This is a genomic window from Mycolicibacterium doricum (assembly GCF_010728155.1).
Lineage (GTDB): Bacteria > Actinomycetota > Actinomycetes > Mycobacteriales > Mycobacteriaceae > Mycobacterium > Mycobacterium doricum.
Genome location: NZ_AP022605.1, coordinates 3,085,797 through 3,142,113, shown reverse-complemented (window position 1 = coordinate 3,142,113; position 56,317 = coordinate 3,085,797). Strand labels below are relative to the sequence as shown.

The window sequence follows — 56,317 nt, the reverse complement described above, 5'->3', positions numbered from 1 at the left end:
ACTGATGGCAAATACCGAAGACCGGACGAACTTGGAAGACTTCATGCGCACCACTGGGAGAGCCTTCGCGTTCGTCCACACGTCTGTCCCGCAAATTACCGAGAACGAAGACGGATCGTGGACCTCAGAATTTCACGGTAGGCCGGGTTGGACGGTGGCGGTTGCTGACCGGCCGTCTTGATCTTGATTTCATGGTTCCGGGTATGTCTCGGCGCCGCGTGTCGTGCGGTGGCGCCGGTTTCCACGGTCCCGGTGGGTGGTTCGCTCCTTACTTTGGGGTCGTCGTGACAACGGCGCGGTGCGTCAGGGGATGGCCAGGACGCGGTTGAACGCGTCGGCGAATTCCTGCGCCCAGGGCCAGGTTTCGGGGATCCGCAGGATCAGTTTGCGGGAGTGGGAGACGAGCCGGGCGGCGGCGTGCAGTAGCCGGTAACGCAGCGTGTGCGGCTCGGCCTTGGCCAGCGGCCCGTCGAGGGGCAGCAGCCGGGTCCAGCACAGCAGGTCGATCGCGATGGCGGCGGCGGTGACCCAGGCGGTGTTGATGGCGAATGACGCCGACGGCCACCTGGCGAGACCGGTCGCCTTGCCGTTGCGGATGAACCCCTCGACGCGGGCGTGCACCCGGTGGCGGGCCTCGAGCCGCTGCACCTGCCCGCCGCGGGTGGCCGTGGCGGTCACCTGGTAGCGGTATCCGTTGAGTTGTTCGAACAGCGACAGTTGGGTGCCGTGCTCGATGTTCTCCCGCCGCACCAGGATCCGCATGTCGGTGGGCCAGCCATCCAACCGGTCCCCGCCGGCGGAGTCCCGCAGCAGCCCGGTCAGCTCGGCCACCTGGGCGTCCTCGCGCGGATCGCCGGCCGGGTCGAGCGCCGGTGAGCACATCCTCGGGGGTGTGGCCGATCGCGGTGCGGGCCCGCTCGTCCAGATCGAACCCGACCGAATAGGCCACCGACCAGCCCGGCCGGTTGTTCAGCGCGGTGAGGTGCTCGATGACGGCGTGGCTGGACCCGGCGCCGTCGATGGTGACCAGCAGGTTGGGCCGCCACCGCGCCGGGGATTGCGGCGACCGCGGCGTCGATGATCGCGACGTGGTCTTCGGCGGTGTTCGACCCGGCGTTTCCTTCCGCGCGATGATCGCCAGCAGTTCCCCGGTGTTGTCACACCACGCCGTCAACGGGTGGAAACCGTAGCCACCCTTGAGTTCCCGGCCGCGCACTCCTTGTCCGAGTGCGCGGTGACCAGGGTGGCGTCGATGCGGATCACGATCACCGGCCCCAGATCCCCGTAGCAGGTGCGCGCGGGCGGGATCCGGCCGTGCCGTGCCGCGATCAGCTCCCACACCCGTTCCCGGGTCTTGTTGCGCGCCGTCGCGATCCGCGCCAGCGCCGCGTGGTCGAGTTCGTTCAGCGACCGCCACATCGTCGGGATCGACGCGACCGGCCCGAACAGTCGCCCCTGATCCCGCAGCACCGCGGACCCGGCCAGGTTCTCCGCGCCGCCGGCGATCGCGACCGCCACGTCGCGCCACACCGCGCCCCGGTCGTGGGTCACCTCCGGCCGCGACACCGCCGCCGACAACGCCTCGGTAAGTCCGGTCGCGTCGGCGAGCATCCGCGGGATCACATCCCGCATGCCCGCATCGCCGCCGCGCACCTCCACACCGCAGACTCTTCGACCAATCACTGTTATCGTGCATCTGTCAGGTGCGCTCCCTTCTCGGATAGCTACGGCATGGAAACCATGATTATCCTTGAGGCAGCGCACCTTTCACATTCACGACACCCATCGACTGCCAATTACGTGAAAGATCCAGGTTTGGCTGCTGACAGTCGCGTCCTGGAACGAGGCCGAGAGCGCGGGAGGTCCTGGGTCGGCCGATGCCCGCCTGAACTTGCACAGGGTGTATCAGGATTGGGCTGGCGATACCTCGCCGTGGAGTCAACTGAGGAATGATCTACGGCGGCCATTATGGGTGGTTTCGGACGAGAGTCACAATCAAAGCGCTACGCAACTCGACCAGCTAGCTGATCTTCGCCCTAAAGGCTTCTTTATGGCATCAGCGACACCCGTAATGAATGATCGGTTCTCGAAGTGGGCCGAAGCGCTTGAAGCGGGTGAAGGCGGGTGGAGGAATCTACTAACGGCTGGAGTTGCTCGGGTCCGAACCCGGGACGTGGTAGAGGCTGAGCTACTCAAGACTACGGTCGAACTCATCGACTTCCAAAGTGGCACTGATGAAAGCCTTATCGGTGTGCTCGAAACCATGACCCGCTTGAGGACCGCTGCTGATGATGCAGGCGCGACAGTGCATCCGCGAGCAATTTACGTTGTAGAACGTAGCAATTCGCCCCGGGGTTCGATAGAAGAGCCGCCACCTGTAAAGATTTGGCGGTTCATTCGGGCAAACGGTGTACCCGCCGACGAAATAGCGGTATACACCGACACGAAAGATTTGCCAGAAGAGGCAGAGAAGATCTCAAGCTTAAGTGGTCTCCACGATCGCTACAGGCATGTTATTTTTAACCAGACGCTTCAAGAGGGCTGGGATGACCCAGAAGCCTATGTTTGTTATTTCGACGGGGTTACTCGGTCCTACGTGCGGATCAAGCAGATAGTTGGTCGCGTTCTTCGCCAACCCGGTGCGCAGCACTTCGCCGATGAAATACTGAACACTGCGACGTTGATTCTTAATGTCCCCGCGGAGTCGTACGACGCTGTGGTGAGCGAACTTCGTGCGGAGATGCGCCTGTACGCGCCCGAAGATGAACCAGATGTTCCGCTTATTAAGGTAAAGACTCGAAAAGATCCTCTGCCTTCGATACCCTTGAAAAAGGAGTGGCAGGAAAGGCTGACGCTGCCGAAGCGGACTCTACGTGCCCCGTCTATGTCCGCAGCTGTAAGGGCAATTGGGGCACGTGCGTCCGAGTGGCCCGAGGAAAGCCTCGGAGCCCCAGGGCGCGGCCGGCGTACGGTTGTGTCGCTGGAACGGGAAGAGCAGGAGCGCGATGAGTACCTCGATGTTGTTCGAAGTGCTCGGACGCAGAATGGCGTTTACCTTCGTCGGCATATACAGAATCGGAACCGGGGCTGCCTTAATGCGATACATCCGGACACTTTTAGGGGTGACGGATATCAACAGTTCTCGTGTCTCGGGTCGGTGGCGCAGACTGAGCTCAAGGTCCTTGGTGACCGAGTAGTCGAAATGTACGAAACGGGCGTCGAATATCAAGACGACCCTGATCCGGATACGGCTACGTTTACGGTCGGCGAGTACCGCCCGCGCGGCAAGGACATGGCGGCGTTCAAGCGGGCTGCCCACGGTGAATACTCAACAAATGACTTGAACAACGACGAACGTGAATTCGCCGTCGCACTTGACGCATTGAATGTTGGCGTGTGGGTTCGCAACCCCGCCACAGCTGCCCAAGGCTTCGGTATTCCGCTTCCCGCGAAGGTCGATGAATCGACGAAGTTTTACCCGGACTTCTTGTGGTGGGTTGATGAAGGTCTCTGTTGGGCGATCGACACGACAGGCAAGCATCTGCTTAATGCGAAGGTGCGTGGAAAGCTCATCGCACTTGACCACCCTCGTGTTGCTCTGGTTGTGCGCGGACATGTCGACCTAACCACGAACACGCTGTCGTCTAAATCGGGATGGACATTGGTGCGTGCCCGGCCCAATGTGACGGCGTCTGGCGAAGTGTTCGACGAACTGCCTTCGCTTTTGGAGCGGTTAGCGACGGCGACGGGGTCGCCGCCCTGAAGACCCACCTCAGCGGGCAACTCTGTTCTGCGTCGATAGCCCGAATGGTCGAGCGCGCACCCGAGTCAACGGCATTCTCCGGAAAGGCCTCGGAGCTCAGATTCCCAGAGGTATTCACGCCCGCAGCGGACGCCCCTTCAGAACTAAGTAGATAGCGCAACTAGCTGGCTGGCCGGCGGCTGAGGTTGACCCACTCGCCTTCAGCGGTCCAGCCGCCAATCGGGCGTAGTGCATAGTTATCCGGAATATCTCCGGTCTTGAAGTAGGTGTAGAACAATTCGGCGGCTTCTTCAGCTTTGAAGACCTCTGAACTGCTTACCAACTGCGTGCTCGCTGGCAATTTGATTGGCACGTCTAGCTGCTGCTCGCCGTCCGCCTGATGGCCAAGTACACCCCAGATGCAGTCCAAGTTCCACTCATCGCCGCCTGCGCGACGAATCTCAACCGTCATCCTGTCGGCGTACCCTCCGGCCTGCAGAAATCGTGTCGGCTCGATCCTCTTCTCAAGCATCTCGTCGTAGTTCATGGTCTCGGGTATCGGCACAAGTGTGAGTGCCCATGGCTTTGTACCGTTGAAGCGACTCAGCGGCTCGCGAAACGTGTTGATGTCGGTTCGAGGACCTAACTCGATGGAGAACGTGCCGCCGTTGTACTTCAGTACGTGCGTCGTGCGGCCGGACCGCCGGTCACTCATCGCAGCTGCTCCTCGTCATCATGATTCGCTTTAACACGATGTCAGGCCCAATCCTTCGGGTCTTTGGAATCGTGCGGCCTCGACTGTTCTAGGAACTTCTCCATGACGTTCCACGGAAAGCCTGCATCCTCCATCTGCTCGGGGGTGATTTCAGTTCCCCAGTTATCGATGCCTTTCGGGGCGAATTCGATCACCTTCTCGTCGAGTCCGCCCTCGACGACAGGGGCATCGACGGGTGCCCTCTCGACGCGGATGACCTGGACATCACTCACGATAATCGGTTCGCCGTTCAATTTTCCCGTGGCTGGGACCCCAGACCGGACCAAGTCGTCAACAGTCTGCTGGTTGGACGTGATGGGCGACTTGTTCACCTTGTGTTCTATGCCGATGTACTCGCCCGGTCTTCCGGTCGGCCGCAGTCCGTCGTAGTAGCGAGTGTATGTGTGGCCGTTCTCGGGGTCGACGACGCGCACCGCCACCTTGTCGCGGATGACTGGGATGCCGTTCTCTTCCATTTCGTCGAATGTTCTGTGTGCCTCGGCGTCGCCGTCAATGCCACTGTTGCCGGGCGCCCATTCACCATTGGGTTTGCGGTCCTCGTACTCAGGATGCCGCTCGCCGGGAGTCGGCTCGGGTGTGGGCTCTTCAGGTGGTGCCTGCTTGAAGTCGACTGCCTGAATGGCACCTCCGGACGATTCTGGAAAGGCGAGGCCGCTAAGTCCAGCGGCGGCCGTAGTGATCCTGGCTGCGGCCTCTTGGTCCGCCGCGAGTAGCAAGCCGGCCTTCGAACGGATGTCAGCTGCTTGTACCGGGACGGTACGGCGACTGACGAACCGGTGCTCGTTGATGATGCGCAACTCCACAAGGTGACATTCCCCCGAGACCGTGGAGGCATCAGCTATAAGGGGTAGTGATGTCAGAGAAGCGGAAGAAGTACGACCGGGAGTTCCGTGAGGGGGCTGTTCGGATCGTGCGTGAGACGGGTAAGTCGATCGCGGCGGTGGCGCGGGACCTGGGGGTCCACGAGGGCACGTTGGGCAATTGGGTGGCCCAGGACCGCGAGGCCCGCGAGGGCCGGGCTGAGTTGTCCCGCGACGATGTCGAGGAGCTCAAACGCCTGCGCAGCGAGAACGCCGAGCTGCGGATGGAGCGCGATGTCCTCAAGCGATCAGTGGTCCTGTGGGTGAAGGAGGCGACGAAGTGAGCGTGGCACGTTTCATCGCCGACCAGAGGACCAAATATCGAGTGCCGCATACGATCACATGTGTGCTGTTGGGTGTCAGCGTGTCGTGGTTCTACAAGTGGATCACCCGTGCTGAATCCGCCGATGGGTTGCACACCGACACCGATCGGCGCGCGCGCGCTCGATACGGCAGTGGCGGCGGCGTTCACCGCGGCCAAGGGGCTGCATGGGTCGCCGCGGCTGATCGCTGATCTACGTGATCTGGGTTGGGAGGTGTCGGAAGACGGTGGCCCCTCGATGCGCCGCCAGGGTTTGGTGGCGCGCCAGATCAAGCGCCGTAACGGGCTCACCAAGCAGGACAAGACGGCACCGAAGTTCCCTGACCTGGTCCAACGAGATTTCTCCGCGGCGGCGCCGGACCGGAAGTGGGTCGGTGACATGACCGAGATCCCCACTGAGTGCGGGCAGAAACTGTATTTGGCGACCGTGCTGGACCTCTATAGCCGCCGGCTGCTGGGGGCGGCGATGGGCCTGCATCCGGATGCCGACTTGGCGTGTGCGGCGATCAAGATGGCCGTGGCCGCGCGCGGCGGCCGCCAGGTGATCTGGCGCGATGAGCAGTCCGAGCGGGTGATATTCCACACCGACCGCGGCAGCACCTATACCGCACACGCGTTCACCACGCTGTGCCGGCAGTTGGGGATTCGGCAGTCGATGGGCCGGGTCGGGTCGTGTTTCGACAATGCCGCAGCGGAGGCGTTCTTCTCCTCGCTGGAATGGGAAGTGCTGTCGCGCAATCGTTTCCGTGATACCATTCATGCGCAGGCTGCGGTTATCGACTGGTGCTACACCTTCTACAATCACCAACGCCGGCACAGTGCCGCCGATGGGCTCTCGCCCGTCAACTACGAGATCAGGGAATCCAAGACCAAGCCGGAAGCGGCATAGGAAACCCTCCACGATTTCGGGGGAACCACAGTTATTGAAAATCGATCAGGTGGCTATGCGCCTTCGGGTTTCGGTGGGCTGCATCAGAGCCTGGCGCTTGCGGGGGGACGGTCCGCCTGCGATCCGCATTGGCACGGCACTTCGTTGGGACGCAGCGGAGGTCGAAGCCTGGCTCGATTCGCGGCGAGAGTCTCGCCTGGACGGGTGACGGCGTGATTGAGCCGAGATCGGGACCCAACGGCACCCGCGTGTATCGCGCCAGGGTCTATTACCGCGGGCGGTACGTTGCCTCTCGCACATTCGCGCGCAAGCGTGACGCTCAGGAATGGGAACGCAAACAGGTCGACGCCCTGAAGACCGGGGCCTGGGCAGATCCAAAGGCGGGTGAGAGGACGGTCCGCGAATGGTGCGAGATCTGGATGGCGGCTCAGCCTGCTCGGGCGCAGGCGACGGAGCGGAAGATTCGCGGCGTCGTTGCAAAGCAGATCGCTGGCGCGTTCGGACGGCGGCCGCTGGTTTCGGTACGGCCATCCGAGGTGCAGGCCTGGGCCGCCGACATCTCCCGCAAGCAATCAGCCGCGACTGCACGCCACTCGCTAGGTGTTCTCCGGCGAGTCTTCGAGCATGCCGTGCGCGATGGGGCGATACACCGCAATCCTGCGGCAGGTATCCGATTGCCGAAAGTGCAGGGCAACGACCCACGGCCGCTGACGCATGATCAGCTCTGGCGGCTCGCCGGCCATTTGGCCGAACCGCGGGACCGAGTGCTGATTTTGGTCGCCGGCTACTGCGGTCTCCGTTGGGGTGAGTTGGCCGCCCTGCGATGGGAAGACATCGACCTAGACAAGCGAACGCTGCGCGTCGCTCGGGCGTACTCAGAAGAAGCTCCGCGCGGCGAGATGTCTCCCGTCAAGGACCATCAGGCACGGACCGTCCCGGTCCCGGGCATCATCGCTGAGCAACTCGCGGCATTCGGCGAGCTTAAACGGTCCGATGAACTCGTCTTCCCATCCGCGACGTCGACACCGCTCCGGAACCGGAACTTTCGGCGCGACGTGTTCGATGACGCGGTTGCGGCCCTCGGCCTCGACATCACGCCCCACAACCTGCGCGACACCGCGGCTTCGCTCGCCATTCGAGCTGGCGCGTCGGTCGTTGCCGTCGCACGTCTCCTCGGCCACGAATCCGCTGCAACGACCCTGAACCACTATGCTGGCCTGTTCCCGAGTGACCTCGACGACGTGGCGCACCGTCTGGACGTGGCCGCTCGTTGCGTCATCGGAGCGAGGGCCCGGGCGACGACGTTGGAGGATGAAGACAATGAAGTTCGTTGATCGCGGCGGGGAACGCCTGCGCCGGATCCTGGCCAACCCTCGGAGGGCAGAAAGGGTCGCGGAGATCCGCCGAAAGATGGCCGACGCAGATGCGGCCATGAAAAGCGACGAATCTTCGACTGAAACGGACTACCTGCTGCGCTCTCCCGAGAATGCGCGACGCCTTCTGGCTGCCATTGAGCGAGACAAAGCAAGCCAGCCGGCACCATCCGATGCCACTGAAGCACCGACCACACACCGACCAGAGAGGAGCGACGAGCAGTAGGGCAACAGCCCAGAAACCTGCGCTGATCTGCAAAAACACGAAGTGCCCCCGGCAGGATTCGAACCTGCGACACCGGCTTTAGGAGAGCCGTGCTCTATCCCCTGAGCTACGGGGGCGGCCGTGGCAGTTTACCGCCCACGGTTCACCGTCAGCGCAACACCGCGTGACCTTCGCGAACGCCTCCTCGTGCGGCGCCTGCGCGATGATGTAGGCAGGCGGTAACGGTGCCAGAGCTGGCGCAGCCGCTCGGCCATGTGCTGCGGTGACCCCGACAGCATGCCGGCGTCACCGGCCGGGCCCGGCTTCGGCCACGGCGCGCCGCCTCCTTCACATGGCCACGACCAGGCGCAGTGAAGTCCGACGCCGAAGCGGACGTCCCTGCCCATCACCGCGCCTAATGCGCGCCGGAGATATTGGATGTTTGATCGGTTAGCCAGAGGTTATTAATGACCCGACGATCCGCGCCGCCGCGAGGACAACCCATAGCCACACCCAGATCCGGCCCGTCGTGAGTACGCCCGACGGGCCGGATCAATGCCTTGAGGAGGGTCGACACCATGGCCGACCATCCCACCGTCGGGGTCGAAGAGGAGTTCCTGCTCGTCGACCAGGACGCCGGCGCCCCGGTAGCGCTCAACCGCGACGTCGCTCGACATGCGAGTGACCGCGGTGTCGACCTGCAACTCGAGCTGACGTCGTGCCAGGTCGAGACCGCGACCGGGGTGTCGAGCGACATGGCCGACGTCCGGCAGCAACTGACGCACCTACGGGCCACCGCCGCGCGGGCCGCGGAAGACAGCGGCGCCCGGTTGCTGGCCGTCGCCGTGCCGCCAACCGTGCCGCACGAATTCCCGATCACCGACAACCCGCGCTACCGCCGCATCGCCGACCGGTTCGGGATGCTGGCGCGTGAACAGGGGATCTGCGGCGCGCACGTCCACGTCGCCGTCCCCACCCGCGAAGTGGCCATCCGGGTGAGCAACCGGCTACGCCCGTGGTTGCCGGTCCTGCTCGCGCTGACCGCCAACTCCGCGATCTACCGCAGCGCCGACAGCAGCTACGCCAGCTGGCGGCGGATGCTGTGGGCACGCTGGCCCAGCGCGGGCGCACCGCCGCACTTCGACTCCGCCGACGAGTTCGACGCGATGGTGAAGATGCTGTTGCAGTCCGGCGCCATGCTCGACGAAGGACAGGTCTACTGGGATGTGCGCCCGTCGGTCAACTTCCCGACGATCGAGGTGCGCGTCGCCGACGTGCCCGCCACCGTGGCCGACACCGTGCTGTTCGCCGCGATCGTGCGCGCGACCGTGATGACGCTGCTCGCCGACGAGCGGCAGGGCGCCGGCGTGCCGCGCATCTCGGCGCACGCGCTCGATGCCGCCTACTGGCGGTCGGCCCGTGACGGGCTGGACGGGATGGCGATCGACCTCGCGGCGTCACACGCCCCCGTACCGGCACGTGATCTGCTCGACGGCCTCGTCGACCGCATCGCCCCGGCGTTGCGGGCCGTCGGTGACCACGACCTGGTCCGCGACGAACTGGCGCGGCTCGACGACGAGGGCAACGGCGCGATGCGTCAGCGCGCGGCATGGCGGCGTCGCGGCGAGATCGCCGACGTCGTCGATGCGGCCGCTGACGCGACGCTGGCGGGCCTGTCGATCTAGGTCAGCGGTAGCTCGGCGAACGCCGGGGAGGTCGGCCACTGGGAACCGCCGGGTGGTTCGACGGTGAACGCCAACGCCTGCGACGCCTCGATGTCGGACAGCACGGCGGTGGTCGACGGCGAGATCGCCTCGTCGTCCATCGTGCCCGCCGAATGCGGGCCATCGGATCCGACCAGCCACATCTGGTAGACGGTGCCCGGCTTCGGCGGTGGGACGTCGTTCATCACCAGCACGCCGGCGTCGCGTTCCTTGGAGAACACCACCGTGGCGGTACCTCCGCCCGGGATCGGCCCGGACACGGTTTGGACGTCCGGTGCGGCGAACACCTGGTCGGCCGTCGTCGGGGAGACCGAGGGACGCAGCGCCAACCCCACCCCGAGCGCACCGAGCCCGACGACGGCGACGGCCGCGGCCGCCAGCAGGGCCGTGCGCCAGCGCGCTTCACCGGCGGGGCGGCGACGGGTGCCGGCCAGGTCGCGCACCGGATCGTCGGCGACCATGGCGAGTACGCTGTCGCGCAGGTGAGCGGGGGGTTCGGTGGCCGTGCTCGCCGAGAGCGCCGCCATGGTCTCCTGCACCGAGCGGACCTCGTGGGTGAAGGCATCCGCCACCTCGGGCGGCACGGTGGTCAGCCACCGTTCGATGTCATTCCGCTCGTCGATAGACACCGCATGCAGCGCATACGGGGCGGCGAGGTTGAGGAGATCGGTGTTGTTCGGCTCGGTCATGAGATGCCCAGACAGTTCTTGAGGCCGCGGATGCCGTCACGCATCCGGGATTTGATCGTGGCTAGATTCGCCGACAGGCGCTCGGATACCTGGACGTACGTCAGTCCCTCGTAATACGCCAGCTGGATGGCTTCCCGCTGCAGATCGGACAGCGACGCCATGCAGTCGACGACACGGCGACGTTCGTCGAGCAGGATCACCGAGTCGGCGACGTGGTCGACGGGCGGGTCGACGCTCGCGGCGCCGTACCGGGATTCGCGCTGTGTGGCCGCCTCCTCGGAACGCACCCGGTCGACGGCGCGGCGGTGCGCCAACGTCAGCAGCCATGCCATCGGCGACCCCGCCTTGGGGTCGTAGCTACCGGCGGACCGCCACACCTGCAGGTAGATGTCCTGAGTGGTCTCTTCGCTGTAGCCGGGATCGCGCAGCACCCGGGTGACCATCCCGTACACCCGCGCTCTGGTCCGATCATAGAGGGCGGCGAACGCGTCGACGTCCCGCTGGGCCACCTGCCGTAACAGTACGTCGAGGTCAGTGGTCACGAGCGGTAGCCTAACCGGCCCTGTCAGGGCGGTCATCGATACGGCCGTCCTCGGCTACGGTGGGCCGAACAGATTGTCGCGTAGCCGGTTCCGTGCGCCGTCACGCCTTTGCTCCAGAATGTGCGACGTGAGTGGTGCGGATCGGCGGCACCTCGACGGCCGCCTGGCGTGTGACCGGCACCCGGCGCGCCCGCAGGATCAGCCCCTGCACGCGCAGGCTGAGCGCGATCATCTGCGGCGCCATTGGTTTGGTCATCTGCAACCGCAGCACCTGCGCGACGGTCGCCGGTCTGTGGCTGCCGCGCAGCGTGCTGACGATCGCCGGTTGGTTCTCGCGGTGCAGGGAGATGGTCAGGTCGAGGTCGCCGTCGGGCCGTGGCGCCCGCACCAGGTAGTACCCGTCCACCCCGTTGAACGGTGAGGCGTAGAACCGTTTGCGGACCATCGCCGGATTCGGCCCGTCCGGCGGCATCACGTACGCGTACCACTCGCCATGGGTGTTGCGCACCTCGGCGATGACGTGGCGCACGACGCCGTGGGAATCGTGACACCAAAACAGGCTCAGCGGAGTGAAGGCGAAGCCGAGCACTCGCGGCTGCAGCAGCGCGGTGACGCGCCCGCCGCCGAGGTCGATGCCCCGCGCGCGCAGGAAGGTGTCGATGCGCGCCCGGAGCGTATCGCCGGGGACGCTGTCGAAGTGGTCGCGGACGTCGAAGCGGGCGAAGGACCGCAATCCGACAGGCAGCCGCGGCAGCTCGTCGAGGTCGACGTACCAGCTGTAGCTGTTGAGCTCGAAGTAGTGATGCACGGGCGCGCGGCGCAGGTGCGTGACACGGGTCCGGTACAGCGCGGGCGTCGTTTTCGGTTCCACACTCGTCATTCGGAGCCGATGCCCGGATGGATGGTTATAGCCCCGGCCGTGGATTGCGCGGCTGCGGGTCGGTCGACGCGATCGTCAAGGCCCAGCGGGTGACCCGCCGCTTCCGCGATCCGACTCCGACCTGGACACGGGGAGGTGCCGGCTCAGCCGGCCCGGACGTAAATCACCAGGACCGCGCTGCCGCGACCAGCCCCTGCACGAGCGCCGACGTGGCGGGTGACAGACCGTCGTCGCCGGGCAGCGGGCTGCGCGGGCTCAGACCGCGCACCCGGGAGGTCAACTCGAGCTGGGCGCCGCCGCCGCGCACCCGGTTGACGGGGTTGTCGGCATGCAGCCCACGCAACTCCGGCGGGATGTCGTCGAGGTCGGTGATCATTCGATACCCGGGGATGGCGACGTGTTCGGCGAAGTGGGCGGCCAGCGCCCGGTTGCGGCCGCCGGCCAGCAGCTCGGTGCTGCGGCCGACGCGGCCGTAACCGTGCAGCGAGACCGCGACGCCGACGTGGTCGAGGAACTCCGCGAGCCGCGCCGATTCGGAGCCCACGTACCGAGCGGACGGCAGATGGTGCGGGTACTGCTCGGGGTGGCGCACCACGTACACCGATGCGCCGGCAGCTTCGGCGGCGCGCTCGGCGATGACGTCGGTCATCTGCTCCAGCCCGCCGCCGTGGATCGCCAGGAACCCGAAGCGCGATCGCAGCGCGCTGTGCTCGATCACCGCGGGGTCCGCGAGCAACTCCGAAAGTGATTGGGGGCCTGCCGTTCCGGTGTATCGCGGCCGGTGCGGCCAGTGCATCGGATCCCAGCGGCTGAGGAACTCGACCCAGCGGTGCGGAAGGCCCTGGTGCAGTGCGCCGTCGATGATGCGTTCCAGGTACCCCGGTCGCGGCGGGCCGGGTTCGACGCGGTGGTCGATGTACACCCACGCCGGCGCAGGGCCGTGGTCGGTTTGGACGGTGAGCCGATCGCGGCGGTAGCGCACCGGAACGCCTTCGGCGCTGTCGAGTGTCGCGAGGTCGTGGTCGGATACCTGCCAGAGCACTCCGTGCACCTGCGCGCCGACGACCGGCTCGACGGTGGCCACGCCGCGTTCGTTGATCAGCCAGTCGTGGTCGGCGAGTGTGGCCGGACGCGGATCGACGGCGTCGGGGCAGCGCTGCGCCATCTGCTGCACGCACAGGTTGGACCCGTACGCGAAGTAGGCGTGTCGACCAGCGCGCAGCATTCAGCCTGTCACGGTCAGATAGATCAGCACCACGTTCAGAAGACTAATCAAACCCGCCACGCCCCAGCCGAGCGTGGTGGTGACACGGTGGTTGACGTCGGCTCCCATCACCTGCCGGTCGCTGGTCAACCGGATCAGCGGGATCAGCGCGAACGGGATGCCGAAGGACAGGACGACCTGCGAGAGCACCAGGGCGCGGGTGGGGTCGACGCCGATCGCGAGGATCACCAGCGCGGGCAACAGCGTGACGAGGCGGCGGACCAGCAGGGGATAGGTCCGGCGCAGCAGCCCACCCATGATCATCGCCCCCGCGTAGGCGCCCACCGAAGTCGACGCCAGACCGGAGGCCAGCAGGCCGATCGCGAAGCACAGGGCGACGGCCGGGCCGAGTGTGTCCTGCACCGCGGCGTGGGCGCCCTCGAGGGTGTCGGTGTCGGCCACGCCCTGCAGGTTGGTGGCGGCGACCAGCAGCATCGACATGTTCACCGCACCGGCGATCAGCATTGCCAGCCCCACGTCGATGCGGGTGGCCATGAGCAGTCGACGCCGCCGCGAGCCCGGCTCCGGGTGGCCGTGCCGGTCCCGGGCCAGGCCGGAATGGAGGTAGACCGCGTGCGGCATCACCGTCGCACCCAGCATCGCCGTCGCCAGCAGGACGCTCTCGGCGCCGTCGAAACGCGGGATGAGGCCACCGGCGACGTCGGCCACGGGCGGCGGTTCGACCAACACGCTGGTCAGGAAGCCGATCGCGATGATCAGCAGCAGACCGCTGATCACCCGCTCGAAGTGCCGCTGCCCGCGGCGGTTCTGCACGGCCAGCAGGATCAGCGACACCGCGCCCGTGATCACACCACCGATGAGCAGCGGCAGGTCGAACAGCAGGTAGAGCGCGATCGCGCCGCCGACCACCTCGGCCAGATCGGTTGCTATGGCGACCAACTCAGCCTGCAGCCAATAGGCGATGCGGGTGGTTGTGCGGGTCCGACCGGCGACCGATTCCGGTAACGACCGGCCGGTGACCAGCCCCAACTTCGCCGACAGGTACTGCACCAGGCCTGCCATCACGTTCGCCAGCACGATGACCCAGACGAGCAGGAATCCGAATTGGGCGCCGGCGCTGACGTTGGCTGCGACGTTGCCCGGATCGACGTAGGCGATCGCGGCGACGAACGCCGGTCCCAGCAGTGACCAGGTCGGCCTCGTCGTGCGACGGTCGATGTCCGGCAGCACCCGTCTTCCTCCCCTATGGCACAGCGAATAGGAAAGTTAGGTTATCCGAAACCTCCCGACGGCGCGCGCTCCGTCCGCCCAAACGAACAAACGGGCGAACTTGTCCGAGTAGATCCCGCCACTTCGTCGATCTCGGCGGGTCACTCGCTCAGATGTCGAAGCCGACGATCAGGCCGCCGTAACCCCAGCCTCCGTACGGCCAACCGTTGTTGGTCACCGGTGGCGTGGTGACGATCTGTGTGCTGCCGCCGGTCTCGCACTGCGTCGTGCGCGGACCGGTGTTCACGCACACAGGCGCCGCCGCCGCGGTGGGTGCCGCCAGTATCGTCGCACCGACCAGCGCAACGGCGGACATCGTTGTCGCTGTAGGCAATCCGATCGGCATCGATGACCTCCTGAACGGCCGGGCTTCGGTCGCTGCGACCTACCAGCCGAAGACCAATGCCGGTCCGTAGTAGTAGTCGTTCCACGGATACAGGTAGTTCGTCTGTCCCGGCGAGGTGACGATCTGTGTGTTGCCCGGACTGCTGCACTGGGTGGTAGACCCGCCGAACGTGGTCTGACCCGTGGTGACGCAGTTCGGCTGGGCCGCCGCGGTGGGGGCCATGAGCGCCGCCCCGCCGATGCCTGCGGCAATGGCCAGCGGCACCAATCCGACGATCTTGTTCACGATCCTCTAACCCCAGTCCACCACGGTGGCGGCACCGTAGTACGAATCGCCAAATGGGTACAGGAAGGTGCTCTGGTTGTGAATGTCCTTAGGCTGCGTCGCGAATTGCGTCTCCCACGGCGGGCACGTGGACCCCTGTCCCAGGGCGTTGGGCGCCACGTTGAGGCAATTGCCGTCGTGCTCACCGCTCGGCTGGGCGACGGCGACCGGCGCCGCGAGGATCGCGCCGGCGATCCCGGCAGCGACGGCCAGTGGTGTGAGGTAGCGCAGAGAGGTCCGCATAGCCACGTCCTTCAATCGAGTGTCCGCTAGTCAGGAAGCGTACAGCCCTTTCCCAGTTGAGAGAGGCAAGTCGAGAGTTGTTCGTATTCCAGGGCTGCGCTGGCTGGGGCCAGTCCGCGACAGAGGCCTTCACGCAGCCCGGGTCACGTGTCCAAGCACCACGGCGACCTTGCCTCGCGCATCCCGCGCACCTCGAAACCCAGTGCGGTGGCGGTCGTATTGGGGAGCGGACCCGAGGTGATATCGGAGTCCTCCCGAATGGGCTCGCGCACGTAGGTCCCGGTTAGCTTGTCGACTTCGATGCCCAGCCCGGCGGCGCGCTGGCGAACACCGAACCTCAGGCCAGGCTGAGTGCGCCGGGCTGCAGCAGCATCGGCAGACCGTCAGCGGCTTGCCGAACCCCATAACGTCGAAGATAACCGCCGGGCTGTCGTAGGTGGCGTAGGAGATGATCTCCAGGCGCAGGATCTGTTCGATGCCCGCACAGGCGCCAGCTCGCGGCCAGCGCCGGTGACGGTCGCGACCCGGCCGTCGAGCCGAATCTGCCCAGGATCACACCCGCCTCACTTCCTCGACCGGCGCACCGTAGCGAGGCGCGATGCGAGGAGTCAGGACTCTGAACACCTCTTATCTGGCGTTCGCGTAACGCTGGGGCGGTCGGGGCGTGCATTCTGGCCCCAGCGTTACCGAAACGGATCACGCCTTCTTCCCCGCCGTCTTCTTCTTGGCGGCTTTCTTCGCCGGCGCCTTCTTGGCGGCCGCCTTCTTCACCGGCTTGTCTTCCCCGCCGGAATCGACGGAATCGTCCCCGACGGAGCGGGAACCGGACTCGCCGCCGCCAGAGCGCCGCGCCTTCACGCTGGCCTCCAACTTCGCCAGCAGATCGGACACCTCCTCGGTCTCGTCGAGTTCGGTGGGTTGCTCCTCGACGGCGAACGCCTCGCCGCCTTCGAGCTTGGCCTCCACCAGTTCCCGCAGCTGTTCCTGGTAGTCGTCGTGGTAGCGGTCGGGGTTGAAGTCGTCGGTCATCGACTCGACCACCTGACCGGCCATCTTCAACTCGGCCGGTTTGATCTCGACTTCCTTGTCCAGCACCGGGAAATCGGGGTCGCGGATCTCGTCGGGCCACAGCAGCGTGTGGATCATCATCACGTCACGCTTGGAGAAGTCCTTGACGCGCAGGGCGGCGAGCCGCGTCTTGTTGCGCAACGCGAAGTGGACGATCGCGACGCGGTCGGTCTCCGACAGCGTTTTGGCAAGCAGCACATAGGATTTCGACGACTTGCCGTCGGGTTCGAGGAAGTAGCTGCGGTCGTACATCAGCGGGTCGAGGTCGCTGGCGGGAACGAACTCGAGCACCTCGATCTCCCGGCTGCGTTCCTCCGGCAGTGTGGCGATGTCCTCGTCGGTGATGACCACCATCTGCCCGTCGTCGGATTCGAAGGCCTTGGCGATGTCGCGGTACTCGACCACCTCACCGCAAACTTCGCAGGTCCGCTTGTAGCGGATTCGTCCGTTGTCCTTCGCGTGGACCTGGTGGAACTTGATGTCATGGTCTTCGGTCGCGCTGTAGACCTTGACCGGCACGTTCACCAAGCCGAAGGCGATCGAACCCTTCCAGATGGATCGCATCAGCCCAGTATGGCCCACCGCAACCACGGATGCGGTTCACTTCCGTGGCTGCGGTACCCGCCGGAGTACGCCGCATAGTCGTGATGGGTTCACCGTCGCTACCTCGAGCGTGGAAGGCCGACGGATCCGTGCGCCGCGGCGTCACGGGTGGCCCGGTCCGGAAGGTCCGCACCTGCGCGCGACACCGTCAGCGCCGAGGACAGCGCGGCGGTCTGCAGCACGTCGTGCAGTGTGTCGAGGGAAATTCCGCGCAGCTGCGGGCGGTTTTGCGCGCCCAACAGACCGTGCGTCCACAGCGCATCGACGAGTCCCGTCGTGAAGGCATCGCCGGCTCCAACCGTGTCCACCACATCGACCGGCCGGGCGGCCACCCGCACAGAACCGGCCGCGCACACCGCGAACGCCCCCTGTTCACCCCCGGTGACCGCGACGATCGACGGCCCCAGTTGCAGCCATGAGCGGGCGGTCTGTTCGAGTGACCGATCCGGGTCGAGCCACCGCAGGTCCTCGTCGCTGGCCTTGATGACGTCGGCGCCTTCGACGAGACGGCCGATGCGGATGCGGACCGCGTCGGCGTCTTCGATCACCGCCGGGCGGATGTTGGGGTCGAAGGTGACGGTCGCCGACGGGTGGTAGGCCTCCACTAGCGCTGCCGTCGCGCGGCATCCGGGCTCCCCCACCGCGGCGATCGAGCCGGTGTGGGCGACCAGCGGGGGCGCGGCCTCCGGCGTTCCCGCGAGCTGCCACTCGATGTCGAATTCGTAGTGGGCCGAGCCCGTGTCGTCGAGCATGGCTCGTGCCGTCGGTGTGCGGGTGGCTCCGGTGCTGCCGGCGACGAGGTGCGCGCCCGAGTCGCGGAGGTATTCGACGATCCGCCTGCCGCGTTCGTCGTCGCCGATGTGGGTGAGGAAGTCGACGCCGCGCCCGAGCCGGGCCAACCCCACGGCGACGTTGAGTGGGCTGCCGCCGACGTGTTCGCCCGTGACCTTCCCGTCGCGCTCGACGATGTCGATCAGCGCCTCACCGATCACCAGCGCGCGCACCATCGTCTCGAAGTTACCTGCCGGGAAACTGGTGCGATACCGACGTCGGCTCCCGCTGTGAACGGAGGGTGCCTCAGCGCCCAGCCGGAAGGCCTGCGGTTGGCGGTGCCCGCGGCGCTCCGGGAAATACCCTGCACGTCGACACACCGTGAAGTCCCGATGACCATGCGTCGAGGACCGCGAACTCCAAGCACCGCTTCGGCTTCACCGGTGTGGTGATCGCGCGCCACGGGCCGGGTATAGCGGCCAAACGGGTAATACGGTGGAGTGGTGGATCAATTCGGTCGGGTGCGCCTGACCAATCCGGACAAGGTGCTGTATCCGGCGACGGGAACCACCAAGGCGGAGGTCTTCGAGTACTACGTCGACGTCGCCGACGCGATGCTGCCGCACATCGCCGGTCGGGCCGTCACCCGCAAGCGCTGGCCCAACGGCGTCGGCGAGCCCGAGTTCTTCGAGAAGCAACTGGCCAGCTCCGCACCCGACTGGCTCAAGCGCGGCACCATCGTGCACAAGTCCGGCACCACGACCTACCCGATCATCGACACCCGTGAAGGCCTGGCCTGGCTCGCCCAGCAGGCCTCGCTCGAGGTGCACGTGCCGCAGTGGCGGTTCGTCGGCGACACGGACAACCTCACCCCGGGACCCGCCACCCGCATCGTGTTCGACCTCGACCCCGGCGAGGGCGTCACATTCCGCCACTTGTGCGAGGTCGCCCACGAGGTCCGCGACCTGATCGCCGACATCGGACTGAACGCTTACCCGCTGACCAGCGGCAGTAAGGGTCTGCACCTTTACGTCCCGCTGGAGGCGCCGATCAGCAGCCAGGGCGCCTCGGTGCTCGCCAAGCGCGTCGCTCAGCAGCTCGAGAAGGCCATGCCCAAACAGGTCACGGCGACGATGACGAAGAGCCTGCGCACCGGCAAGGTGTTCCTCGACTGGAGCCAGAACAACGGCAATAAGACCACCATCGCGCCGTACTCGATGCGTGGCCGTGCCGAGCCGACCGTCGCGGCGCCGCGCACCTGGGATGAGATCGAGGACCCCGATCTACGGCACCTGCGCTTCGACGAGGTGCTCGAGCGCGTCGAACAGTTCGGCGACCTGCTGGCCGACCTCGACGAGAAGGTGCCCGTCGAGGACCGGCTGACGAAGTACCGCAGCATGCGGGACCCCGCCAAGACTCCCGAACCGGTTCCGCCACGCCCGCCGACCGTCGGCAACAACGACCGCTTCGTCATCCAGGAACACCACGCCCGACGGTTGCACTACGACCTGCGCCTGGAACGCGACGGCGTCCTGGTCAGCTGGGCGGTGCCGAAGAACCTGCCCGACAGCCCGTCGGAGAACCGCCTCGCCGTGCACACCGAGGACCATCCGATGGAGTACCTGACCTTCCACGGGACCATCCCGAAAGGTGAGTACGGCGGCGGCGACATGATCGTCTGGGACAGCGGCACGTACGACACCGAGAAGTTCAACGACCACGCCCCGGACGGTCCCGCCAAGGGCGGTGAGGTGATCGTCACGCTGCACGGCAGCAAGGTCGACGGCCGTTACGCGCTGATCCAGACCGAGGGCAAGAACTGGCTCGCGCACCGGATGAAGGATCAGGGCAACCCGACCTTCGAGGATTTCGCGCCGATGCTCGCCACCCACGGCTCGGTCGAGAAATACACCGCCAAACAGTGGGCGTTCGAAGGAAAGTGGGACGGCTACCGGCTGCTGGTCGACGCCGACCACGGCAAGCTCTGCCTGAAATCCCGCAGCGGCCGCGACGTCACCGGCGAGTATCCCCAACTACGTTCCCTCGCAGCCGATCTCGCCGACCATCACGTGGTGCTCGACGGGGAGGTCGTCGCGCTCGACGACAAGGGTGTGCCCAGTTTCGGGGAGTTGCAGAACCGCGCCAGGTCCACCCGCGTCGAGTTCTGGGCGTTCGACATCCTGCGTCTCGACGGCCGCTGGCTGCTGAAGGCAAAGTACCGGGACCGCCGAAAGTTGTTGGAAACCCTGGCTGGTGGTGGCGGGCTGACCGTTCCGCCACTGCTCGACGGTGACGGCCCCGAGGCGCTCGAACATGCCCGCGAACGCAAGTGGGAAGGCGTGGTCGCCAAGAAGTGGGACTCCACCTACCAGCCCGGGCGGCGCTCGTCGGCGTGGATCAAGGACAAGCTGTGGAACACCCAGGAAGTGGTGATCGGCGGCTGGCGGCAAGGTGAGGGTGGGCGCAGCAGTGGTATCGGCGCGTTGCTCCTCGGTATCCCCGGGCCGGATGGACTGCAGTTCGTCGGACGTGTCGGCACCGGGTTCACCGAGAAGGACCTGGCGAACCTGAAGAAGACGCTCGCTCCACTGCACACCAAGGAATCGCCCTTCGCCGCAAGGCTTCCCACCCAGGACGCCAAAGGTGTGACGTTCGTCCGGCCCGAATTGGTGGGCGAGGTGCGCTACAGCGAACGCACGGGTGACGGCAGGCTGCGCCAACCGTCGTGGCGCGGGCTGCGCCTGGACAAATCGCCCGACGAGGTGGTGTGGGAGTAGTTGTCTGCTCCCGGTGCCGAAGTCGGGTCAGGGGGAAACGGACGCGGTGGCGATCGCCTGCTGCAGCCCGCGGGTCGCCAACTGATCGGCCAGCTCGTTGTCGGGGACCCCGGAGTGGCCCTTCACCCAGAACCATTCGACATGGTGCCGCGCGCAGGCGGTCTGCAGCCGCCGCCACAGGTCGGCGTTCTTCACCGGCTGCCTTGCGGCGGTGAGCCAGCCGTTGCGCTCCCACCCGAGCACCCACTTGGTGATGCCGTTGCGGACATACGTGCTGTCGGTGTGCAGGTGCACCAGCACAGGTCTGGTGAGCGTTTCCAGCGCCATGATCGGAGCGGTCAGCTCCATCCGGTTGTTGCTCGTCACCCCGGGTTCCCCGCCGCACATCTCGCGGAGGTGTCCGCGACATCGCAGCACGGCTCCCCATCCACCGGGGCCCGGGTTGGGCCGGCATCCGCCGTCGGTGTGGATGATCACGACGGCGGTGGGGTCGGCCATGCACTGAGGATAGGCGCCGAGATCATCGCCGTTGGGACCGACATCCCCAGGTCACGATGTCGCACCGTCGTTATCCGTCGCCCGGGCTGCACCGCGGCCTGCACCGGCGCGGTGAGCCCACCGAAGAACGACGCCGTCGCATCGATGTCGGCGACGAGGTAGGTGATGCCCCACAGGGTGGACGGGCCCTCCCGGGCCGTGTCAGGTGCGCCGACCACCTCGAGAACCACCTCTCCCAGCCGGAAGAAAATCTGACGTATCGGGCGGCCGCCGAGCTCGGCGTCGCGCTCACGGCGGGCTGCCACGTCCACAGCGGCCAGCGATTCGACGGTCCGCTTCAGGTCAGGTGACAGAAGCACGACGTGGTCGACCGCGGTGACCCCGTTCGCGTGGGCGGCGGGCTCGGCGGCCGTGGCCAAGGACCTCGCCGTGGGGATTCCGTCGAGGAGCGAGTCCCCCTGCACGTTCCGCAATGACCACCCGACGATGCCGCTGCCGCGGGCGCGGCCGACGAGTCGGACCCGCACCCCGCCGATCCGGCACACGTCATCGGCATCGACGCTGAAGCCTGCCCGTGCCCATGCATCCGCGGGATCGGCGACCTGGAACTCGTCGACGGTGACAGGCATGGCTGGGCGCACGCGACCGAGGGTACGTCGGCCTCCGACGGCGAGGCCGACCACAACCGCGGGGCGAGGCGGGAGGTGTCGTCCAGGGTTGTCGGATCGCGGGTAAGGCTTCCTATCCGCCAGGTGAGGAGCTAGGTGTGGCGCCGGTCGTGCAGTCGGGTGGGGACGCGGCCCAACAGGACACCCAGCGCCAGCATTCCGACGGCCAGCCCGAGGTGCAGCCAGTTGTCGGCGGTGTTGAGCGGCACGAAGTTCGCCGCCGAATCGTGGTCGATCAGCAGGCCATAGAGCCACAGCGCCGCGTACACGACGCCACCGCCGATCAGGTACCACTTCGCCGCGTTGAACGTGCCGTGCAGCGCGACCCCGAGCACGCCGAACACCAGATGCACGACGTTGTGCAGCGCGGACACCGCGAAGATCCCGAGCAGCATGGCCCCGGAGCGGTGACCCGCGAAGGCCAGCTCGTCGTAGTGGCTGGTGATGCCGGGAATGAAACCCAGGACGCCGACGAGCAGGAAAACCGCACCCACTGCCAGCGCCGCCTTCTGGACGGGCGCCTTGTCCCAGCTCGGCGCGGCCGTCGGCGTGCCCTGCGTTCCCGGTGTTGCCATCGATGAGCCCCTTTCTGGTGTGCTGCGCGTCTGCGGTACCCGGTTCGCCGTGGCGGAAACCGGTTCACCGGACTGGGCCGAATGCCATCCTGCCATCGCCTTCCAGATGCTGATGGGGAGCGCATCGTGGCGCACCTCGCCAACACCGTGCACCCTGCTGCCTTACCGGGAGGCCAGCCGGCGCCGGATCCGCGACGTCTCGACAGTCGTCGAGCGCTAGGTGATCGTCACGCCACCGTCGACGACGATCGTCTGCCCGGTCACGTAGCCGCCGGCGTCCGACGCCAACCACACCAGCGTGGCGGCGAGTTCCTCGGGGTCTCCCGGCCGGCCGAGTGCCGCGCGTCCGATGACGCTCTCGAGGTAGCCGGGCTTGTACTGATCGGTCATCTCCGAGTGGAAGAATCCCGGCGCGATCGCGTTGACGCGGATGCCCTTGCGAGTCCCCCACTGCTGGGCCAGATCTCGTGTCAGCCCCGCGATCGCCGCCTTGCTCGCGCTGTAGGCCGCCTGCGGCAGGCCGGCCGTGGTGATGCCGAGGATGCTCGAGATGTTGACGACCGAACTGCCCGGGCCCATCACCCGCCCGCAGGCCTGCGCCGCCCAGTAGGCGCCGTTGAGGTTGACGTCGACGACGGCCCGGAACTCCTCCGGCGTCTCACGGGTGGCGGGTACGGCGGTGCCGACGCCGGCGTTGTTGACCAGCACGTCGACGTGCCCGAACTCTGCCATCGCCGCATCGACCAGCGCCTGGCACTGCGCCGGATCGGCGACGTCGGTGGCCACCGGCAACGCACGGCCCCCCGCCCCACGAACCAGCTCGGCGGTGCCTTCCAATTTCTCGACGCGGCGGGCGGCCAGCACGACATCCGCGCCGGCCTCGGCGCACGCCTTGGCGAACGCCACCCCGAGACCCGAAGAGGAGCCGGTGACGATGACAACCTTGTCGTCGAGACGAAATTTGTCCAAAACTGGCATGGGCCATCTCACCACACCGCATCGGCAGGATGCTGCGCCGTCCAGGGCGGGCGGTGGGAAGCGGTTTCGCTAAGGTGATGATCAATCCGGGGGTTCAGCCTCAGCCCCGTACTGCTGTCACCCGCCCGAGGTGATCCCATAACAAGACATATCGACTCCACCGTCCGCCCGGTGCGCACCCGTGTGGAGATCATGGATCCGGATGAGGCCGCGGCATTCCTCGACGATGCCTACGGTGCCCGGATCCGTTTGAGGAGGCTGCCCGATCCGCCGGTCGGCGACACCGTACTGACGCACACCCGCTACGACGCCGGGTGTTTCGTGATCGACGACGTGGAGTTCGTCGGGGAGTTCACCGCATCGCCGGACGCGTTGCACAAGGTGGCCGCGGTGTGGGTGACCCGGGGCCGGGTGTCGGGCAGATGCGACGGACAAGACGGGCTGGCCCGCGCGGGGCAGGTCACCCTGCTGTCGCAACCGGATCTCCCGCACCAGGCCGCATTCGAGAACACCGCGTTGACCGCGGTGCTTCTCGGCCCCGCACTGCTCGCCAGCGTTGCGACGGGAGTGCCCGGAGAGGAGGGTCCACAGCCCCTCCGGTTCTCCCTCTTCCATCCTGTCGACGAGAACGCCGGACGGCTCTGGCAACAGACGGTGCAGTACGTGAAGAACTGCGTACTTGCCGACGACGCGCGCACCACCGCCTCGGTACTCGGCCATGCCGCAAGGTTGCTGGCAGCCGTGACGCTCTCCGCATTCCCGAGCACGCTGACGGCCGAGTCGGGTATCGACGACCGCGATGCCAGACCGGCACTGCTGCAGCGAGCGATCGACTACATCGAGGCCAATCTCACCAACGACATCACGCTCGGCGACATCGCCGCGGCCGTCTACGTCTCCCCACGGGCAGTGCAGTACATGTTCCGTCGCCACCTGGACACGACGCCGCTGCAATACCTGCGCCGTGCGCGGCTGCATTGCGCTCACCTCGACCTGGTCGCCGCCGACCGGTCACATGAGACGGTCAGCCAGATCGCCGCGAGGTGGGGGTTCGCGCACACCGGCAGGTTTGCGGTGATGTATCGCGAGGAATACGGTCTGAGCCCGCATGCCACGCTCCGCGCGTGATCCGCGGTCGTCAGAGAGCGGCGCTGGAGCAGTATTCTTGCGGAGGGTGACGACGGAAGGGGGTGCGCATGTCGACACGGTCCGAAAGTGCCATCGCGCTCCGGCTCGCCGAGTTGGTGCGCGATCTCGGGGGACGGTTCGACGCCTCCGCGCAAGCTGTGCTCGACGAGCTCGCTGGCAGTGTCGTGGGGCTCCTGCCGGGGGCGCAGTACTGCGGAATCACCACCGCGACCCGCGACGGTGCGGTGGAGACCGTCGGTGCGACGCATCCCTTCGCCTTCGTCCTCGACGAGATCCAGGACCGCAGGCAGGAGGGGCCGTGCCTGTCGGCCGCGTGGAATCAGCTCACCATCGCCGTCGATGACCTGACTGTCGACCAGCGGTGGCCCCGCTTCCGGCTCGATGCGCTGGCCGAGACGCCCATCCGCTCGGTGCTGTCGTTCCAACTCTTCACCAGCCGCAAGCAGGCGGGCGCCCTCAACTTCTATGCCGAGCAACCCGGTGCCTTCGACGGAGGGGCCGTCGAAGAGGGTCTGACGTTGGCGGCGCACACCGCCATCGCGTGGCATATCGCGCGGCGGGACGAACAATTCCGTAGCGCCTTGGCGTCACGCGACATCATTGGCCAGGCCAAGGGCATCATCATGGAACGGTTCGACGTCGATGCGGTGCAGGCGTTCGAACTACTCAAGCGCCTGTCACAGGACACCAACACCCCGCTGGTCGTGGTCGCCGAGCGGCTGATCAACGCCGATCATCCCGCACGATGAACGCCACGCCGCACGAGCCGGACGCACACAGTTCCGCTGTCGCCCGTGCGGAGTCGGCGCGCACTCGAGCGGAGGAACTGCAGCAGCGAGGTGGCGAGCTAACTGACGGCGGCGCAGCGACGGCCGCAACCGTCGAACGCGCGCGTGAACGGGCGGAGCGGGCGCTCGAGCGAGCGGCCGATGCACACAACGCCGCCGCGTCCCGACACTCGGATGCCGGCGCGGCGCACCGCAGGGCAGCGGCGGCGCATGAGCAGGCTGCGGTGTTCGCCTCCGACGACGTGGCCGACGTCCACCAGGATGCGGCGGCCCGGCACCGCGACGCTGCCGAGCAGCACGACTCGGCGGCCGTCGAGCAGAGCCGACTCCAGCGCGAAGACGAGCGAAGGACGACTAGGAACCCGTCAGCGCTGGGCTTCCATCAGCAGTAGTGCACCGTTGACCGCATCGCCGACACCGAATCCCCGGCAGGTGATCCGCAGTCGGATGTCACGGCCGCGTCGGTTGGTGGCGTCGACCACGGTTTGCTCCATGCTCGAGGGATCGACGAACGCCCCGCCGATCAGCGGCTTGATCTCCGCCGTGGGCAACCCGATATCCAACGCCGGCAACGGCTTGCCCACGGCCTCCTCCGACCGCAGCCCCCACATGTCCTCACTGCCTCGGTTCCATGCGACGACCCGCATCTCGCGATCGACGATGATCAGTCCCAGATGTATCGAATCGAGTAGCGACCTCACGAACGACCGGGACTCGTCGAGTTCGACGCTGCGCTCCCGCAGCGTGTCGTTGATGGTGTGCAGTTCGTCGTTCGTGGACTGCAACTCCTCGTTCATCGTCTCGAGTTCTTCGTTGGTGGACTGCAGTTCCTCGTTGGTGGTCTCGAGCTCCTCGATCGTGGATTGCAGTTCCTCGTTGGTGGTCTCGAGTTCCTCGTTGGTGGTCTCGAGTTCTTCGTTGGTGGATTGCAGTTCCTCGTAGGCGGACTCGAGTTGGCGGTTGCCCTCGGTGACCTTGTCCAGCAGACCGCGAGTGGAGGTGACGTCGAAGAAGGCGATGGAGATCCCCAGCAAGCCGCCGTTGTTGTCGACCAGCGGATTGAAGTGCACCTCATACCACGTGTCGGTGACTCCACTGCGACGCCACCGCACATCGCGGACCAAGGTCGATCGGCGCTCTGCCTTGACCCGCTCGAGAAAGCTGCGCAGTTCGAGAGGCCGGTAGGAAAACTCCAGGTCCCGCAAGAGGCGGCCGACGTCGCGCGGGGACAACGCGAATATCCGCTCGGCCTGCTCGTTCACCATGGCCACCGTGTCGTCGCCGGTCACCACGATTTGCGGAACCGGCCCCGCCCGGAAGGCGCATTCGCGTAAGGGATCGAGACTCGACAGGTCGCCGTGCCGCAACAGTGGCGAAGCCGCGTCGAACCGGTCGGGGTCGGCCTGGGAGCCGGCAGCCTTCCGGAACACCCGGCTGTCCATGTCCACTGCGGTGAACTTGTCGCTGTGGCTGAGCAGCATCTCGGCATGGCCGAGGAAGATGAAACCCTGCGGTGCCAACGCGAAATGCAGTCGCCCCAGCACCATCTTCTGCGTCTCGCCGTTGAGGTACATCAGCGTGTTACGGCACAGCAGCAGGTCCACGCGGGAGATGGGTGCATCCTTCACAAGGTCGTTGCGTCCGAAGATGACACCCCTGCGCAGATCCTTGCGAAACAGGAATCGCCCGTTGCTCGGCTCGAAATAACGCGAGCGGAGGTCCGCCGGCACGGATTCGAGTTCCTTCTCGGTGTAAGACCCCGCACGGGCGGCGGCCAGTGCATGCTCGTCGACGTCGGTCGCGTAGATCTTCACCCGGCGTCGGAAATCCTCGGGGCCTATCGCCTCCGCCAACAGGATCGCGGCGCTGTACGCCTCCTGGCCCGACGCGCAGCCCGCACTCCAGACCCGGATCTGGTCCTTGGGCCCCCGGGCGGCGAGAAGTTCCGGAACGACGGTGTCCCTGATGAAATCCCATGCCGGCGGGTCGCGGAAGAACGCGGTGACGTTGATCAGGATCGTGTTGAACAGCGCGTCGAACTCGTCGGGGTTCGCTTGTAGCGCGTCCAGATATTCTTCGAAGGTCTGGTAGCCGGCCGAATCCATGCGGTGCCGGACCCGCCGCATCAGCGACGCGCGTTTGTAGCCGGTGAAGTCGAACCCCCGGGGCATCGCGCAGGTAGTGCAGCAGGGCCTCGAATGCCTGGTCCGTCTCGCCGTTAAAGGTTTCGTCTCCGCTGTCGCCCCGATGTCTGTGGATCGACCATACGCTCACACCGACTCGTCATCCTTTACAGCCGGTTCTCCGGGCCGAGGACCGCCCACACCGTTTTCCCACCGGGCGTCGGTGCGGTGCCCCATACCCGGCTGAGTGCGGCGACGATCTGCAGTCCGGTCGGCGCAGCCGCCGGCTGCTCCCGGGGGCTGGGGGGTTCGCGGCTGGTATCGACTACCGCCACCGTCAGTTCCGTTCCGTTGGTCTCCAAGCGCAGATCGGCTTGGCTGTCGGTGTGTTCGAGGACGTTCTCCACCAGCGCCGTGACGATCACCTTGGCGACGGGAACCATCTCGGTGAGTGACCAACCCGTCAGCCACTCGTCGACGAGTTCCCGGGAGCGCGACAGGCTCGGCGGACCGGGCGGCAACGTCGCCAGCGCCCGGCGCCGGTAGGTCGGTTCGCTGTCGGACGCCATCGCGCGCAGCGCGTCGTCGACCGTCGGGTACACCGGCACGTACCGGGCGACACCGTTGCGGGCAAGGGCTTCCCTGCCCTGCGGGTGTTCGCACACCAGGGCGATGGGAATCTCCGGCCACCGCTGGACGTGCCAGCGGGCGCTGGTGAAGACCGCCAGGGCAGTTTCGGCGGGCACCGATAGCTCGGAGATGTCGACGATCACGGCCCGTGGCTCGTCCAGCGCCGCCTTGATGATGCGGTCGCGCAGCGGTAGGTAGGTGGTGCTGTCGAGGGTTCCGCGTACCCTCAGTACCGCCGCCTCGCCGTGGGTCTCCGCGGCGACGGCAAGCGTCCCTACCGCGTCACCGTTCACTGTGGGCTTCCAAATCCGGCGCCTCCGCCAACCTTTCTCCGAGCACCTGGACCGCCCGTTCGGCCTCGTCGGCTGTTTGGACATAGCGCGTGGCCCGGGTGCCGGGTCCGACGGTGTCGGCCAGCCTTCTCGACATCTTGGCCTTCTCCTGGAGGCTGCGCAGCGCGATCCACAAAGCGTTCTCGACCTCGTCGTCGCGGGCCTGCAGCAGGGCGTCGGCCGTCCAGGCATGACCGACCCGGCAACGGAAGCTCTGCTCGCTGGTGGACATCAAGGAGCCGTTGCAGTCGGGGCAGGTGTATCCGGACGGCGGGCCCAACCTCTCGGAGTCGAAGTTGCTCGAGAATCTCCGCCCCATCGCGATGCGGTTCTCCAATTCCATGCCTGGGTCGCGTTCCATCTTGAGTTCCTCGGTCTTCGTGGCGGCCAGGCTGCTGAGGAAGGCGCCGATCTCCTTGGCGGGGATCCGGTGATCGGCGACCCCGGCCTGGATGGCATTGGTCGGCATCGCCGGGAACAGGGCTTGGTCGGGGTCCTGTACGGCGGTGGTGCCACCTCGTGATCGGATGGCCGCCATCCCGAGCACACCGTCGTCGAGCACTCCGGACATCAACACACCGACCGCGCGGGGTCCGAACGTCAACGCGACCGACCGGAACAGCGCGTTGATCGCGGGCCGGTGCCCGTTCTCTGTCGGCCCCTCCGACAGCACCACGCGGTGTTCGGCGACCAGGAGGTGGTGATCCGGTACCGCGACGGTGACCCGGCCAGGTTGCAGCGGTGCCCCGGCTTCGGCCGACACGGCGGGCAGCGGGCCGCTGCGATCGACGATCCGGGCCAGCACGCTCGGGGACGAGGGCGGCACGTGCAACACCATCAGAACCGCGTAGGGCAGGTCATCCGGAAGACCGGCGGCGAGAGTGGTGAGCGCCTCCACACCGCCCGCGGACGCGCCGACCGCGACCACACCCCGCAGGGCGCGGTCTCCGTTCACGCTTCCGACGGCCACTTGCGGCGTGTACCCTTTCCCGGGATCGGCAATCGGATTACCGCCGCCCGATCGCGTTTCCGGCGACGGATGTTTGAAGATCGACGGGCCGGGAACGCCACCGCCGTGAGTGTGGCGAAAACCTTCTATAAGCCTCTGGCCCTCGCGAGCAGCATCGTCGGTGGCCTGATAGCCAGCAAGGTCTTCTCTGAGATCTGGCAGCGGGCGAACCCGGCCGGAACCGAACCGCCGGACCCTGAGGATCTGCGGAGCTCCATGAAGGAGATCTTCATCGCCGCCGCCCTTCAGGGGTTGATCGTCGGCGTGGTCCGGGCTGCCCTTGCGCGGGGGCAGGCCAAAGGATTCGCGGCGCTGACCGACGAGAACCCTCGGTGACGGCAACTGCGGCATCATGATCGGATGCCAACGCCGCAGACCTGGCTGACCCGAAACGTCCGATTGCTTTCGGCGGTCTCGTTCCTGCAGGACGCCGCCAGCGAGTTGCTCTATCCGCTGCTGCCGATCTACCTGACCTCGGTGCTGGGTGCGCCGGCGTCGGTGGTCGGGGCGGTGGAGGGCGCCGCCGAGGGAGCGGCCTCCCTGACCAAACTGGCATCCGGGCCGCTGGGGGACCGGTTCTCTCGACGGCCGTTGATCGCCACCGGCTACGGGATGGCGGCGCTGGGAAAGGTGATCATCGCGGTCGCCGGAACGTGGCCGGGGGTGTTGGCCGGTCGAGTCACCGACCGGCTCGGCAAGGGGCTGCGCGGCGCACCGCGCGACGCGTTGCTGGTCGACGGTGTCGAGCCGGCCGTACGGGGCCGGGTCTTCGGATTCCACCGCACCATGGACACTTTCGGCGCGGTGGTGGGGCCGTTGCTCGGGCTGGCCGGCTACGAACTGCTCGACCAACAGATCGCCCCGTTGCTGTGGGTCGCGGTGGTCCCCGCGGCGCTGTCCGTGGCGCTGGTGTTTCTGGTGCGTGAACGGGCGAGGGCGGTGGTGCCGGCCGCGCGGCCGCCGCTGTTCTCGGGGGTCCGGGGCCTCCCTCGGCGATACTGGCGGGTGACCGCCCTGCTGGTCGCATTCGGGGTGATCAACTTCCCCGACGCGCTGCTTCTGCTGCGGCTGAACGAGATCGGTTTCTCCGTCGTCGAGGTGATCCTGGCCTACGTCGCTTACAACGTGGTGTACGCATCGGCGAGTTACCCGGCCGGCGCGCTGGCCGACCGCGTCGGCAAACCCGCCGTGTTCGCGGTCGGGCTGGGATTCTTCGCCGTCGGCTACACCGGGTTGGGCCTGACCCGCGACATCGTCGCCGCGTGGCTGCTGATCGGGGTCTACGGGCTGTTCACCGCGTGCACCGACGGCGTCGGCAAGGCGTGGATCTCGTCTCTGGTGGGGGCCGACGTGCAGGCCGGTGCGCAGGGGGTGTTCCAGGGCGCGAGCGGCTTCGCGATTCTGGCGGCCGGGCTGTGGGCGGGCCTGCTCTGGGGTGCCGACGGCACGGTTCCGCTGTTGGTCTCCGGCGTGGCTGGTGGAGTTTTCGCCGTGGCGGTCGCAGTGCTCGCCGCGCGGCACCGCTGATTTGCCGTCGCCCCGGCGGGTATGTCGGGGTCATGACAGAACTTGTCGCCGACGCCCTCGTGGCTCGGCTGCGCGACTGGGGTGCCGACCGGGTGTTCGGCTACGCAGGTGACGGCATCAACACCTTGCTCGGGGCGCTGCAGCGCTCCGGTGCACCGGAATTCGTCTCGACTCGGCACGAGGAACTGGCGGCGTTCACGGCCTGCGGCCACGCCAAGTACACCGGCCGGGTGGGCGTTTGCATGGCCACCCAGGGCCCCGGCGCCATCCACCTGCTGGCCGGCCTCTACGACGCGAAACTCGACAAGCGGCCCGTGGTGGCGATCGTCGGGCAGGTGGTGTCGACCGCGCTCGGCAGCGGCTACCTACAGGAGGTCGACCTGCACGTGCTGTTCAAGGACGTGTGCGGGCAGTATGTGCAGACGGTGTTCGCACCGGAGCAGGCGCTGATGGCCCTCGACAACGCGATGCGCACGGCGATCGCGACGTCGACGCCCACCGCCCTGATCATTCCGCACGACGTGCAACAGGCCGAGATGCCGGAGCATTTGGCACACAGCCACGGTGTGATGCCGTCGACGGCGGTGAGCGCGCAGGCCCGGGTCGCCGCGCCCGACGATCAGATCCGTTCGGCTGCCGCCGTTCTCAACGCCGGTCAGCGAGTCGCGCTGCTGGTCGGTCGCGGCGCCGCCGGTGCGGCGGACGAGATCGCCCGAGTGGTCGAGACCCTCGGGGCGGGGGTGACGACGTCATTGCTGGGCAAGCCGGTGCTCGACGAGGGCGAGCCGTGGCACACCGGCGTCATGGGCCACCTCGGCACCACCGCGAGCGCGGAGTTGATGGCGAACTGCGACACGTTGCTGATCGTCGGCTCGAACGATCCGTGGACAGAGTTCTACCCGGCACCCGGGCAGGCCAAGGCCGTGCAGATCGACATCCAGGCGCGGGTGATCGGTGCGAAGTATCCCGTCGACGCACCGGTCGTCGGACAAGCCGCCCAAGCGCTTTCGGCGTTGTCGGCGCTGCTCGAGCCGAAAGAGGATCGCGGCTGGCAAAATCAGGTGCGTCGGTGGCGGGAGCAGTGGGGCGAGGAGGCCAGGCGACGGGCCGCTGTCCAGACCACTGACGCCAATCCCGAGGCCGTGGTCCGGGCACTGTCGGACCACCTGCCTGCCGACGCACGCGTGGCGGTGGACGTCGGCTCGTCGACGTACTGGTACGCCCGCCATCTGCGGTTGCCGCCCGGTGTTCCCGCGCACGTATCCGGCTACCTCGCCGCGATGGGTTGTGCGCTGCCGTACGGCGTCGCCGCCAAACTCGACGCGCCACAACGGCCGGTGGTTGCGCTGGTCGGTGACGGGGCGATGCAGATGAGCGGACTGCTTGAGCTCGTCACGGTCGCCGACCGCTGGCGGTCGTGGGCGGATCCCCGGTTCGTGGTGCTGGTCCTGCACAACGCGGACCTCACCGAGGTGTCGTGGGAACAGCGCGAGATGGAGGGCAATCCGCGCTTCGAGGCATCACAGGACGTACCGCGGTTCCCGTACGCCGACTATGCCGAATTGCTTGGGCTGCGCGGTATCCGGGTGATCGACTCGGCTGCCGCGGACGACGCCTGGGCGGCAGCGTTGTCGGCCGACCGGCCGACGGTCATCGAGGCGGTGGTCGGCGGCGACACCCCACTGCTGCCGCCGCTGATGCCCGACGGCAAGGCCGACAAGGTGCTCGACGCTGTCGCGCACGAAGAGGACGATGCGCCCGGCAGACGCGTCGCCGACCAGCGCCGCGGCGAGGACAGCGCCTGGCGGTGAGGTGTCACGGGCCTGCCGAACGCGAACTCGTGACTGGTGTTTCGCCCGGATTCGAGCACCGGCTCAGGTCCGCGCGGAAGCGGCCGCGGTTTGGGACACCGCCGCCAGGGTAGAGACCACGGCATGGCTGACGATGCGTCCACGAAGGAGCGCGCACCCGACCCGGACGACCCGCGCAAGCCGGAATCGCCGACCGACCTGACCAAACCTTCGGGGCTCTACGTGCTGCGTAAGACCGCCCGCGAATTCGGCCACGACCAATGCACCGACCTCGCCGCGGCGCTGACCTACTACGCCGTACTGTCGCTGTTCCCCGCCGTGCTGGTGATGGTGTCGCTGCTCGGCGTCTTCGGCCAGGGGCAGCGCACCACCGACGCCCTGCTCGACATCGTCTCGGAGGTCGCGCCGGCCTCGACGGTCGACACTCTGCGTCCCACCATCCAGCAACTCGTCGAGTCGCCGTCTGCGGGTTTCGCGTTCGTCATCGGTATCCTCACCGCACTGTGGTCGGCCTCTGGATACGTCGGCGCATTCAGCCGGGCGATGAACCGGATCTACGAGATCGGCGAAGGCCGCCCGGTGTGGAAGCTGCGTCCGCTGCAACTCGTCCTGACCTTCGCGGCGCTGCTCGCGGCGGCACTGGTGGCGTTCATGCTGGCGGTCAGCGGCCCGGTGGCCGAAGCCGTCGGCAACGCGATCGGCCTCGGGGAGGCGGCGGTGACCGTGTGGAGTATCGGCCGATGGCCGATCATCCTGATCCTCGTCGTCATCGCCGTCGCGGTGCTCTACTACGTCACGCCCAACGTCCAGCAGCCCAAATTCCGGTGGATCAGCCTCGGTGCCGGGCTGGCCATCCTCACCTGGATCGTCGCCTCCGTGGCGTTCGGGATCTACGTCGCGAACTTCGGCAGCTACAACAGGACCTACGGGACGCTGGCCGGCGTCGTCGTCTTCCTGCTGTGGCTGTGGATCACCAACCTCGCACTGCTGTTCGGCGCGGAACTCGACGCCGAACTCGAACGGGGCCGCCAGCTGCAGGCCGGTCTGCCCGCCGAGCGTGAGCTGCAGCTGCCGCCGCGCGACACCCGCGTCATCGAGAAGAAGGAAGCCGCGAGCGAAGAGGACGTCGAACGCGGTGAGGCCCTGCGACGTAGCCGGGGCCGCGACGACGGCTGACCCACTCACCCGGGCATACTCACCTGCGTGACTCGACGGATCCACGTCATCGGCATCGGTGCGGGCGACCCGGATTACGTGACCGCCCAGGCCGTCGCGGCGCTCAACGACACCGACGTGTTCTTCGCGATGGACAAGGGTGAGGCCAAAGACGACCTCGTCGCGTTGCGTCGCCTCATTTGCGAACGGTTCATCTCCGAACCCGGCTACCGCTTCGTCGAGATGCCCGATCCGGCGCGGGCCAAGACCGGTGACTACCGCAGGGCCGTCGACCAGTGGCACGCCGCCCGCGCGCAGATGTGGGCCGAGGCGATCGAACGCGAACTCGCCGACGACGGGGTCGGCGCCTTCCTCGCGTGGGGTGACCCGTCGCTCTACGACAGCACACTGCGCATCCTCGACCGGGTGGCCGTCCACGTCGACATCGACTACGACGTCATCCCCGGCGTCACCGCCATCCAGGCGCTCACCGCACGGCACCGGGTCCCGCTCAACGACGTCGGCGAACCGGTGCTCATCACCACCGGGCGGCGGTTACGGGAACACGGCCTGACCGGGACCGCGGTGGTCATGCTCGACGGTGACTGCGCGTTCACCCAAACCCCCGCGCCGACCCGGATCTGGTGGGGCGCCTACCTCGGCACCGCCGACGAACTGCTCGTCTCCGGGACCGTCGGCGAGGTGGGGGAGCGGATCGTCACGCTGCGCGCCGAGGCCCGGCAACGACACGGCTGGATCATGGACACCTACCTGCTTCGCGCCTGAGCCTCCCGGGTGTCTATACCGACGGCTCCTGGTGGACGGCTCCTGGTGGACGGCGATCTGTGCCAAATCCTGCTGTCGATCGTGAGTTGGGTGCCGTCTTTGCTCAGTGGCGGTGTCCTCTCGCACGACTGACGGCACACTGGACTCATGCCGGAACTGCCCGAGGTCGAAGCACTGGCGGACCACCTGCGGCGCCACGCCGTCGGACTGCCGATCGGACGAGTCGACGTGTCGGCGTTCTCGGTGCTCAAGACGTTCGACCCGCCGATCACCGCACTGCACGGCCGTGAGGTCACCGGCGCGCACCGCTGGGGCAAGTACCTCGGGCTGCAGGCCGGTGACCTCCATCTGATCACTCATCTGTCCCGCGCCGGCTGGCTGCGCTGGTCGGACAAGCTGGCGGCCGTTCCGCTGAAACCCGGCAAGGGGCCGATCGCCCTACGGGTGCACCTCGGGCCCCCGGGTGCGGCGCCCGGTTTCGACCTCACCGAGGCAGGCACCCAGAAGCGGCTGGCGGTCTGGCTCGTCGACGACCCGGTGAACGTCCCCGGGATCGCGACGCTCGGACCGGACGCGCTGGAGTTGACCACCGAGGACCTCGGTGCCCTGCTGGGCAAGCAGGGTGGCCGCATCAAGACCGTGATCACCGACCAGAAGGTGATGGCCGGGATCGGCAACGCCTACAGCGACGAGATCCTGCACCTGGCGCGGTTGTCGCCGTTCGCCACCGCCAACAAACTCACCACCGCCCAACTGGGCACCCTGCACGATGCGATGTGTTCGGTGCTCACAGACGCGGTCTGTCGGTCGGTGGGCCAGCAGGCCGCGACGCTCAAGGGGGAGAAGCGGTCTGGGCTACGGGTGCATGCGCGTACCGGTCTACCGTGTCCGGTGTGTGGGGACACGGTGCGTGAGGTGTCGTTCGCCGACAAGTCGTTCCAGTACTGCCCGACGTGTCAGACCGGTGGCAGGGTGCTCGCCGACCGCCGGATGTCGCGCCTGCTGAAGTAGCGATGCCGGCACTGTCCGAGGAAAGGCGTCGACGCCTTAGGCCGATCGCCCTCGCGCGGTTCGGTAGCGACGCACCAGGGCGTCGGTCGAGGTGTCCGACTGCTCGGCCGGTGACCCGTCGCCGGTGAGGACCGGCAGCAGCGCCTTGGCCTGGGTCTTGCCCAGCTCCACACCCCACTGGTCGAAGCTGTCGATACCCCAGACGACGCCCTCGGTGAACACCTGGTGTTCGTAGAGCGCGATCAGCTGGCCGACCACCGAAGGGGTCAGCTTGGTCGCGAGAATGCTTGTCGTGGGCCGGTTCCCGGGCATCACCTTGTGCGGTACGACGTCGGCGGGAGTGTCCGCCGGAAGATCACGGGCGATTTCCGCCGCATCTCTGCCGAAGGCCAGCACCTGGGTCTGGGCGAAGAAGTTGCTCATCAACAGGTCGTGCATGCTGCCGGTGCCGTCGGCGGTCGGCAGGTCGTCGGTGGGCTGGGAGAACCCGATGAAGTCGGCGGGTACCAGCCGAGTGCCCTGGTGCAGCAGTTGGTAGAACGCGTGCTGGCCGTTGGTTCCCGGCTCGCCCCAGAAGATCTCACCGGTGTCGGTCCCGACGGCTGACCCGTCGGCGCGCACCGACTTGCCGTTGGACTCCATCGTCAGCTGCTGCAGGTACGCCGCGAAGCGCGACAGGTCGTTCGAATACGGCAGCACCGCGCGCGACTGCGCACCGAAGAAGTTCGAGTACCACAGCCCGATCAGGCCCAGCAGCACAGGCGCATTGGCCTCAAGCGGTGTCGAGCGGAAATGCTCGTCGACCAGGTGGAACCCGGCCAGGAACTCGGCGAACCGCTGCCTGCCGATCACCGCCATCACGGCCAGCCCGATCGCGGAGTCCACCGAGTACCGGCCGCCGACCCAGTCCCAGAATCCGAACATGTTGTCGGTGTCGATGCCGAACTCGTCGACCAGCTTCTTGTTGGTCGACACCGCCACGAAGTGCTTGGCCACGGCGTCGTCACCGAGCGCGTCGGTCAGCCAACGCCGGGCGGCCGTCGCGTTGGTCAGCGTCTCCAGCGTGGTGAAGGTCTTAGAGGCGACGATGAACAACGTGGTGGCCGGATCGAGTCCGTCGAGCGTGGCGACCAGATCGGCCGGGTCGACGTTGGACACGAAGCGCGCCGAGATGCCGGCGTCGGCGTAGTGCCGCAACGCCTGATACACCATCACCGGCCCCAGATCCGAGCCGCCGATACCGATGTTGACGACGGTGCTGATGCGCTGCCCGGTCGCGCCTGTCCACTCGCCACGGCGCAGCCGATCGGTGAAATCGCCCATCCGGTCCAACACGTCGTGCACGTCGGCGACCACGTCCTGACCGTCGACGGTCAACTGCGCATCACGCGGCAGCCGCAGCGCGGTGTGCAGCACGGCACGGTCCTCGGAGGTGTTGATGTGCACGCCGGCGAACATCGCGTCGCGGCGCTGCTCCAACCCGGCCGCACCCGCGAGGTCCACCAGCAGCTGCAGCGTCTCCCGCGTCACCCGGTGCTTGCTGTAGTCGATGTAGAGATCACCCACCGACACCGTCAGCTCCGTGCCGCGCGACGGATCCTCGTCGAACAACTCCCGCAGATGCCGACCTCGGATGTGATCGTGATGGCGGATGAGCGCCCGCCAGGCGGAAGTCGCCGCGATGTCGGGAATCTGGTGAGCATCGGAATCCATGACCAAGACCCTAGTGCGGGCACGGAAACGAAGGTGTAAATGATGAAGGTATGGACACCACCGCACTGTTGACGTCAGTTCCGGCCGGGCTGTGGATCGGCGGTGCGGAACGGCAGGCCACGTCCACGTTCAACGTGCTCGACCCGAGTAACGGCGAGGTGCTCGCCGCCGTCGGGGACGCGACCGCCGAGGACGCGGTCGCCGCACTCGACGCCGCCTGCGCGGTGCAGGCGCAATGGGCCGCCACCCCCGCACGTCAGCGTGGCGAGATCCTGCGCTCGGTCTTCGAGGCGATCACCGAACGCGCCGACGACATCGCCGCGTTGATGACCCTGGAGATGGGCAAGGTGCTCGCCGAGAGCAAGGGTGAGGTCACCTACGGCGCCGAGTTCTTCCGCTGGTTCGCCGAAGAGGCGGTCCGCATCGGCGGCCGGTACACGTCCAGCCCGGCCGGCACCGGCCGTATCGTCGTGACCAAACAGCCCGTCGGGCCCTGTTACGCGATCACCCCGTGGAACTTCCCGCTCGCGATGGGGACCCGCAAGATGGGCCCGGCGTTCGCGGCGGGCTGCACGATGATCGTCAAACCCGCGCAGGAAACGCCGCTGACCATGCTGTACCTGGCCAAGCTGATGGACGAGGCGGGGCTGCCCAAGGGCGTGTTGTCGGTGCTGCCGACCAGCAGCCCCGGACCGGTCACCGAGGCGCTCCTCGACGACGGCCGGCTGCGCAAGCTGACCTTCACCGGGTCCACCGGGGTGGGCAAGTCACTGGTCAAACAGTCCGCGGACAAACTGCTGCGCACGTCGATGGAACTCGGCGGCAACGCGCCCTTCATCGTGTTCGACGACGCCGACATCGACGCCGCCGTCGACGGCGCGATGCTGGCCAAGATGCGGAACGGCGGTGAGGCGTGCACCGCCGCCAACCGCTTCCACGTCGCCAACTCCGTGCGCGAGGAGTTCACCGAGAAGCTGGTCAAGCGGATGAGTGAGGTCACGCTCGGCAACGGCCTCGACGAATCCGCCACACTCGGTCCCCTCATCAACGACAAGCAGCTGCAGAAGGTGACCGAACTGGTCTCCGACGCGGTGTCGCGCGGCGCGACCGTCGCCGTCGGCGGTGTCGCGCCCGGGGGACCGGGCAACTTCTACCCGGCCACCGTGCTCGCCGACGTCCCGGCCGGCGCCCGCATCCTCAAGGAGGAGGTGTTCGGTCCGGTCGCCCCGATCACCGGATTCGACACCGAGGAGGAGGGCATCGCCGCCGCCAACGACACCGAATACGGTCTGGCGGCCTACGTCTACACGCGGTCCCTGGACCGCGCCCTGCGCGTCGCCGAGGGCATCCAATCCGGGATGGTCGGCGTCAACCGCGGGGTGATCAGTGACGCCGCCGCGCCGTTCGGCGGCATCAAGGAGTCCGGTTTCGGCCGCGAAGGCGGTACCGAGGGCATCGAGGAGTACCTCGACACCAAGTACATCGCTTTGCCCAAGTAATCCCAGGCGCGCCTTCCGGATTCGGCCGGGCGCCACCCATAGAATTCCGTGCTCGGGACAGATATGGGAGGCGCCGGAGACGTGACTGCCGTGACTGCGGCGCCGGTCCGTGTTGCCGCACGCCGCCGTTGGGTGGCGCCGGTCGCGGGCAGGACGCGCCGCGGGACCGCTGGGCGCCGCGAGATCCGCGCGCTCGACGGCATCCGCGCCGTTGCGGTGGCTCTGGTGCTGGCCGACCATGGCGGTGTGCCCGGTGTCCCGGGCGGGTTCCTCGGCGTGGACGTCTTCTTCGTCCTCAGCGGATTCCTGATCACCTCGCTGCTGCTCGACGAACTCGGCCGCACCGGCCGGGTCGACCTGCGTGGGTTCTGGGTCCGGCGAGCCCGCCGCCTGCTGCCGGCCCTGCTCGCGCTGGTGCTGGCGGTGGTCGCCGCGCGGGTGTTCTTCCCGCCCGAGGCGGTCACGTCCCTGCGCGAGGATGCCGTCGCCGCGTTCTTCTGGGTGGCCAATTGGGCGTTCGTCGCCCAGCAGACCGACTACTTCTCCCAGGGCAGCCCGCCCTCACCGCTGCAGCACACGTGGTCCCTCGGAGTCGAGGAGCAGTTCTACCTGGTGTGGCCGATACTGCTGGTCGCCGTCGTCGGCGCGCTGGCGTTGCGGCGGTCGGCGCCCACCCTGCGGGCCGTGCGCTGGGGCGTGTTCGGGCTGGCGGCGGTCGGTGCGGCGGGGTCCGCGGCGGCTGCCATGCTGCTGACCTCGGAAGCGACGGCCAACCGGGTGTATTTCGGCACCGACACCCGGGTGCAGGCACTGCTCATCGGTGCGGCCGCGGCGGCGCTGCTGGTGCAGGACTGGTCGACGGTCACGATGGGCACGCCGATCCGCGCGCGCTGGCGGCGCTGGGCGGCGCGTCTGCTGTCGGTGCTCGGCCTGGCCGGGCTGGCGGTGCTCGCGCACTCCGCGACGGGAGTGCCGGACGAGTACCGGATGGGCCTGTTCACCGTGACCGCGGCCGCCGCCGTCCTAGTCGTCGCCACCGTGGTGCTCGACCAGCGCGGTCCGGTCGCACGACTGCTGGCGTGCCGGCCGCTGGTATGGCTGGGCGCGATCTCCTACGGCGTGTACCTGTGGCACTGGCCCATCTTTCTGTTCCTCAACGGCGAACGCACCGGATGGACGGGCTGGCCGCTGCTGGCTGCCCGCTGCGCGGCGACGCTGGCCGTGGCGGGGCTGAGCTACTGGTTGCTGGAACGGCCGATCCGCCAGTGGCGGCCCACCACGGTACCGCAGCTTCCGCTGGCGCTGGCCACCGCGGCGACGGCCGCCGTGGTGACGATCTCCGTCGTCCCGGTGGGCGGCGGACACGCCGGTGACGATGTGCCCCCCGGTGGACTGCTCGACATCAACTCCGCCGCGGCGGTGCTACCGGAGCGGCCGGTCGCCGTCGGCGCCGCGGGTGTGCAGCGGCCGCCGGGCACCCGCAGTGTCGCCGTGTTCGGGGATTCGGTGGCGTGGACGCTGATGCGGTACCTGCCACAGACGCCGGGTCTGCACTTCACGAACTACACGACCATCGGCTGCGGCATCGCCCGCGGCGGCCCTTACAGGACCACTGGGCAGACGCTCACCCAGAAACCGGAGTGCGACACCTGGCCCAGCCGGTGGGCGCAGCGCATCGACCACGACCGCCCCGACGTGGTGCTGCTGATGATCGGCCGGTGGGAGCTGGTCGACCGGATCAACGAGGGCAGGTGGAGCCACGTCGGCGACGATGCGTACGACGGTTACCTGCGCGGGGAACTCGACCGGGCGCTCGACATCCTCGGCTCGACGGGTGCGCGCGTCGTCGTCACCACCGCGCCGTACAACCGGCGGGCCGAACAGGCCGACGGCAGCCTCTACCCGGAGGACGACCCCGACCGCGCCGACGCCTGGAACGAGTTGCTGCGGGAGGCTGCCGCGAAGCGGCCCGAGGTCACGGTGCTCGACCTCAACGAGAAGCTCTCACCGCGCGGCTACTACACCGACCGGGTGGCGGGGATCGAGATGCGCGACGACGGCGTACATCCCACTAGGGAGGCCGTCGAATGGCTGACGCCGTGGCTGACCGAGGCGCTCTCCTCCACGGGGTGATCGTCATGACGCCCAAACGAACACATGGGCGCGAAAGTGCGAGGAGGTTTCGGCGAAACGTCGATCTCGGCGCAGAGAGAATCAGTGGCCGAGGCGGCCGCGGCCCAGGCGCAGCAGCAGCATTGCCAGGTCCTTGCCCTCCGGGCCGAGCACGCTGTAGCGCTCGATCACCTTCATCTCTCGGCTGTGCACCAGGCGGGTGCCGCCGGAGGCCATGCGGGCCTTGCCGATGAGTTTGGAGACCGCGGTGCGCCGTTGCACCGCGGCGAGGATGGCGGCGTCGAGTTCGTCGATCTCCTGACGCAGGGCGTCGACGTCGAGCGACTGATCTGTTTCGATGCTCATCTCTGACTCCTCGTGTGGGGGTTCTGGTCTCATCCGGTTTCGGGCCTCACACACGAGAAGAGCCCCGGGTCCGGACGCGGACCGCGGGGCTGAAGCAACCAGCTACACCACGGGCACCGCAGGCCGGTACCCGTAAAAAAATCGCCACTGGTCAAGCACGGTTGTCAGTGTGCCATCTGCGGCCGCGCCAGCGCAAAAAGTGTCACCGCGCGGCGGTACGTTGGGACAGACATGAGTGTGAACGTGACTGAACCGAGATCCCGGCGTGACGACAGAGCCGAGCAACTCCTCGACGGCCTGAACCCCCAGCAGCGCCAGGCGGTGCTGCACGAGGGGTCGCCGCTGCTGATCGTGGCGGGTGCAGGCTCGGGTAAGACCGCGGTGCTGACCCGCCGCATCGCCTACCTGCTGGCCGCCCGCGACGTCGGGGTCGGCCAGGTGCTGGCCATCACGTTCACCAACAAGGCCGCCGCCGAGATGCGTGAACGGGTGGCCGGTCTGATCGGCCCGCGCGCCAGAGCCATGTGGGTGGCGACGTTCCACTCGACGTGCGTGCGGATCCTGCGCAACCAGGCTTCGTTGCTGCCCGGCCTCAATTCGAACTTCTCGATCTACGATGCCGACGACTCTCGCCGGCTGCTGCTCATGATCGGCAAGGACATGGGCCTGGACACCAAGAAGTACTCGCCCCGCCTGCTGTCCAACGGCATCTCGAACTTGAAGAACGAGCTGATCGGTCCGGAACAGGCCGCCGCCGAAGCCGCCGAGGCGGCCGACGACCTGGCCCGGATCATCGCCGACGTCTACGCCGAGTACCAGCGCAGGCTGCGCGCCGCGAACGCCCTGGACTTCGACGACCTGATCGGCGAGACGGTCGCTGTTCTGCAACGGTTCCCGCAGATCGCGCAGTACTATCGGCGCCGGTTCCGCCACATCCTGGTCGACGAGTACCAGGACACCAACCACGCGCAGTACGTGCTGGTGCGCGAGTTGGTGGGCCACGACCTCACCGACACCGAGGTCCCGCCGGCGGAACTGTGTGTGGTTGGCGACGCCGACCAGTCGATCTACGCCTTCCGCGGCGCGACGATCCGCAACATCGAGGACTTCGAGCGCGACTACCCGAACGCGACGACCATCCTGCTGGAGCAGAACTACCGCTCGACCCAGACGATCCTCAACGCCGCGAACGCGGTGATTGCCCGCAACGCGGGCCGGCGTGAGAAGCGGCTGTGGACCGACTCCGGCGAAGGGGAGCTGATCGTCGGCTACGTCGCCGACAACGAACACGACGAGGCCCGCTTCGTCGCCAGCGAGATCGACGCGCTGGCCGACAACGGCTACAGCTATTCAGATTTCGCCGTCTTCTACCGCACCAACAACAGTTCACGCGCGCTGGAGGAGGTGTTCGTCCGCGCCGGCATCCCGTACAAGGTGGTCGGCGGCGTCCGGTTCTACGAACGCCGTGAGATCCGCGACATCGTCGCCTACCTGCGGGTGCTCGACAACCCCGGTGATTCGGTGAGCATGCGCCGCATCCTCAACACCCCCCGCCGCGGCATCGGCGACCGCGCGCAGGCCTGCGTCGCGGTGTACGCCGAGAACATCGGCGCCGGCTTCGACGACGCCCTGCAAGCCGCCGCCGATGGCAGGGTGCCGATGCTCAACACCCGCTCGCAGAAGTGCATCAAGAGCTTCGTGCAGATGCTCGACGACCTGCGCGGACGCCTCGGCGACGAGCTCGGTGAGCTGGTCGAGGCCGTGCTGGACCGCACCGGATACCGGGCGGAGCTGGAGGCGTCCAACGATCCGCAGGACCTCGCGCGGCTGGACAACCTCAACGAGTTGGTCAGCGTCGCACACGAATTCAGCATTGACCGGGCGAACGCCGCGGCGCTGGCCGAGGACCTCGACGAACCGGTCGACGAGGACCTATCCGACACCGGGGTGCTCGCGCAGTTCCTCGAGCGGGTGTCGCTGGTCGCCGACGCCGACGAATTACCCGAGCACGGCGCCGGGGTGGTGACGATGATGACACTGCACACCGCCAAGGGGCTGGAGTTCCCCGTGGTCTTCGTCACCGGCTGGGAGGACGGCATGTTTCCGCACATGCGTGCCCTCGGCGACCCCGCCGAACTGTCCGAGGAACGCCGGCTGGCCTACGTCGGCATCACCCGCGCCCGCCAGCGCCTCTACCTCAGCCGCGCGAAGGTGCGCTCGTCGTGGGGGCAACCCATGCTCAATCCCGAGTCGCGGTTTCTGCGGGAGGTTCCGCAGGACCTCATCGACTGGCGGCGCACCGATCCCACCCCGTCGTTCAGCGCACCGGGCCGCATGGCCTCGGGCTTCGGTACGAGCGCCGGTACGAGCTTCGGCACACCGCGCCCGGCGCCGATGCGCTCCGGTGGCGGCAGGAAGGCGCCGATCGTGCTCGAACCCGGTGACCGCGTCATCCACGACAAGTACGGGCTGGGCCGCGTCGAAGAGGTGGCCGGCGTCGGTGAATCGGCGATGTCACTGATCGACTTCGGCAGCGCCGGACGGGTCAAGCTGATGCACAATCACGCGCCGGTGCAGAAGCTCTAACCTGACTGCGCCCACCGTCGTGTGCTGGGCAGCAACGTCAGCACGATCGCCGACAGCGGCAGCACCGGGATCGCGTAGACGATCCACGGGAACTTCGCGCCCGCGACGAACAGGCTGCCGAAGATCAGCAGCCCGATGACACAGCCGACGACGACGAGCAGCCGGCTCATCCGCCGGCGCAGCAGCAGCATGACGAGCCCGCCGATGGTGGCGGCGGCCGAGATCGTGGTGAGGAAGCCGATCGCCACGCAGAACAACCGGTCGGTGCTCCACCACCCGGCGATGAGGTCGGTGGCGATGACGGCGGTGGCCCATCCGGAAACGATCGCGAGCACCGCCGCGGCGATGGCGGTGCGCGGATGCGCGACGACCACGGTCGGCGGGATTTCCACGGGCCGGGCCCGAGGGATGTACGACGTCTGCGTCCGGTCTTCGACCGCGGGCGGCGCGATGTAGCTGGTCTGGGGTTCGGCGATGACCGTGGGCAGCCCGCCGGTCGGATGGCGGCGAATGATGCTCGTCTTGGGGTCGTCCTGCGGGGAGGGCGGGGCCGGATCGGCTGGCTGGCCAGTCGAGTCAGCTGAGCTCACTCAGCCAACATAGCTTCCGGTGGTGACGCCCCGCTTGGACAGCCACCCCACCGGATCGATGCGGTTGGAACCGTCGACCATCACCTCGAAGTGCAGGTGCGGCCCGGTGGAGTTACCGCGATTGCCCATCGTCGCGATCTGGTCACCGGCCATCACCTGCTCGCCGATGTTCACCGACCAGGTGTTCAGGTGGCCGTAGAGCGTCACCGTGCCGTCGGGGTGGCGCAGCTTCACCCAGGCGCCGTAGCCGGCGGTCGGGCCGACGTCGATGACCACACCGTCGGAGGCGGCGAGGATCGGCGTGCCGATCGGTCCGGCGATGTCGATCCCGCCGTGGAGCACACCCCAGCGGTAACCGAACCCGGACGTCCAGACGCCCTTCGTGGGCATCACGTAGAGGGGCCTCAGCTGGCGCGCCTCGCGTTCGGCGCGCTCCTGGGCGAAGGCGGCGGCCTTCTGGATCTCCTCGGTGTGCACCGCGGCGTTGGCGGTCGAGGCGACCGAGACGATCTGCATCCCTTGGACGGATCCGGTGATGGACGCCCCCTCGACGGTCGTGTCACCCGAGGCCAGCACCGTGTCGGTGGTGGCCGGAGCGGTGTTCTGCGTCATCGAATAGGCGCCCGCGGCGGTCGCACCGGCAGCCATCGCGGCGATCACCAGACGGCTCTTGATCGGGCCTTCGGCCTCCTTGCGGTGGGCGCCGCCGCGGCCACGGAGGTCGATGATGTCGGTGGCGGCGGCGCCGTCACTGACGTCGGTGTGGCTGTCGCGGTAGGCCCGTGACCGGCGTGCAGCGTCGACGTCACCCTCGGCGCGGAAGCCCTCGGGGATCGCCAGCCGCAGCGGGATCAGGTCGTCGGTGTCGTGGAGGTCGTCGAGTTCGGGGGCCCGGATTATTTGCGACTCCCGGTCGAAGGCGGTGCTGTCACCGTAGTCGAGGTCGGCCAGACCGCCGAACTCGTTGAACGGGATGATGTCGGTGACTTCTGCGGCGTGCTCGGCGGGTTTCGAAAGCCCTTGGCGCCGGCGAGCATTCATCGAGACTCCCTGGCGGGATCGGGACGAACGATGCGCTGCCAACCTGAAGAATCCTTTGTCGTGATCTGACCGTTACCTATCAAGACCAGATGGCACGTTAACCAAATCCCAATGAAGGTGGCAACCCGGGAGCGGAACCCATCGAGATTTGTGAGATGGATCACGGCAGCGACGCGGTGAGATCTCCCACATCGGCGGTGGGGGGTAACGACGGGCTCAGCCGGTGTGGATAAAGTTCCCCCCAGCCCCCTGGGCGCAAGCGTCCGAAATAACGTGACCGTCAACGCAGACAGACAGTGAGTCCATGGACCTTTTCGAGTACCAGGCGAAGGAGCTGTTCGCCAAGCACAACGTCCCGACCACGCCTGGCCGGGTGACAGACACCGCCGAAGACGCCAAGGCGATCGCCGAGGAGATCGGCAAGCCCGTGATGGTCAAGGCGCAGGTGAAGACCGGCGGCCGCGGTAAGGCCGGCGGTGTGAAGTACGCGGCCACCGCCGACGACGCGTTCACCCACGCGCAGAACATCCTCGGCCTCGACATCAAGGGTCACGTCGTCAAGAAGCTTCTGGTGTCCGAGGCCAGCGACATCGCCGAGGAGTACTACATCTCGTTCCTCCTCGACCGCGCCAACCGCACCTACCTGGCCATGTGCTCGGTCGAGGGCGGTATGGAGATCGAAGAGGTCGCCGCGACCAAGCCCGACCGCCTGGCCCGCATCCCCGTCGATGCCACCAAGGGTGTCGACGAGTCCTTCGCCCGAGAGATCGCCGAGAAGGGCCACCTGCCCGCCGAGGTCCTCGACTCCGCCGCGGTGACCATCGCCAAGCTGTGGGATGTCTTCGTCAACGAGGACGCCACCCTGGTCGAGGTCAATCCGTTGGTGCGCACGCCGGACGACCAGATCCTGGCCCTCGACGGCAAGGTCACCCTCGACGCCAACGCCGACTTCCGTCACCCCGAGCACGCCGAGTTCGAGGACCGCGACGCGACTGACCCGCTGGAGCTCAAGGCCAAGGAGAACGACCTCAACTACGTCAAGCTCGACGGACAGGTCGGCATCATCGGCAACGGCGCCGGCCTGGTCATGTCGACCCTCGACGTCGTCGCCTACGCCGGTGAGAAGCACGGTGGTGTGAAGCCGGCGAACTTCCTCGACATCGGCGGCGGCGCCTCGGCCGAGGTGATGGCGAACGGTCTGGACGTCATCCTGGGCGACAGTCAGGTCAAGAGCGTGTTCGTCAACGTCTTCGGCGGCATCACCGCATGCGACGCCGTCGCCAACGGCATCGTCAAGGCGCTGGAGATCCTGGGCGAGGAAGCCGACAAGCCGCTGGTCGTACGCCTCGACGGCAACCGTGTCGAGGAGGGGCGCAAGATCCTCGCCGACGCCAACCACCCGCTGGTGGTGCTCGCTCAGACCATGGACGAAGGCGCCGACAAGGCCGCCGAGTTGGCTGCGAAGTAAGGGAGCTATCCAATGTCCATCTTCCTGAACAAGGACAGCAAGGTCATCGTCCAGGGCATCACCGGCGGCGAGGGCACCAAGCACACCGCGCTGATGCTCAAGGCGGGGACCCAGCTGGTCGGCGGCGTCAACGCCCGCAAGGCCGGCACGACCGTCAGCCATGTCGACAAGGATGGCAAGGACATCGAGCTGCCGGTCTTCGGCAGCGTCGGTGAGGCGATGAAGGAGACCGGCGCCGACGTGTCGGTGGTCTTCGTGCCGCCGAAGTTCGCCAAGGACGCCGTCATCGAGGCGATCGACGCCGAGATCCCGCTACTCGTCGTGATCACCGAGGGAATCCCGGTGCAGGACACCGCCTTTGCGTGGGCCTATAACGTCGAGAAAGGGCAGAAGACCCGGATCATCGGTCCGAACTGTCCGGGCATCATCACCCCGGGTGAGGCCCTGGCCGGGATCACCCCCGCCAACATCACCGGGTCCGGTCCGGTCGGCCTGGTGTCGAAGTCCGGCACCCTCACCTACCAGATGATGTACGAGCTGCGTGACTTCGGCTTCTCCACCGCGATCGGCATCGGCGGTGACCCGGTCATCGGCACGACGCACATCGACGCGATCGAGGCGTTCGAGAAGGACCCCGACACCAAGGTGATCGTGATGATCGGTGAGATCGGCGGCGACGCCGAGGAGCGCGCGGCCGACTACATCAAGGACAACGTCTCCAAGCCGGTCGTCGGCTACGTCGCGGGCTTCACCGCTCCAGAGGGCAAGACGATGGGCCACGCCGGTGCCATCGTCTCCGGCTCGTCGGGCACCGCGGCGGCCAAGAAGGAGGCTCTCGAGGCAGCCGGGGTGAAGGTCGGCAAGACCCCGTCGGAGACCGCCGCGCTCGCCCGCGATCTCCTCCAGAACCAGTAGGCCTTTCGCGCCCAAACGAACGTATGGGCGCGAAAGTGCGAGTACATCCGGCCGAAACGTCGATCTCGGCGGACCGGGGTCCACGGCGGCTTCCTGCACAATCACGAGGAGATCGAGCACTTCGGTGCGCGGCTCTGTGCCGCCGATGCTCAAGATCGACAGCGGGCAGCGGTCTTCGCGGAGAACCACGGTCCTGCGACGGTGTTTGGCAGCAACGGCGCGACGGCAACGGCGCGACGGCAACGGCGCGACGGTTAGGCACCGTCCTGCGCCCGGTACGAACATGGGTGCGCTAGCGTGGGAGAGCGAATTGCTCAGGTGGTCCGTGTCCCGCGCACGTGTTCCCCACGTCACACGCCCGATCAGCACAGGAGAGGTCATGACCTACTCACCCGGCAGCCCCGGATATCCACCGGCCAATCAGCCCACCACTCAGTTCTCGGCCCCGACGCAGCACTTCGGCAAGCTGCCCGAGCAGCCGGCCGCCGGGGAGGGCCCGAACAAGCTGCCCGCCTACCTGCTCATGGTGGTCGCGGCGCTCGGCCTGCTCGTCTACCTCTGCAACTTCGGGCCGATCTTCGAGGTCAACGCCTCGGACTTCCTCGGTCTGGGCGGCACGGTCAGCGGTTCGACGCTCGGTATCGGGCTCGCGGTCATCTCGGCGCTCGCCGCCGGTCTGCTGGCCGGGGTGACGTTGCTGTCCAAGGGCCGCACCTACGTCGCCATCGTGGCCGTGCTGTCGGTGCTGGCGTTGCTGCTGGTGATCGCCGAACTGATCAACAAGCCGTCGGAGGCTTCGATCGGCTGGGCGCTCTACGCACTCATCGTGCTGTCGCTGCTGCAGGCCGGGTCGGCCGTGGCCGCGCTGCTCTTCGACACCGGTGTGCTCACCCCGCCCACACCGCGGCCCAAGTACGACCAGCAGCAGTACGGCCAATACGGCAGCCCCGGCTCGTACTACGGGCAAGCCCACACCGGCCAGACCCACACCGGTCAGCCGCAGACCGGACAGCACCAGCCCCAGCGTCCCGGGTACCCGTCGCAGTACGGCGGCGGCTACCCCGGTGGCGGGCCGTCGACCGGTGGCTTCCAGGCGGGACAGCAGAGTGGTCCGCCGACCCCTCCCACCGGTTTCCCGACCTACGGTCAGCCACAGCAGCAGGGTGGCGGCACCGGACAGGGCCAGCAACCACCGTCGTCGCAGCAGTCCGCTCAGAACCCCTCGTAACCTGACCGCGTGTGCGTGAACAACGCGCACGCCAGCCTGTGCGAGGGGCGCCGTTAGTGGAGAACCGGCCGGTCGGCATCCACCAGGCCCGCGATCTGTTGCGGGTCGCGTTCGGGCCGTCCGTCGTGGCGCTCGTCGTGATCGCGGCGGTGACGCTGCTGCAACTGCTCATCGCGAACAGCGATATGACGGGCGCGTTCGGCGCCATCGCGAGCATGTGGCTGGGCGTGCACCAGGTACCGATCTCCATCGGGGGCCGTGAACTCGGCGCGATGCCGCTGATGCCCGTGCTGATCATGGTGTGGGGAACCGCCCGGACCACCGCGGCCGCGACGTCGCCGCACAGCTCGTGGTTCGTCACCCGCTGGGTGATCGCCTCCGCGCTGGGCGGGCCGCTGCTGATCGCCGCGATCGCGCTGGCCGTCATCCACGACGCCGCCTCGGTGCTGACGGAACTGCAGACCCCGTCAGCGCTGCGCGCGTTCGGCGGGGTGCTGGCCGTTCACCTGATCGGCGCCGCGATCGGGGTGGCTTCGCGGGTGGGTCGCCGCACAGTGGCGACCACACCGCTGCCCAACTGGCTGCCCGACGCGTTCCGCGCGGCGACGGCCGGTCTGCTGGCGCTGGCCGGTCTGTGCGGGGTCCTCACCGCCGGATCGCTGGTCGTGCACTGGTCGACGATGCACGAACTGTTCGCGATCACCGATTCGGTCTTCGGTCAATTCAGCCTGACGGTGCTGTCGCTGCTGTACCTGCCCAACGTCGTCGTCGGGGCGGCGGCGGTCGCGGTCGGATCGAGCGCGCACATCGGTCTGGCGACGTTCAGTTCGTTCACCGTTCTCGGTGGGGACATTCCCGCACTGCCCATCCTCGCGGCGGTTCCCGAACCCCCGCTCGGGCCGGTCTGGGTGGCGTTGCTCATCATCGCCGCCGCCTCCGCAGTCGCGGTCGGTCAGCAGGTCGCCCGCGCGCCCGCACCCATCCACGTCGCGGCGGCGAAACTCGTCGTCGCGTCGGCCGTGGCGGCCGTGACCATGGCGTTGCTCGGTGTGGCGGGCGGCGGACGCCTCGGCAACTTCGGTCACGTCGGGGTTGACCAGACGACCTTCGGCCCGGGCGTGTTCCTGTGGTTCACGGTGATCGGCGGGTTGACGGTCGCGATGACCGGCGGCATCGTCCGGCGGCCGCGCCGCGTCCGGGCGGCCGAACCCGAACTCGAACTCGAACCCGAGCAACCCGACGTGGAGCCTGGGTCCGAACCGGTGCCCGAGCACCAGCTCGGCGACGCGCAGACTGGACAGACCCCGCAGACCCCTGACTCATCCGGGCCGGCCGAACCACTGCCGCCCGCAGCCGTGTTCGATCCCGAAGAGCACTTCATCGCCGACGACACCGCCGACGACACCGGCAACGACACCGACGACACCGCGGACGACACCGCCGGCGCCGCCGGCAACGGCCGTGCCCCCACCGACGACGACCAGCGCCGCCGAGCCGACTAGGCTGCTGCGCGTGCAGCAACCGCTCCGTGTGCCTCCGAGCGCACCTGCACGGCTGGTGGTGCTCGCGTCGGGCACGGGATCGCTGCTGGCCTCGCTGCTCAAGTCGGCCGTCGGTGACTACCCTGCCCGCGTCGTCGCCGTCGGAACCGACCGCAAGTGTGCCGCTCTCGACATCGCCGCGGCCGCCCAGCTGCCCACCTACACCGTGCGGCTCGGGGAGTACCCCGACCGTGCCGCGTGGGACGCCGCGATCACCGCGGCGACCGCCGAACACGGACCCGACCTGGTGGTGTCCGCCGGCTTCATGAAGATCCTCGGACCCCAGTTCCTCGACCGCTTTCCCGGCCGGGTGGTCAACACCCACCCCGCCCTGCTGCCCGCATTCCCGGGAGCTCACGCTGTCGCAGAGTCCCTCGCCTACGGCGTCCGGGTGACCGGGTGCACAGTGCACCTGGTGGACGCGGGGATGGACACCGGGCCGATCCTGGCCCAGGAAGGTGTCGCGGTGCACGACGGCGACGACGAGGCGACCCTGCACGAGCGCATCAAGGTGGTCGAACGACGACTGTTGGCGGATGTCCTGGCCGCCATGGCGCAGCGCGGCGTGACCTGGACCGGACGAAAGGCGACCATAGGATGAGCGATGACCCGACGAAGAAGCCGATCCGGCGTGCATTGATCAGCGTCTACGACAAGACGGGCCTGCCGGAACTGGCCCGTGGTCTGCACGAAGCGGGCGTGGCGATCGTGTCGACCGGGTCGACGGCGAAGACGATCGCGCGCGCCGGCGTGCCGGTGACCCCGGTCGAGCAGGTGACCGGTTTCCCCGAGGTGCTCGACGGCCGCGTCAAGACGCTGCATCCGAAGGTGCATGCCGGACTGCTGGCCGATCTGCGCAAGCCCGAGCACGTCGCGGCGCTAGAAGAACTCGGCGTGGAGGCCTTCGACCTCGTGGTCGTGAACCTCTACCCGTTCAGCGAGACCGTCGCATCCGGAGCGTCGGCCGACGAGTGCGTCGAGCAGATCGACATCGGCGGTCCGTCGATGGTGCGCGCGGCGGCCAAGAACCACCCGAGCGTGGCGGTGGTCGTCGAACCGAACGGCTACGACGGGGTGCTCGCCGCGGTGCGCTCCGGCGGCTTCACGCTGGCCGAACGAAAGATCCTGGCCTCGGTGGCGTTTCGGCACACCGCCGAATACGACGTCGCGGTCGCGGCCTGGATGGATTCCACGTTGGCACCCAGCGACGATCATGCGCCCGCTGTCTTGCCCGCCTGGGTGGGCGGCACCTGGCGTCGCGCCGCCGTGCTGCGCTACGGCGAAAACCCGCATCAGCAGGCGGCGCTCTACCGCGACGACACGGCGTGGCCGGGGCTGGCGCAGGCCGAGCAGCTGCACGGCAAGGACATGTCGTACAACAACTACACCGACGCCGACGCGGCGTGGCGGGCCGCGTTCGACCACGAGGAGATATGCGTCGCGATCATCAAGCACGCCAACCCGTGCGGTATCGCGATCTCGTCGGTATCGGTCGCCGATGCGCACCGCAAGGCCCACGAGTGTGATCCGCTGTCGGCGTTCGGCGGTGTCATCGCCGCGAACAGCACCGTGAGCGTCGAGATGGCCGAGACCGTCGCCGACATCTTCACCGAGGTCATCATCGCCCCGGCCTACGAGCCCGGCGCCGTGGAGATCCTGTCCGGCAAGAAGAACATCCGCATCCTGATGGCGTCGCAGCCGCCGGTCACCGGCACCGAGCTCCGCCAGATCAGCGGTGGCCTGCTGCTGCAGGAACGGGATGCGCTCGACGCCGCGGGCGACGATCCGGCCAACTGGACGCTCGCCACCGGGGACCCCGCCGATCCGGCCACCCTGGCGAACCTCGCGTTCGCGTGGCGGGCATGCCGGTCGGTGAAGTCGAACGCGATCGTCGTCGTCGCCGACGGCGCCACCGTGGGGGTGGGGATGGGCCAGGTCAACCGGGTCGACGCGGCCCGGCTGGCCGTGCAGCGGGGCGGTGACCGGGTGCGCGGCGGGGTGGCCGCCTCGGATGCGTTCTTCCCGTTCCCCGACGGCCTGCAGACGCTCACGGAGGCGGGCGTGAAGGCGGTCGTGCACCCCGGCGGCTCGATGCGCGACGACGTGGTGACCGAGGCGGCGGCCCAGGCCGGTATCACGCTCTACCTGACCGGCGCGCGGCACTTCGCGCACTGACCGGTCGCCGAGGCGCTCTCAGCGCACGTGATCGTGAGCCCCAGTTCGCGGGACACGCTTTAGAGCGGCGGTTCGTCGTCTTCGAGCGCCCGCAGCGGTGGGCAGTTGATGTGGTGCGCCTGGTTGCCGCCCGCCCGCCGGGCCACCACGACGGCCGAGCGGGCGAGTTCGAGCAACTCGTCGAGGATCTGCTCCGGTGGCCGTTGCGCGAGCGCCTGCATCGGCGTGCTGACCACCCCGATACTCGCCGACGTCCGCGGCGGGGTGGTGCGGATCGCGCCGCGCACCCGCTCGACGAGCGCCGAGCTGTCGGTCGTCGGGAAGCTGTCGGCGATCAGGAACTCGGTCTCGGGCAGGTGGGCGGCCACCGCGTTCTGCCGCGTGTTCTCCCGCAGGGTCTGCGCGGCGGCGACGCGCGCCCGCTCGCCGGCCTGCCGGCCCTTGGCCTGGGTCAGCAACGCGAAGTTATCCAGGTCCACGACGACCAGGACGAAGTACCGGTCGTCGTCACGGTTGCGGGAGCTAATGTACGCCGCGGCGGCGCGGTCGAACGCATCGCGGTTGTAGAGGCCGGTCAGCGGGTCGATGTCGGTGTTGAGGACGTCGATGCCCAACAGCTGGACCAGCGCCTGACACACCGACGGGGTGGCGACATAGAGGATGATCAGGAAGATCAACGTCGACATCGCCAGCGCCGGATCGCCGTCGAGCGCCACCCGCACGGCGAGCGCCGTCGCGGTGAGCAGCGCCACCACGAAGTTGAACGCCATCATCTTCGGCGTGTGGAAGAAAGCGATGTAGCCGGCGAGGACCGCGAACGTCGCCGCGCCGAACATGCCGTTGAACGGATCGGCTTTGATCATGCACCCGACGGTGATCGACAGTGCGGCTGCGACCACGAACCCGGCTGATTGACGTTGGCTGGGCCAGCCTTCCCGCCACCAGGCGATCGCCATGCCGACGAGGACCACCGCGATGACCGACGTTCCGGTGCGCCCGGCCACGCCGGTCGGTCCCGCCGGACTGAACATCGACACCAGCAGGACGACGGCGAATCCGACGAGCGATCCCGCGACCACGCGGCAGATATCGCGTTGGGCGCCGCGCGCCGCGAGGAACGCGGTGATCCAGTAGTAGTGGTCGGGCTGGCGCCACCATTCCCGAATTGCGCCGGTCATGAATCCCCTCGAACTGACGGCCGACGTCGGGCTGATGACGACGGCAAATGCCAGCCTGGCCCGGCACACGCGCCTGCGCAACCGTCCGGGCCCGCCGACATCGCGGTCGAGCCCGCGGCCTGGGGCCGCGGGGTGGTCGTCGTGGTCGTCGTGGCGGGATTCGGCGTCGTGTCGTCGTTGGATCCGCTCACCGAGACCACCGAGACCACAGCGGCGACCAGCAGGACGACGGCGAAGACGGCGCCCGCGACGATCAGGGCGCGGCGGCGGCGCGGCGGCTGCCCCTGCGCCGCCCCGTACGGAACGCCCGGATAGGGTGCGCCGCTCGGCATCCAGGGCGAGACCATCACCGGCGGACCCGGCGCCCCCAGCTGCGGCTGGGCCGCAGGCACCGGGATCGGCGGCCCCGGATAGGAGACGCCGGGCGGCGGGCCGACGGGCCAGGGCGGTGCGGCGGCGGGCGACGGCGGCGTGGCCAGGGTGCCGGTCGCCTGCGCCAGCGCGGCGGCGAAGTCGTGGCAGGAACCGAAGCGTGCCGCCGGCTCCTTCGCCAGTGCGCGCGTCATCGCCGCGTCGAAGGCCCGCAACTCCGGCCGGGTGTCCCAGAGGCGGGGCGGCGGCGTGTTGAGGTGGTGGCTGATGATCACCGCCGGGTTGCTGTGCGGGAACGGCGGGCTGCCGGTGAACAATCGGTAGGCCGTCGCGGCCAGGGAGTACTGGTCGGCTCGCCCGTCCATGGGATGACCCATCAGCTGCTCGGGCGCGCTGTAGCTCATCGACCCGACGGCGATATTCGACGACGTCAGGCCGGTGTTGTCCTCGGCGTGGCGGGCGATGCCGAAGTCGGCTAGCAGGATCCGTCGGCGCGCCCGGTCGGAACCGGTGACGAGGATGTTGGCCGGTTTGACGTCGCGGTGCAGCAGTTGGCGCTGGTGAGCGTAATCGAGCGCATCGGCGACGGCGGTGACGATCTCGATGACGTCGGTGGCGGGCATTCCGTTCGGATACCGGTCGACGATCAGCCGGGCGGCGTCGTGGCCGTCGACGAAATCCATCGAGATCCACAGCCGCCCGTCGTACTCACCGCGGTCGTGCACGCCGACGATGTGCGGATGCCACAGCGCGGCGGCCAGGTCAGCCTCGCGGCTGAACCGGTGCCGGTACTCCTCGTCGGCGGAGAACGACGCGGGCAGCACTTTGAGCGCATCCTGCCGCGGCAGCCGGGGATGCTGCGCCAGGTACACCTCACCCATGCCGCCAGTGGCCACCAGTCGCACGATGGTGTAGCCCGCGAAGACCTGACCGGTTTCCAAGGGCATGGCCGCAGACTACCGGCCCGATCCAGGTTGCCGGTGACGATAATCACCGACGACGAACTCGACGGTGCTTCATCGCAAGCTACCCTGGATTGCGAAGTCACGCAATCCATCAATCGTTCGACCACTGAAAGCGCCGTTGTGCCCAACCGCATCGTCGACCCGCCCGAACAGCCGCTTTACGAGATCAAGGCGAATCTGTTCAAGGCGCTCGCCCATCCCGCCCGCATCCGCATCCTCGAAGTACTCAGCGCGGCTGGACGGCCCACCCCGGTCAGCGAGATGCTGTCGTCGATCGACGTCGAACCGACCGTGCTGTCCCAGCATCTCGCCGTGCTCAAACGACACCACGTCGTCAGCGCCCAGCGAACCGGCAACGCGGTCCACTACCGGCTCGCCCACCCGAAGATTCGGGATTTGCTGGTGATCGCGCGGACCTTCCTTGCGGACACGCTCGACGCACGGCGAGCCGAACTCGACACGTTGACGTCGCTGCCTCCGCTGCGGTCGGACTCGTGAACCCGGCACGGTTGCTGCCTCGTCGTTCCGACTACGCCGATCTGCCGACCTCGTGGCGACGCGACGTGATGGCCGGGGTGACCGTCGGCGTGGTCGCCCTGCCGCTGGCACTGGCTTTCGGCATCAGCTCCGGAGTCGGCGCGGCCGCCGGCCTGATCACCGCCGTCGTCGCCGGGGTGGTCGCTGCGGTATTCGGGGGATCCCATGTCCAGGTGTCCGGGCCCACCGGCGCGATGGCGGTGGTGCTGGCGCCCATCGTCGCAGCCCACGGCCTCGGCAGTGTGGCACTGGTGACTGTTGTCGCCGGCCTGCTCGTGGCCGGTTGCGGGGTCGCGGGTCTGGGCCGGACGGTCACCTTCATCCCGTGGCCGGTGATCGAGGGCTTCACCCTCGGCATCGCGGT

General features: G+C 67.7%; 56 protein-coding genes, 1 tRNA gene and 3 pseudogenes (2 of these 60 only partly in view). 31 read left to right on the top strand and 29 right to left on the bottom strand.

Annotated elements, in window-relative coordinates; translation table 11 throughout:
- Positions 1 to 5 carry the end of a metallophosphoesterase family protein gene (locus G6N07_RS15285; protein WP_085192474.1) on the top strand. It extends 604 nt beyond the left edge of the window, so 5 of the gene's 609 nt are visible here — the last part of the coding sequence; its start codon lies off the left edge, out of view; it ends in the stop codon at positions 3 to 5.
- A gap of 298 nt (positions 6 to 303) precedes the next feature.
- Here the strand turns inward: G6N07_RS15285 and G6N07_RS19985 are convergent, their stop codons facing one another.
- The gene (locus G6N07_RS19985) at positions 304 to 882 is read right to left on the bottom strand and encodes a transposase (RefSeq protein WP_220096642.1); all 579 of its coding nucleotides are present in this window, start codon (positions 880 to 882) and stop codon (positions 304 to 306) included.
- Between the two features lie 107 nt (positions 883 to 989).
- Between G6N07_RS19985 and G6N07_RS19980 the strand changes: the two genes are divergently transcribed.
- Entirely contained in the window at positions 990 to 1,190 is a 201-nt protein-coding gene (locus G6N07_RS19980; RefSeq protein WP_220096641.1) for a hypothetical protein, read from the top strand.
- Here G6N07_RS19980 and G6N07_RS19975 read toward each other — a convergent pair.
- Entirely contained in the window at positions 1,171 to 1,653 is a 483-nt protein-coding gene (locus G6N07_RS19975; protein WP_220096640.1) for a hypothetical protein, read from the bottom strand. The two genes, G6N07_RS19980 and G6N07_RS19975, sit on opposite strands and share 20 nt — an antisense overlap.
- Positions 1,654 to 1,972: 319 nt before the next feature.
- Here G6N07_RS19975 and G6N07_RS15275 point away from each other — a divergent pair, with 319 nt between their 5' ends.
- On the top strand, positions 1,973 to 3,763 hold the full coding sequence (locus tag G6N07_RS15275; protein WP_133055562.1) for a DEAD/DEAH box helicase: 1,791 nt from the start codon (positions 1,973 to 1,975) through the stop codon (positions 3,761 to 3,763).
- A gap of 160 nt (positions 3,764 to 3,923) precedes the next feature.
- Here G6N07_RS15275 and G6N07_RS15270 read toward each other — a convergent pair whose 3' ends face one another.
- Complete coding sequence (locus G6N07_RS15270) at positions 3,924 to 4,457, bottom strand: hypothetical protein (RefSeq protein ID WP_085192115.1); 534 nt, start codon at positions 4,455 to 4,457, stop codon at positions 3,924 to 3,926.
- A gap of 41 nt (positions 4,458 to 4,498) precedes the next feature.
- Positions 4,499 to 5,320 carry a hypothetical protein gene (locus G6N07_RS15265; protein ID WP_085192114.1) on the bottom strand — a complete coding sequence of 274 codons (822 nt, stop codon included), beginning with the start codon at positions 5,318 to 5,320 and terminating at the stop codon, positions 4,499 to 4,501.
- A 50-nt stretch (positions 5,321 to 5,370) separates the two neighbouring features.
- Between G6N07_RS15265 and G6N07_RS15260 the strand changes: the two genes are divergently transcribed.
- The 5 genes and pseudogenes from G6N07_RS15260 to G6N07_RS19910 all read left to right on the top strand — a co-directional run bounded on the left by G6N07_RS15260 (position 5,371) and on the right by G6N07_RS19910 (position 8,187).
- Entirely contained in the window at positions 5,371 to 5,661 is a 291-nt protein-coding gene (locus tag G6N07_RS15260) for a transposase (RefSeq protein WP_163784219.1), read from the top strand.
- Positions 5,658 to 6,588, top strand: a pseudogene (locus G6N07_RS15255) (IS3 family transposase). The gene G6N07_RS15260 and the pseudogene G6N07_RS15255 overlap by 4 nt, the downstream one beginning before the upstream one ends.
- Entirely contained in the window at positions 6,527 to 6,796 is a 270-nt protein-coding gene (locus tag G6N07_RS21070; protein ID WP_085187977.1) for a helix-turn-helix transcriptional regulator, read from the top strand. The pseudogene G6N07_RS15255 and the gene G6N07_RS21070 overlap by 62 nt, the downstream one beginning before the upstream one ends.
- 40 nt (positions 6,797 to 6,836) lie before the next feature.
- Positions 6,837 to 7,922, top strand: coding sequence for a tyrosine-type recombinase/integrase (locus G6N07_RS15245; RefSeq protein WP_235849528.1), 1,086 nt, complete (start codon positions 6,837 to 6,839; stop codon positions 7,920 to 7,922).
- Positions 7,909 to 8,187, top strand: a complete 279-nt coding sequence (locus G6N07_RS19910; protein ID WP_197913027.1) for a type II toxin-antitoxin system Phd/YefM family antitoxin — start codon at positions 7,909 to 7,911, stop codon at positions 8,185 to 8,187. The genes G6N07_RS15245 and G6N07_RS19910 overlap by 14 nt, the downstream gene beginning before the upstream one ends.
- Before the next feature lie 43 nt (positions 8,188 to 8,230).
- Here G6N07_RS19910 and G6N07_RS15235 read toward each other — a convergent pair.
- Positions 8,231 to 8,303: transfer RNA gene (locus G6N07_RS15235), tRNA-Arg, on the bottom strand.
- Between the two features lie 441 nt (positions 8,304 to 8,744).
- On the opposite strand from G6N07_RS15235, the gene G6N07_RS15230 reads away from it, so the two are divergent.
- Positions 8,745 to 9,851: a glutamate--cysteine ligase 2 gene (locus G6N07_RS15230; protein WP_085187979.1), complete on the top strand. Its 1,107-nt coding sequence runs from the start codon at positions 8,745 to 8,747 to the stop codon at positions 9,849 to 9,851.
- Here G6N07_RS15230 and G6N07_RS15225 read toward each other — a convergent pair.
- The 11 genes and pseudogenes from G6N07_RS15225 to G6N07_RS15180 form a co-directional block, all read right to left on the bottom strand.
- A complete protein-coding gene (locus G6N07_RS15225; protein ID WP_085187980.1) occupies positions 9,848 to 10,579 on the bottom strand; it encodes an anti-sigma factor in 732 nt (243 codons plus the stop codon). The two genes, G6N07_RS15230 and G6N07_RS15225, sit on opposite strands and share 4 nt — an antisense overlap.
- Positions 10,576 to 11,157 carry a sigma-70 family RNA polymerase sigma factor gene (locus G6N07_RS15220; RefSeq protein ID WP_085187982.1) on the bottom strand — a complete coding sequence of 194 codons (582 nt, stop codon included), beginning with the start codon at positions 11,155 to 11,157 and terminating at the stop codon, positions 10,576 to 10,578. Before G6N07_RS15220 ends, G6N07_RS15225 begins: the two co-directional genes overlap by 4 nt.
- A gap of 64 nt (positions 11,158 to 11,221) precedes the next feature.
- Entirely contained in the window at positions 11,222 to 12,001 is a 780-nt protein-coding gene (locus tag G6N07_RS15215) for a DUF1365 domain-containing protein (protein ID WP_085187984.1), read from the bottom strand.
- A 163-nt stretch (positions 12,002 to 12,164) separates the two neighbouring features.
- A complete protein-coding gene (locus G6N07_RS15210; protein ID WP_085187986.1) occupies positions 12,165 to 13,226 on the bottom strand; it encodes a poly-gamma-glutamate hydrolase family protein in 1,062 nt (353 codons plus the stop codon).
- Positions 13,227 to 14,456, bottom strand: coding sequence for an Nramp family divalent metal transporter (locus tag G6N07_RS15205; protein WP_085187988.1), 1,230 nt, complete (start codon positions 14,454 to 14,456; stop codon positions 13,227 to 13,229).
- Positions 14,457 to 14,604: 148 nt separating this feature from the next.
- Complete coding sequence (locus G6N07_RS15200) at positions 14,605 to 14,811, bottom strand: hypothetical protein (RefSeq protein ID WP_235849530.1); 207 nt, start codon at positions 14,809 to 14,811, stop codon at positions 14,605 to 14,607.
- A 69-nt stretch (positions 14,812 to 14,880) separates the two neighbouring features.
- On the bottom strand, positions 14,881 to 15,126 hold the full coding sequence (locus G6N07_RS15195; RefSeq protein ID WP_085187992.1) for a hypothetical protein: 246 nt from the start codon (positions 15,124 to 15,126) through the stop codon (positions 14,881 to 14,883).
- Positions 15,127 to 15,132: 6 nt separating this feature from the next.
- The gene (locus G6N07_RS15190; RefSeq protein ID WP_085187994.1) at positions 15,133 to 15,408 is read right to left on the bottom strand and encodes a hypothetical protein; all 276 of its coding nucleotides are present in this window, start codon (positions 15,406 to 15,408) and stop codon (positions 15,133 to 15,135) included.
- A 30-nt stretch (positions 15,409 to 15,438) separates the two neighbouring features.
- Positions 15,439 to 15,903, bottom strand: a pseudogene (locus G6N07_RS20485) (diacylglycerol kinase); the annotation flags it as partial.
- A gap of 201 nt (positions 15,904 to 16,104) precedes the next feature.
- Positions 16,105 to 17,040, bottom strand: coding sequence for a non-homologous end joining protein Ku (ku, locus tag G6N07_RS15185; RefSeq protein WP_085187996.1), 936 nt, complete (start codon positions 17,038 to 17,040; stop codon positions 16,105 to 16,107).
- Positions 17,041 to 17,138: 98 nt separating this feature from the next.
- Positions 17,139 to 18,086, bottom strand: coding sequence for a carbohydrate kinase family protein (locus G6N07_RS15180; RefSeq protein ID WP_085187998.1), 948 nt, complete (start codon positions 18,084 to 18,086; stop codon positions 17,139 to 17,141).
- 264 nt (positions 18,087 to 18,350) lie between these two features.
- Here G6N07_RS15180 and G6N07_RS15175 point away from each other — a divergent pair, with 264 nt between their 5' ends.
- Positions 18,351 to 20,627, top strand: coding sequence for an ATP-dependent DNA ligase (locus G6N07_RS15175; RefSeq protein WP_085188000.1), 2,277 nt, complete (start codon positions 18,351 to 18,353; stop codon positions 20,625 to 20,627).
- 27 nt (positions 20,628 to 20,654) lie between these two features.
- Here G6N07_RS15175 and rnhA read toward each other — a convergent pair whose 3' ends face one another.
- The 3 genes from rnhA to G6N07_RS15160 form a co-directional block, all read right to left on the bottom strand.
- On the bottom strand, positions 20,655 to 21,125 hold the full coding sequence (gene rnhA, locus G6N07_RS15170) for a ribonuclease HI (protein WP_085188002.1): 471 nt from the start codon (positions 21,123 to 21,125) through the stop codon (positions 20,655 to 20,657).
- Positions 21,101 to 21,754 (bottom strand): VOC family protein, encoded by a 654-nt coding sequence (locus tag G6N07_RS15165; RefSeq protein ID WP_085188004.1) that lies wholly within the window; start codon positions 21,752 to 21,754, stop codon positions 21,101 to 21,103. Before G6N07_RS15165 ends, rnhA begins: the two co-directional genes overlap by 25 nt.
- Before the next feature lie 131 nt (positions 21,755 to 21,885).
- The gene (locus G6N07_RS15160) at positions 21,886 to 22,368 is read right to left on the bottom strand and encodes a DUF4383 domain-containing protein (protein ID WP_085188006.1); all 483 of its coding nucleotides are present in this window, start codon (positions 22,366 to 22,368) and stop codon (positions 21,886 to 21,888) included.
- A 49-nt stretch (positions 22,369 to 22,417) separates the two neighbouring features.
- Between G6N07_RS15160 and G6N07_RS15155 the strand changes: the two genes are divergently transcribed.
- Positions 22,418 to 22,588: a hypothetical protein gene (locus G6N07_RS15155; protein ID WP_163784217.1), complete on the top strand. Its 171-nt coding sequence runs from the start codon at positions 22,418 to 22,420 to the stop codon at positions 22,586 to 22,588.
- On the opposite strand, the gene G6N07_RS15150 is transcribed toward G6N07_RS15155, so the two are convergent.
- On the bottom strand, positions 22,585 to 23,346 hold the full coding sequence (locus G6N07_RS15150) for an SDR family NAD(P)-dependent oxidoreductase (protein WP_085188011.1): 762 nt from the start codon (positions 23,344 to 23,346) through the stop codon (positions 22,585 to 22,587). The two genes, G6N07_RS15155 and G6N07_RS15150, sit on opposite strands and share 4 nt — an antisense overlap.
- Before the next feature lie 171 nt (positions 23,347 to 23,517).
- Here G6N07_RS15150 and G6N07_RS15145 point away from each other — a divergent pair, with 171 nt between their 5' ends.
- From G6N07_RS15145 to G6N07_RS20480, 3 genes are all read left to right on the top strand, one after another.
- On the top strand, positions 23,518 to 24,474 hold the full coding sequence (locus G6N07_RS15145) for an AraC family transcriptional regulator (RefSeq protein WP_235849536.1): 957 nt from the start codon (positions 23,518 to 23,520) through the stop codon (positions 24,472 to 24,474).
- 68 nt (positions 24,475 to 24,542) lie between these two features.
- Entirely contained in the window at positions 24,543 to 25,244 is a 702-nt protein-coding gene (locus G6N07_RS15140) for a GAF and ANTAR domain-containing protein (RefSeq protein WP_085188014.1), read from the top strand.
- Entirely contained in the window at positions 25,241 to 25,675 is a 435-nt protein-coding gene (locus G6N07_RS20480; protein WP_085188016.1) for a hypothetical protein, read from the top strand. Before G6N07_RS15140 ends, G6N07_RS20480 begins: the two co-directional genes overlap by 4 nt.
- On the opposite strand, the pseudogene G6N07_RS15130 reads toward G6N07_RS20480, so the two are convergent.
- The 3 genes and pseudogenes from G6N07_RS15130 to G6N07_RS15120 form a co-directional block, all read right to left on the bottom strand.
- Positions 25,649 to 27,542 (bottom strand): annotated as a pseudogene (locus tag G6N07_RS15130) (CheR family methyltransferase). The gene G6N07_RS20480 and the pseudogene G6N07_RS15130 sit on opposite strands and share 27 nt — an antisense overlap.
- Positions 27,543 to 27,573: 31 nt before the next feature.
- Complete coding sequence (locus tag G6N07_RS15125) at positions 27,574 to 28,329, bottom strand: STAS domain-containing protein (protein ID WP_235849538.1); 756 nt, start codon at positions 28,327 to 28,329, stop codon at positions 27,574 to 27,576.
- Positions 28,319 to 29,338, bottom strand: a complete 1,020-nt coding sequence (locus G6N07_RS15120; protein ID WP_085188020.1) for a chemotaxis protein CheB — start codon at positions 29,336 to 29,338, stop codon at positions 28,319 to 28,321. Before G6N07_RS15120 ends, G6N07_RS15125 begins: the two co-directional genes overlap by 11 nt.
- 105 nt (positions 29,339 to 29,443) lie before the next feature.
- Here G6N07_RS15120 and G6N07_RS15115 point away from each other — a divergent pair, with 105 nt between their 5' ends.
- The 6 genes from G6N07_RS15115 (at position 29,444) to G6N07_RS15090 (ending at position 35,667) form a co-directional block, all read left to right on the top strand.
- Positions 29,444 to 29,713 carry a DUF4235 domain-containing protein gene (locus G6N07_RS15115; RefSeq protein ID WP_085188022.1) on the top strand — a complete coding sequence of 90 codons (270 nt, stop codon included), beginning with the start codon at positions 29,444 to 29,446 and terminating at the stop codon, positions 29,711 to 29,713.
- A gap of 24 nt (positions 29,714 to 29,737) precedes the next feature.
- Positions 29,738 to 30,904: an MFS transporter gene (locus tag G6N07_RS15110; RefSeq protein ID WP_085188024.1), complete on the top strand. Its 1,167-nt coding sequence runs from the start codon at positions 29,738 to 29,740 to the stop codon at positions 30,902 to 30,904.
- Positions 30,905 to 30,936: 32 nt separating this feature from the next.
- The gene (locus tag G6N07_RS15105) at positions 30,937 to 32,715 is read left to right on the top strand and encodes a thiamine pyrophosphate-requiring protein (RefSeq protein ID WP_085188025.1); all 1,779 of its coding nucleotides are present in this window, start codon (positions 30,937 to 30,939) and stop codon (positions 32,713 to 32,715) included.
- 123 nt (positions 32,716 to 32,838) lie between these two features.
- Complete coding sequence (locus G6N07_RS15100) at positions 32,839 to 33,891, top strand: YihY/virulence factor BrkB family protein (RefSeq protein ID WP_085188027.1); 1,053 nt, start codon at positions 32,839 to 32,841, stop codon at positions 33,889 to 33,891.
- A gap of 27 nt (positions 33,892 to 33,918) precedes the next feature.
- Positions 33,919 to 34,656, top strand: coding sequence for a precorrin-6A synthase (deacetylating) (gene cobF / locus G6N07_RS15095; protein WP_085188029.1), 738 nt, complete (start codon positions 33,919 to 33,921; stop codon positions 34,654 to 34,656).
- Between the two features lie 147 nt (positions 34,657 to 34,803).
- Positions 34,804 to 35,667 (top strand): Fpg/Nei family DNA glycosylase, encoded by an 864-nt coding sequence (locus tag G6N07_RS15090; RefSeq protein WP_085188030.1) that lies wholly within the window; start codon positions 34,804 to 34,806, stop codon positions 35,665 to 35,667.
- Positions 35,668 to 35,703: 36 nt separating this feature from the next.
- Here G6N07_RS15090 and pgi read toward each other — a convergent pair whose 3' ends face one another.
- Complete coding sequence (gene pgi, locus G6N07_RS15085; protein ID WP_085188032.1) at positions 35,704 to 37,380, bottom strand: glucose-6-phosphate isomerase; 1,677 nt, start codon at positions 37,378 to 37,380, stop codon at positions 35,704 to 35,706.
- Between the two features lie 50 nt (positions 37,381 to 37,430).
- Between pgi and G6N07_RS15080 the strand changes: the two genes are divergently transcribed.
- Together G6N07_RS15080 and G6N07_RS15075 are read left to right on the top strand one after the other, a co-directional pair.
- A complete protein-coding gene (locus G6N07_RS15080) occupies positions 37,431 to 38,879 on the top strand; it encodes an NAD-dependent succinate-semialdehyde dehydrogenase (protein ID WP_085188034.1) in 1,449 nt (482 codons plus the stop codon).
- A gap of 81 nt (positions 38,880 to 38,960) precedes the next feature.
- A complete protein-coding gene (locus G6N07_RS15075) occupies positions 38,961 to 41,012 on the top strand; it encodes an SGNH/GDSL hydrolase family protein (protein ID WP_085188155.1) in 2,052 nt (683 codons plus the stop codon).
- 81 nt (positions 41,013 to 41,093) lie between these two features.
- On the opposite strand, the gene G6N07_RS15070 is transcribed toward G6N07_RS15075, so the two are convergent.
- Positions 41,094 to 41,390 (bottom strand): chorismate mutase, encoded by a 297-nt coding sequence (locus G6N07_RS15070; RefSeq protein ID WP_085188036.1) that lies wholly within the window; start codon positions 41,388 to 41,390, stop codon positions 41,094 to 41,096.
- A 198-nt stretch (positions 41,391 to 41,588) separates the two neighbouring features.
- Here G6N07_RS15070 and pcrA point away from each other — a divergent pair, with 198 nt between their 5' ends.
- Entirely contained in the window at positions 41,589 to 43,943 is a 2,355-nt protein-coding gene (pcrA, locus tag G6N07_RS15065) for a DNA helicase PcrA (RefSeq protein ID WP_085188038.1), read from the top strand.
- Here the strand turns inward: pcrA and G6N07_RS15060 are convergent.
- Entirely contained in the window at positions 43,940 to 44,533 is a 594-nt protein-coding gene (locus G6N07_RS15060; protein ID WP_085188039.1) for a hypothetical protein, read from the bottom strand. The two genes, pcrA and G6N07_RS15060, sit on opposite strands and share 4 nt — an antisense overlap.
- Positions 44,534 to 45,616 (bottom strand): M23 family metallopeptidase, encoded by a 1,083-nt coding sequence (locus G6N07_RS15055; protein ID WP_085188041.1) that lies wholly within the window; start codon positions 45,614 to 45,616, stop codon positions 44,534 to 44,536.
- Positions 45,617 to 45,878: 262 nt separating this feature from the next.
- Between G6N07_RS15055 and sucC the strand changes: the two genes are divergently transcribed.
- The 6 genes from sucC to purH all read left to right on the top strand — a co-directional run bounded on the left by sucC (position 45,879) and on the right by purH (position 52,901).
- A complete protein-coding gene (gene sucC, locus G6N07_RS15050) occupies positions 45,879 to 47,042 on the top strand; it encodes an ADP-forming succinate--CoA ligase subunit beta (protein ID WP_085188043.1) in 1,164 nt (387 codons plus the stop codon).
- Between the two features lie 12 nt (positions 47,043 to 47,054).
- Positions 47,055 to 47,957 carry a succinate--CoA ligase subunit alpha gene (sucD, locus tag G6N07_RS15045; RefSeq protein ID WP_085188044.1) on the top strand — a complete coding sequence of 301 codons (903 nt, stop codon included), beginning with the start codon at positions 47,055 to 47,057 and terminating at the stop codon, positions 47,955 to 47,957.
- A gap of 379 nt (positions 47,958 to 48,336) precedes the next feature.
- A complete protein-coding gene (locus tag G6N07_RS15040; protein ID WP_085188046.1) occupies positions 48,337 to 49,185 on the top strand; it encodes a DUF5336 domain-containing protein in 849 nt (282 codons plus the stop codon).
- A gap of 56 nt (positions 49,186 to 49,241) precedes the next feature.
- Positions 49,242 to 50,687, top strand: a complete 1,446-nt coding sequence (locus tag G6N07_RS15035) for a cell division protein PerM (protein WP_085188048.1) — start codon at positions 49,242 to 49,244, stop codon at positions 50,685 to 50,687.
- Between the two features lie 10 nt (positions 50,688 to 50,697).
- Positions 50,698 to 51,327 carry a phosphoribosylglycinamide formyltransferase gene (gene purN, locus G6N07_RS15030; protein WP_085188157.1) on the top strand — a complete coding sequence of 210 codons (630 nt, stop codon included), beginning with the start codon at positions 50,698 to 50,700 and terminating at the stop codon, positions 51,325 to 51,327.
- Positions 51,324 to 52,901 (top strand): bifunctional phosphoribosylaminoimidazolecarboxamide formyltransferase/IMP cyclohydrolase, encoded by a 1,578-nt coding sequence (purH, locus tag G6N07_RS15025; RefSeq protein WP_085188050.1) that lies wholly within the window; start codon positions 51,324 to 51,326, stop codon positions 52,899 to 52,901. The genes purN and purH overlap by 4 nt, the downstream gene beginning before the upstream one ends.
- A 59-nt stretch (positions 52,902 to 52,960) precedes the next feature.
- On the opposite strand, the gene G6N07_RS15020 is transcribed toward purH, so the two are convergent.
- Both G6N07_RS15020 and G6N07_RS20810 read right to left on the bottom strand, forming a co-directional pair.
- Entirely contained in the window at positions 52,961 to 54,079 is a 1,119-nt protein-coding gene (locus G6N07_RS15020; protein ID WP_085188052.1) for a GGDEF domain-containing protein, read from the bottom strand.
- On the bottom strand, positions 54,076 to 55,398 hold the full coding sequence (locus G6N07_RS20810; protein ID WP_275086242.1) for a serine/threonine-protein kinase: 1,323 nt from the start codon (positions 55,396 to 55,398) through the stop codon (positions 54,076 to 54,078). The genes G6N07_RS15020 and G6N07_RS20810 overlap by 4 nt, the downstream gene beginning before the upstream one ends.
- A gap of 138 nt (positions 55,399 to 55,536) precedes the next feature.
- Between G6N07_RS20810 and G6N07_RS15010 the strand changes: the two genes are divergently transcribed.
- Positions 55,537 to 55,914, top strand: a complete 378-nt coding sequence (locus G6N07_RS15010) for an ArsR/SmtB family transcription factor (RefSeq protein WP_085188159.1) — start codon at positions 55,537 to 55,539, stop codon at positions 55,912 to 55,914.
- A protein-coding gene (locus tag G6N07_RS15005; protein WP_085188054.1) for a SulP family inorganic anion transporter crosses the window boundary here: on the top strand, positions 55,911 to 56,317 show its 5' end (the start). Its footprint extends 1,231 nt past the window's final position; the window shows 407 of its 1,638 coding nt (coding positions 1–407); it begins with the start codon at positions 55,911 to 55,913; its stop codon lies off the right edge, out of view. The genes G6N07_RS15010 and G6N07_RS15005 overlap by 4 nt, the downstream gene beginning before the upstream one ends.

Coding starts and splice junctions, on each gene's coding strand:
- G6N07_RS19985 (WP_220096642.1), bottom strand. CDS start 882: ATGTGCTCACCGGCGCTCGACCCGGCCGGCGATCCGCGCGAGGACGCC.
- G6N07_RS15160 (WP_085188006.1), bottom strand. CDS start 22,368: ATGGCAACACCGGGAACGCAGGGCACGCCGACGGCCGCGCCGAGCTGG.
- purH (WP_085188050.1), top strand. CDS start 51,324: ATGAGCGATGACCCGACGAAGAAGCCGATCCGGCGTGCATTGATCAGC.
- G6N07_RS15270 (WP_085192115.1), bottom strand. CDS start 4,457: ATGAGTGACCGGCGGTCCGGCCGCACGACGCACGTACTGAAGTACAAC.
- G6N07_RS15040 (WP_085188046.1), top strand. CDS start 48,337: ATGACCTACTCACCCGGCAGCCCCGGATATCCACCGGCCAATCAGCCC.
- pgi (WP_085188032.1), bottom strand. CDS start 37,380: ATGGATTCCGATGCTCACCAGATTCCCGACATCGCGGCGACTTCCGCC.
- G6N07_RS15140 (WP_085188014.1), top strand. CDS start 24,543: ATGTCGACACGGTCCGAAAGTGCCATCGCGCTCCGGCTCGCCGAGTTG.
- G6N07_RS15260 (WP_163784219.1), top strand. CDS start 5,371: ATGTCAGAGAAGCGGAAGAAGTACGACCGGGAGTTCCGTGAGGGGGCT.
- G6N07_RS15220 (WP_085187982.1), bottom strand. CDS start 11,157: ATGACCGCCCTGACAGGGCCGGTTAGGCTACCGCTCGTGACCACTGAC.
- sucD (WP_085188044.1), top strand. CDS start 47,055: ATGTCCATCTTCCTGAACAAGGACAGCAAGGTCATCGTCCAGGGCATC.
- G6N07_RS15165 (WP_085188004.1), bottom strand. CDS start 21,754: ATGCCTGTCACCGTCGACGAGTTCCAGGTCGCCGATCCCGCGGATGCA.
- sucC (WP_085188043.1), top strand. CDS start 45,879: ATGGACCTTTTCGAGTACCAGGCGAAGGAGCTGTTCGCCAAGCACAAC.
- pcrA (WP_085188038.1), top strand. CDS start 41,589: ATGAGTGTGAACGTGACTGAACCGAGATCCCGGCGTGACGACAGAGCC.
- G6N07_RS21070 (WP_085187977.1), top strand. CDS start 6,527: ATGGGCTCTCGCCCGTCAACTACGAGATCAGGGAATCCAAGACCAAGC.
- G6N07_RS15150 (WP_085188011.1), bottom strand. CDS start 23,346: ATGCCAGTTTTGGACAAATTTCGTCTCGACGACAAGGTTGTCATCGTC.
- G6N07_RS15215 (WP_085187984.1), bottom strand. CDS start 12,001: ATGACGAGTGTGGAACCGAAAACGACGCCCGCGCTGTACCGGACCCGT.
- G6N07_RS19980 (WP_220096641.1), top strand. CDS start 990: ATGACGGCGTGGCTGGACCCGGCGCCGTCGATGGTGACCAGCAGGTTG.
- G6N07_RS15105 (WP_085188025.1), top strand. CDS start 30,937: ATGACAGAACTTGTCGCCGACGCCCTCGTGGCTCGGCTGCGCGACTGG.
- G6N07_RS15230 (WP_085187979.1), top strand. CDS start 8,745: ATGGCCGACCATCCCACCGTCGGGGTCGAAGAGGAGTTCCTGCTCGTC.
- G6N07_RS15090 (WP_085188030.1), top strand. CDS start 34,804: ATGCCGGAACTGCCCGAGGTCGAAGCACTGGCGGACCACCTGCGGCGC.
- G6N07_RS15210 (WP_085187986.1), bottom strand. CDS start 13,226: ATGCTGCGCGCTGGTCGACACGCCTACTTCGCGTACGGGTCCAACCTG.
- G6N07_RS15110 (WP_085188024.1), top strand. CDS start 29,738: ATGCCAACGCCGCAGACCTGGCTGACCCGAAACGTCCGATTGCTTTCG.
- G6N07_RS15020 (WP_085188052.1), bottom strand. CDS start 54,079: ATGACCGGCGCAATTCGGGAATGGTGGCGCCAGCCCGACCACTACTAC.
- G6N07_RS20480 (WP_085188016.1), top strand. CDS start 25,241: ATGAACGCCACGCCGCACGAGCCGGACGCACACAGTTCCGCTGTCGCC.
- G6N07_RS15080 (WP_085188034.1), top strand. CDS start 37,431: ATGGACACCACCGCACTGTTGACGTCAGTTCCGGCCGGGCTGTGGATC.
- G6N07_RS19910 (WP_197913027.1), top strand. CDS start 7,909: ATGAAGTTCGTTGATCGCGGCGGGGAACGCCTGCGCCGGATCCTGGCC.
- G6N07_RS15070 (WP_085188036.1), bottom strand. CDS start 41,390: ATGAGACCAGAACCCCCACACGAGGAGTCAGAGATGAGCATCGAAACA.
- G6N07_RS15200 (WP_235849530.1), bottom strand. CDS start 14,811: ATGTCCGCCGTTGCGCTGGTCGGTGCGACGATACTGGCGGCACCCACC.
- G6N07_RS15180 (WP_085187998.1), bottom strand. CDS start 18,086: ATGGTGCGCGCGCTGGTGATCGGTGAGGCGCTGATCGACATCGTCGAG.
- rnhA (WP_085188002.1), bottom strand. CDS start 21,125: ATGGCCGACCCCACCGCCGTCGTGATCATCCACACCGACGGCGGATGC.
- G6N07_RS20810 (WP_275086242.1), bottom strand. CDS start 55,398: ATGCCCTTGGAAACCGGTCAGGTCTTCGCGGGCTACACCATCGTGCGA.
- ku (WP_085187996.1), bottom strand. CDS start 17,040: ATGCGATCCATCTGGAAGGGTTCGATCGCCTTCGGCTTGGTGAACGTG.
- G6N07_RS15190 (WP_085187994.1), bottom strand. CDS start 15,408: ATGCGGACCTCTCTGCGCTACCTCACACCACTGGCCGTCGCTGCCGGG.
- G6N07_RS15225 (WP_085187980.1), bottom strand. CDS start 10,579: ATGACCGAGCCGAACAACACCGATCTCCTCAACCTCGCCGCCCCGTAT.
- G6N07_RS15100 (WP_085188027.1), top strand. CDS start 32,839: ATGGCTGACGATGCGTCCACGAAGGAGCGCGCACCCGACCCGGACGAC.